At 73.4% G+C, this 55831-nt stretch carries 54 protein-coding genes (2 of these 54 running past the window's edge); 30 read left to right on the top strand and 24 right to left on the bottom strand.

Annotated features, from left to right (window positions below; genetic code table 11):
* A protein-coding gene (locus LVO85_RS13690; RefSeq protein ID WP_232748051.1) for a potassium channel family protein crosses the window boundary here: on the bottom strand, window positions 1–489 show its 5' portion. The gene continues 174 nt to the left of window position 1, outside the view; 489 of the gene's 663 nt are visible here — the first part of the coding sequence; the start codon lies at window positions 487–489; its stop codon lies off the left edge, out of view.
* 38 nt (window positions 490–527) lie between these two features.
* On the opposite strand from LVO85_RS13690, the gene LVO85_RS13685 reads away from it, so the two are divergent.
* From LVO85_RS13685 to LVO85_RS13655, 7 genes are all read left to right on the top strand, one after another.
* Window positions 528–2576 (top strand): APC family permease, encoded by a 2049-nt coding sequence (locus LVO85_RS13685; RefSeq protein WP_232748050.1) that lies wholly within the window; start codon window positions 528–530, stop codon window positions 2574–2576.
* Window positions 2566–3888: a class I SAM-dependent RNA methyltransferase gene (locus tag LVO85_RS13680; protein ID WP_232748049.1), complete on the top strand. Its 1323-nt coding sequence runs from the start codon at window positions 2566–2568 to the stop codon at window positions 3886–3888. The genes LVO85_RS13685 and LVO85_RS13680 overlap by 11 nt, the downstream gene beginning before the upstream one ends.
* A gap of 50 nt (window positions 3889–3938) precedes the next feature.
* Window positions 3939–6761 (top strand): aconitate hydratase, encoded by a 2823-nt coding sequence (locus LVO85_RS13675; RefSeq protein ID WP_232748048.1) that lies wholly within the window; start codon window positions 3939–3941, stop codon window positions 6759–6761.
* A 153-nt stretch (window positions 6762–6914) separates the two neighbouring features.
* On the top strand, window positions 6915–7088 hold the full coding sequence (locus LVO85_RS13670) for a hypothetical protein (protein WP_232748047.1): 174 nt from the start codon (window positions 6915–6917) through the stop codon (window positions 7086–7088).
* A 65-nt stretch (window positions 7089–7153) separates the two neighbouring features.
* Complete coding sequence (locus LVO85_RS13665) at window positions 7154–7519, top strand: hypothetical protein (RefSeq protein WP_232748046.1); 366 nt, start codon at window positions 7154–7156, stop codon at window positions 7517–7519.
* A 76-nt stretch (window positions 7520–7595) separates the two neighbouring features.
* Complete coding sequence (gene dxs, locus LVO85_RS13660) at window positions 7596–9467, top strand: 1-deoxy-D-xylulose-5-phosphate synthase (RefSeq protein WP_232748045.1); 1872 nt, start codon at window positions 7596–7598, stop codon at window positions 9465–9467.
* A 10-nt stretch (window positions 9468–9477) separates the two neighbouring features.
* Window positions 9478–10386: a diacylglycerol/lipid kinase family protein gene (locus tag LVO85_RS13655; RefSeq protein ID WP_232748044.1), complete on the top strand. Its 909-nt coding sequence runs from the start codon at window positions 9478–9480 to the stop codon at window positions 10384–10386.
* On the opposite strand, the gene LVO85_RS13650 is transcribed toward LVO85_RS13655, so the two are convergent.
* The 8 genes from LVO85_RS13650 to LVO85_RS13615 all read right to left on the bottom strand — a co-directional run bounded on the left by LVO85_RS13650 (window position 10379) and on the right by LVO85_RS13615 (window position 18426).
* The gene (locus tag LVO85_RS13650) at window positions 10379–11239 is read right to left on the bottom strand and encodes a serine protein kinase RIO (protein ID WP_232748043.1); all 861 of its coding nucleotides are present in this window, start codon (window positions 11237–11239) and stop codon (window positions 10379–10381) included. The genes LVO85_RS13655 and LVO85_RS13650 overlap by 8 nt on opposite strands.
* A gap of 220 nt (window positions 11240–11459) precedes the next feature.
* Complete coding sequence (locus tag LVO85_RS13645) at window positions 11460–12239, bottom strand: isocitrate lyase/PEP mutase family protein (RefSeq protein ID WP_232748042.1); 780 nt, start codon at window positions 12237–12239, stop codon at window positions 11460–11462.
* 189 nt (window positions 12240–12428) lie between these two features.
* A complete protein-coding gene (locus LVO85_RS13640) occupies window positions 12429–12932 on the bottom strand; it encodes a CoA-binding protein (RefSeq protein ID WP_232748041.1) in 504 nt (167 codons plus the stop codon).
* A complete protein-coding gene (locus LVO85_RS13635; protein WP_232748040.1) occupies window positions 12929–14239 on the bottom strand; it encodes an O-acetylhomoserine aminocarboxypropyltransferase/cysteine synthase family protein in 1311 nt (436 codons plus the stop codon). Before LVO85_RS13635 ends, LVO85_RS13640 begins: the two co-directional genes overlap by 4 nt.
* 2 nt (window positions 14240–14241) lie before the next feature.
* On the bottom strand, window positions 14242–15120 hold the full coding sequence (locus LVO85_RS13630) for an ABC transporter permease (RefSeq protein WP_232748039.1): 879 nt from the start codon (window positions 15118–15120) through the stop codon (window positions 14242–14244).
* A gap of 39 nt (window positions 15121–15159) precedes the next feature.
* Window positions 15160–16188, bottom strand: coding sequence for an aliphatic sulfonate ABC transporter substrate-binding protein (locus LVO85_RS13625; RefSeq protein ID WP_232748038.1), 1029 nt, complete (start codon window positions 16186–16188; stop codon window positions 15160–15162).
* Window positions 16189–16277: 89 nt separating this feature from the next.
* Window positions 16278–17090: an ABC transporter ATP-binding protein gene (locus tag LVO85_RS13620; RefSeq protein ID WP_232748037.1), complete on the bottom strand. Its 813-nt coding sequence runs from the start codon at window positions 17088–17090 to the stop codon at window positions 16278–16280.
* Window positions 17091–17445: 355 nt separating this feature from the next.
* Window positions 17446–18426, bottom strand: a complete 981-nt coding sequence (locus LVO85_RS13615; RefSeq protein ID WP_232748036.1) for an aldo/keto reductase — start codon at window positions 18424–18426, stop codon at window positions 17446–17448.
* A 133-nt stretch (window positions 18427–18559) separates the two neighbouring features.
* Here LVO85_RS13615 and LVO85_RS13610 point away from each other — a divergent pair, with 133 nt between their 5' ends.
* Window positions 18560–19030, top strand: coding sequence for a hypothetical protein (locus tag LVO85_RS13610; protein WP_232748035.1), 471 nt, complete (start codon window positions 18560–18562; stop codon window positions 19028–19030).
* 49 nt (window positions 19031–19079) lie between these two features.
* Window positions 19080–19883 (top strand): inositol monophosphatase family protein, encoded by an 804-nt coding sequence (locus LVO85_RS13605; RefSeq protein ID WP_232748034.1) that lies wholly within the window; start codon window positions 19080–19082, stop codon window positions 19881–19883.
* Here the strand turns inward: LVO85_RS13605 and LVO85_RS13600 are convergent.
* The 3 genes from LVO85_RS13600 to LVO85_RS13590 form a co-directional block, all read right to left on the bottom strand.
* Window positions 19873–20919: a zinc-binding dehydrogenase gene (locus LVO85_RS13600; protein WP_232748033.1), complete on the bottom strand. Its 1047-nt coding sequence runs from the start codon at window positions 20917–20919 to the stop codon at window positions 19873–19875. The two genes, LVO85_RS13605 and LVO85_RS13600, sit on opposite strands and share 11 nt — an antisense overlap.
* A gap of 114 nt (window positions 20920–21033) precedes the next feature.
* The gene (locus tag LVO85_RS13595; RefSeq protein ID WP_232748032.1) at window positions 21034–21411 is read right to left on the bottom strand and encodes a DUF2304 domain-containing protein; all 378 of its coding nucleotides are present in this window, start codon (window positions 21409–21411) and stop codon (window positions 21034–21036) included.
* Window positions 21412–21423: 12 nt separating this feature from the next.
* Window positions 21424–22107: a glycosyltransferase family 2 protein gene (locus LVO85_RS13590; RefSeq protein WP_232748031.1), complete on the bottom strand. Its 684-nt coding sequence runs from the start codon at window positions 22105–22107 to the stop codon at window positions 21424–21426.
* 38 nt (window positions 22108–22145) lie between these two features.
* On the opposite strand from LVO85_RS13590, the gene LVO85_RS13585 reads away from it, so the two are divergent.
* From LVO85_RS13585 to fdhA, 5 genes are all read left to right on the top strand, one after another.
* Window positions 22146–22748: an acyltransferase gene (locus LVO85_RS13585; RefSeq protein ID WP_232748030.1), complete on the top strand. Its 603-nt coding sequence runs from the start codon at window positions 22146–22148 to the stop codon at window positions 22746–22748.
* A gap of 7 nt (window positions 22749–22755) precedes the next feature.
* Window positions 22756–23856 carry a DegT/DnrJ/EryC1/StrS family aminotransferase gene (locus tag LVO85_RS13580; RefSeq protein WP_232748127.1) on the top strand — a complete coding sequence of 367 codons (1101 nt, stop codon included), beginning with the start codon at window positions 22756–22758 and terminating at the stop codon, window positions 23854–23856.
* A complete protein-coding gene (locus LVO85_RS13575) occupies window positions 23856–24872 on the top strand; it encodes a Gfo/Idh/MocA family protein (protein ID WP_232748029.1) in 1017 nt (338 codons plus the stop codon). The genes LVO85_RS13580 and LVO85_RS13575 overlap by 1 nt, the downstream gene beginning before the upstream one ends.
* Window positions 24869–26071: a glycosyltransferase family 4 protein gene (locus LVO85_RS13570; RefSeq protein WP_232748028.1), complete on the top strand. Its 1203-nt coding sequence runs from the start codon at window positions 24869–24871 to the stop codon at window positions 26069–26071. Before LVO85_RS13575 ends, LVO85_RS13570 begins: the two co-directional genes overlap by 4 nt.
* A 117-nt stretch (window positions 26072–26188) precedes the next feature.
* Window positions 26189–27403 (top strand): formaldehyde dehydrogenase, glutathione-independent, encoded by a 1215-nt coding sequence (gene fdhA / locus LVO85_RS13565; protein ID WP_232748027.1) that lies wholly within the window; start codon window positions 26189–26191, stop codon window positions 27401–27403.
* 12 nt (window positions 27404–27415) lie between these two features.
* Here fdhA and LVO85_RS13560 read toward each other — a convergent pair whose 3' ends face one another.
* Window positions 27416–27910, bottom strand: a complete 495-nt coding sequence (locus tag LVO85_RS13560) for a GAF domain-containing protein (RefSeq protein ID WP_232748026.1) — start codon at window positions 27908–27910, stop codon at window positions 27416–27418.
* A gap of 60 nt (window positions 27911–27970) precedes the next feature.
* On the opposite strand from LVO85_RS13560, the gene LVO85_RS13555 reads away from it, so the two are divergent.
* From LVO85_RS13555 to LVO85_RS13520, 8 genes are all read left to right on the top strand, one after another.
* Entirely contained in the window at window positions 27971–28558 is a 588-nt protein-coding gene (locus tag LVO85_RS13555) for a DnaJ family domain-containing protein (protein WP_232748025.1), read from the top strand.
* Window positions 28559–28679: 121 nt separating this feature from the next.
* Window positions 28680–30041, top strand: coding sequence for a hypothetical protein (locus tag LVO85_RS13550; RefSeq protein ID WP_232748024.1), 1362 nt, complete (start codon window positions 28680–28682; stop codon window positions 30039–30041).
* Window positions 30042–30094: 53 nt separating this feature from the next.
* Complete coding sequence (locus LVO85_RS13545; protein ID WP_232748023.1) at window positions 30095–31897, top strand: ABC transporter ATP-binding protein; 1803 nt, start codon at window positions 30095–30097, stop codon at window positions 31895–31897.
* On the top strand, window positions 31890–33314 hold the full coding sequence (locus tag LVO85_RS13540; RefSeq protein WP_232748022.1) for a glycosyltransferase: 1425 nt from the start codon (window positions 31890–31892) through the stop codon (window positions 33312–33314). Before LVO85_RS13545 ends, LVO85_RS13540 begins: the two co-directional genes overlap by 8 nt.
* Window positions 33311–34429 (top strand): glycosyltransferase, encoded by a 1119-nt coding sequence (locus tag LVO85_RS13535; protein ID WP_232748021.1) that lies wholly within the window; start codon window positions 33311–33313, stop codon window positions 34427–34429. The genes LVO85_RS13540 and LVO85_RS13535 overlap by 4 nt, the downstream gene beginning before the upstream one ends.
* 49 nt (window positions 34430–34478) lie before the next feature.
* Window positions 34479–34976 carry a universal stress protein gene (locus tag LVO85_RS13530; protein ID WP_232748020.1) on the top strand — a complete coding sequence of 166 codons (498 nt, stop codon included), beginning with the start codon at window positions 34479–34481 and terminating at the stop codon, window positions 34974–34976.
* A complete protein-coding gene (locus LVO85_RS13525) occupies window positions 34973–35380 on the top strand; it encodes a fluoride efflux transporter FluC (RefSeq protein WP_232748019.1) in 408 nt (135 codons plus the stop codon). The genes LVO85_RS13530 and LVO85_RS13525 overlap by 4 nt, the downstream gene beginning before the upstream one ends.
* Window positions 35377–35754, top strand: a complete 378-nt coding sequence (locus tag LVO85_RS13520) for a fluoride efflux transporter FluC (protein WP_232748018.1) — start codon at window positions 35377–35379, stop codon at window positions 35752–35754. The genes LVO85_RS13525 and LVO85_RS13520 overlap by 4 nt, the downstream gene beginning before the upstream one ends.
* Here the strand turns inward: LVO85_RS13520 and LVO85_RS13515 are convergent.
* Together LVO85_RS13515 and wecB are read right to left on the bottom strand one after the other, a co-directional pair.
* Complete coding sequence (locus LVO85_RS13515) at window positions 35751–37124, bottom strand: MBL fold metallo-hydrolase RNA specificity domain-containing protein (protein ID WP_232748017.1); 1374 nt, start codon at window positions 37122–37124, stop codon at window positions 35751–35753. The two genes, LVO85_RS13520 and LVO85_RS13515, sit on opposite strands and share 4 nt — an antisense overlap.
* A gap of 82 nt (window positions 37125–37206) precedes the next feature.
* Window positions 37207–38268: a non-hydrolyzing UDP-N-acetylglucosamine 2-epimerase gene (wecB, locus tag LVO85_RS13510; RefSeq protein ID WP_232748016.1), complete on the bottom strand. Its 1062-nt coding sequence runs from the start codon at window positions 38266–38268 to the stop codon at window positions 37207–37209.
* Between the two features lie 37 nt (window positions 38269–38305).
* On the opposite strand from wecB, the gene LVO85_RS13505 reads away from it, so the two are divergent.
* The 4 genes from LVO85_RS13505 to LVO85_RS13490 all read left to right on the top strand — a co-directional run bounded on the left by LVO85_RS13505 (window position 38306) and on the right by LVO85_RS13490 (window position 43930).
* Entirely contained in the window at window positions 38306–39463 is a 1158-nt protein-coding gene (locus LVO85_RS13505) for a glycosyltransferase (RefSeq protein ID WP_232748015.1), read from the top strand.
* The gene (locus tag LVO85_RS13500) at window positions 39460–40539 is read left to right on the top strand and encodes a glycosyltransferase family A protein (RefSeq protein WP_232748014.1); all 1080 of its coding nucleotides are present in this window, start codon (window positions 39460–39462) and stop codon (window positions 40537–40539) included. The genes LVO85_RS13505 and LVO85_RS13500 overlap by 4 nt, the downstream gene beginning before the upstream one ends.
* A 101-nt stretch (window positions 40540–40640) precedes the next feature.
* Window positions 40641–41963: a nucleotide sugar dehydrogenase gene (locus LVO85_RS13495; RefSeq protein ID WP_232748013.1), complete on the top strand. Its 1323-nt coding sequence runs from the start codon at window positions 40641–40643 to the stop codon at window positions 41961–41963.
* Window positions 41960–43930, top strand: a complete 1971-nt coding sequence (locus LVO85_RS13490; protein ID WP_232748012.1) for a DUF6541 family protein — start codon at window positions 41960–41962, stop codon at window positions 43928–43930. The genes LVO85_RS13495 and LVO85_RS13490 overlap by 4 nt, the downstream gene beginning before the upstream one ends.
* Before the next feature lie 3 nt (window positions 43931–43933).
* On the opposite strand, the gene LVO85_RS13485 is transcribed toward LVO85_RS13490, so the two are convergent.
* From LVO85_RS13485 to LVO85_RS13465, 5 genes are read right to left on the bottom strand one after another with little or no spacing between them, the layout of a single operon-like run.
* On the bottom strand, window positions 43934–44713 hold the full coding sequence (locus LVO85_RS13485; protein ID WP_232748011.1) for a glycerophosphodiester phosphodiesterase: 780 nt from the start codon (window positions 44711–44713) through the stop codon (window positions 43934–43936).
* 9 nt (window positions 44714–44722) lie between these two features.
* Entirely contained in the window at window positions 44723–45517 is a 795-nt protein-coding gene (locus LVO85_RS13480) for a spermidine synthase (RefSeq protein ID WP_332875439.1), read from the bottom strand.
* A gap of 12 nt (window positions 45518–45529) precedes the next feature.
* Window positions 45530–47059: a helix-turn-helix domain-containing protein gene (locus LVO85_RS13475; RefSeq protein ID WP_232748010.1), complete on the bottom strand. Its 1530-nt coding sequence runs from the start codon at window positions 47057–47059 to the stop codon at window positions 45530–45532.
* Between the two features lie 57 nt (window positions 47060–47116).
* Complete coding sequence (locus LVO85_RS13470; RefSeq protein ID WP_232748009.1) at window positions 47117–48367, bottom strand: HRDC domain-containing protein; 1251 nt, start codon at window positions 48365–48367, stop codon at window positions 47117–47119.
* Window positions 48368–48376: 9 nt separating this feature from the next.
* Window positions 48377–49000 (bottom strand): DUF3000 domain-containing protein, encoded by a 624-nt coding sequence (locus LVO85_RS13465; RefSeq protein WP_232748008.1) that lies wholly within the window; start codon window positions 48998–49000, stop codon window positions 48377–48379.
* Window positions 49001–49080: 80 nt separating this feature from the next.
* Between LVO85_RS13465 and hemE the strand changes: the two genes are divergently transcribed.
* Window positions 49081–50163 carry a uroporphyrinogen decarboxylase gene (hemE, locus tag LVO85_RS13460; RefSeq protein ID WP_232748007.1) on the top strand — a complete coding sequence of 361 codons (1083 nt, stop codon included), beginning with the start codon at window positions 49081–49083 and terminating at the stop codon, window positions 50161–50163.
* On the opposite strand, the gene LVO85_RS13455 is transcribed toward hemE, so the two are convergent.
* Entirely contained in the window at window positions 50108–51100 is a 993-nt protein-coding gene (locus tag LVO85_RS13455; RefSeq protein ID WP_232748006.1) for a DUF4349 domain-containing protein, read from the bottom strand. The genes hemE and LVO85_RS13455 overlap by 56 nt on opposite strands.
* A 113-nt stretch (window positions 51101–51213) precedes the next feature.
* Here LVO85_RS13455 and hemG point away from each other — a divergent pair, with 113 nt between their 5' ends.
* The gene (hemG, locus tag LVO85_RS13450; protein ID WP_232748005.1) at window positions 51214–52632 is read left to right on the top strand and encodes a protoporphyrinogen oxidase; all 1419 of its coding nucleotides are present in this window, start codon (window positions 51214–51216) and stop codon (window positions 52630–52632) included.
* A 28-nt stretch (window positions 52633–52660) separates the two neighbouring features.
* Window positions 52661–53368, top strand: a complete 708-nt coding sequence (hemQ, locus tag LVO85_RS13445; protein ID WP_232748004.1) for a hydrogen peroxide-dependent heme synthase — start codon at window positions 52661–52663, stop codon at window positions 53366–53368.
* 18 nt (window positions 53369–53386) lie between these two features.
* On the opposite strand, the gene msrB is transcribed toward hemQ, so the two are convergent.
* Entirely contained in the window at window positions 53387–53815 is a 429-nt protein-coding gene (msrB, locus tag LVO85_RS13440) for a peptide-methionine (R)-S-oxide reductase MsrB (RefSeq protein ID WP_232748003.1), read from the bottom strand.
* A gap of 65 nt (window positions 53816–53880) precedes the next feature.
* Between msrB and ligD the strand changes: the two genes are divergently transcribed.
* The gene (gene ligD, locus LVO85_RS13435; protein ID WP_232748002.1) at window positions 53881–54945 is read left to right on the top strand and encodes a non-homologous end-joining DNA ligase; all 1065 of its coding nucleotides are present in this window, start codon (window positions 53881–53883) and stop codon (window positions 54943–54945) included.
* Window positions 54946–54991: 46 nt separating this feature from the next.
* Here ligD and LVO85_RS13430 read toward each other — a convergent pair whose 3' ends face one another.
* Together LVO85_RS13430 and LVO85_RS13425 are read right to left on the bottom strand one after the other, a co-directional pair.
* Entirely contained in the window at window positions 54992–55672 is a 681-nt protein-coding gene (locus tag LVO85_RS13430; RefSeq protein ID WP_232748001.1) for a hypothetical protein, read from the bottom strand.
* Between the two features lie 97 nt (window positions 55673–55769).
* Window positions 55770–55831: the end of a DUF6131 family protein gene (locus tag LVO85_RS13425; protein WP_232748000.1), read on the bottom strand. 94 nt of this gene lie beyond the right edge of the window; the window shows 62 of its 156 coding nt (coding positions 95–156); its start codon lies off the right edge, out of view — the gene reads right to left on this strand; it ends in the stop codon at window positions 55770–55772.

Genomic DNA, 55831 nt, shown 5'->3' with positions numbered 1-55831 from the left:
GGTCAGCCGGTGGCCGATCCACCCGTCGTCGAGGTGGATCTGGGCGAGCACCAGCCGGCCGGTCGGGTCGAAGTAGTCCGGCGTCGCCCCCTGGGGCAGCAGGTGGTGCAGGGTCTGGTCGGCGGCCCAGCGGACCGTGGCCACCGTCGGTATGCCGAGGCGCTCGAAGATCTCGGCCCGGCCGGGGTCGTAGATGCGGGCGACCACGCGCTGGACGCCGAAGGTCTCCCGGGCGACCCTGGCCGCGATGATGTTCGAGTTGTCGCCGCTGCTCACCGCCGCGAACGCGTAGGCCTTCTCGACCCCGGCGCGCCGCATGACGTCACGGTCGAAGCCGACCCCCTTGACCCGGTGGCCCTGGAACTCGGGCGCCAGCCGGCGGAACGCGAGCTCGTCCTGGTCGATGACGGCGACCTCGTGGCCGCGCCGTTCCAGGCTCGTCGCCAGGGTGGCGCCGACGCGTCCGCAGCCCATGATCACGAAGTGCACGTGCCGACGCTAGCGTGCCGCTCCTAGACTCGGTATCCATGGGTGGTCCGCGGCAGGTCCTGGAGCGCGTGTTCATCGGGCGCGCGCTGCGCACCGAACGCCTCAGCGACACCCTGCTGCCCAAGCGGCTCGGTATGCCGGTCTTCGCCAGCGACGCCCTGTCGTCGGTGGCCTACGCCCCCGACGAGATCGTCCTCACCCTGGCGCTCGCCGGTGGTGTCGCGGTCTTCCTGCACTCCTGGGAGATCACGCTGGCGGTCTGTGCCGTCATGGCGGTGATCGTCGCCTCCTACCGGCAGAACGTGCACGCCTACCCCAGCGGCGGCGGCGACTACGAGGTGGTGACCCGCAACCTCGGCCCGACCGCCGGGCTGGGGGTCGGGGCTGCGCTGATGGTCGACTACGTCCTCACCGTGGCGGTGTCCGTCTCGGCGGGGGTGCAGAACGCGGCGGCGGCCCTGGTGTTCCTGCGCGGCTACGAGCCGGTGGCCGCGGGGGCGCTGGTGGGGCTGCTGACGCTCATCAACCTGCGCGGCGTCCGGGAGTCCGGGCGCGCGCTGGCCGTGCCCGTCTACGCGTTCCTGGGCTCCATGGCGCTGATGATCGGGGTGGCCATGGTGCAGTGGGCCACCGGCACGCTGGACCGCGCGGAGAGCGCGGCCTACACGATGCTCCCCGCGCCCGGCTACGAGGCCCTCACCGCGGTCGGCCTGGGCATCCTGCTGCTGCGGGCCTTCGCCTCCGGCACGGTGGCGCTGACGGGCGTGCAGGGGGTGGCCAACGGCGTCCCCGCGCTGCAGCGTCCCAAGAGCGCCAACGCGGCTCGCATCCTGCTCATCATGGCCACCACGTCGATCACGATCCTGCTCTCGGTCATCCTGCTGGTGCGCGAGACCGGCATCCAGATCGCCGTCGAGCCCGAGCAGCAGCTGCGGGTCGAGGGACAGACCGTCGGGCCCGAGTTCGTCCAGGACACCGTGCTGGGCCAGCTCTCACAGGTCGTCTACGGGCCCGAGACGTTGGGCGTGCTGGTCGTCGCGGTGACCACCGGCGTGATGCTCGTCGTCGCGGCCAACACCGCGTTCAACGGGTTCCCCCAGCTCACGTCGCGGCTGGCCACGGACGGCTTCCTGCCGAGCAGCCTGCTCAGCAGGGGCCTGCGCCTGACCTACTCCAACGGCATCCTGCTGCTGGCCGCCGGGGCCCTGGCGCTGGTGCTGGTCTACCAGGCGACGGTGACCGAGCTGATCCAGATGTACATCGTCGGGGTCTTCATCTCCTTCACGCTCAGCCAGGCCGGGATGGTGCGGCACTGGAACCGGCAGCTGCGCCTCGAGGTCGGCCTGGCACGCCGTCGCGCGATGCAGCGCAGCCGCACCATCAACGTGGTGGGGGCGACGGTCTCGCTGACCGTGCTGGTCGTGGTGATCCTCACCCGCTTCACCGAGGGGGCCGGCCTGTCCCTGCTCGCAATCGCTCTGCTCTGGATGGTGATGACCATGGTCTACCGCTTGCACCGTGAGATCGCGGACGAGACGGCCCTGCCCGACGACGACTCCGTGGAGCAGGAGGCGGTGCCCTCGCGCGTCTACGCGCTCGTGCACGTCGAGCGGGTCGACCGGCCCACGATGCGGGCGCTGGCCTACGCCCGGGCTACCCGCCCGCAGGTGCTGGAGGCCGTCACGGTCGACGTCGCCCCGGAGCGGACCCAGGCGCTGCGGGCCGCCTGGGAGGCGCGTGACATCCCGGTCACCCTGCGCTTCCTGGAGTCGCCCTACCGGGAGACCGGCCGGCCCGTCGTCGACTACGTGCGCCGGCTGCACCGGGACCGCCCGCGCGACATGGTGGTCGTCTACCTGCCGGAGTACGTCTCGAGCGGGCGCATGGTGCGGTGGTTCCGCGACCGCGCCCAGGACCAGCTGCGCGACGCCCTGATGCGCACTCCCGGGGTCGTGGTCGCCTCCGTGCCCTGGCAGGGCTCCTCCCTGGACGACGAGAACCCCGAGCCGGACGCCCCACCTGCCGAGCCGGCCGACGCCGAGCGGGAGCACCAGGAGCACCGGACGGAGCCCACGCGTGCCGACTGAGCCGGCCGCACCGCAGACGGACGCTGCACCGGAGGACCTCGCGCCCGGGGACCGCGTCGAGCTGGTCGTCGGCCCCGTGGCGCACGGTGGGCACTGCGTGGCCCGGCACGAGGGCCGCGTGGTGTTCGTGCGGCACACCCTGCCGGGCGAGCGGGTGGTCGCGGAGGTCACCGGCTCGGGCCACGGGGGGCGCTTCCTGCGCGCCGACGCGGTGCGGGTGCTGCAGCCCTCCGCCGACCGGGTGCTGCCCCCCTGCCCGTGGTCGGGCCCGGGACGGTGCGGAGGCTGCGACTTCCAGCACGTCGACCTCGCGGCGCAGCGCCGGCTGAAGGCCGCGGTCGTCGCGGAGCAGTTCCAGCGGCTCGCGGGCGTGGACCTCGCCGAGGCCCTCGGGGGCGAGGTCGTCTGCGAGCCGGTGCCCGGCGACCACGACGGTCTGGGCTGGCGCACCCGGGTGGAGTTCGCCGTCGACGGCAGCGGCCGCGCCGGCCTGCGGCGGCACCGGTCCCACGAGGTCGTGCCGGTCGACGACTGCCTCATCGCCGTCCGGGAGGTGACCGCGACCGGCGTGCTGGCCACGGCCCACCCGGGTGCGGAGGCGGTCGACGTCGTGGCTCCCTCCCGCGGCCCGGCGGTGCAGGTGCCGGTGCCCACCAGCGGTCGCGTGCCCGACGTGGTCGAGGCCGTCACGCTCCCCGGGGGTGAGGTGGAGCTCGGCGTCGGTGCCCGCGGCTTCTGGCAGGTGCACCCGGGTGCGGCGCAGACCTTCGCCGACACCGTGCTCGGCTGGCTCGACGCCCGGCCGGGGGAGCGGGCCCTCGACCTGTATGCCGGGGTGGGGCTCTTCGCCGCCGGGCTGGCCCAGGCCGTGGGTGGCCGGGGTCGGGTGCTGGCGGTCGAGGGCGACCGTGGCGGGGCGGAGCACGCCAGGGACAACCTGCGCCCCTGGAGACACGCCCGGGTGCGGCGCGACCGGGTCGACCGTGCCGTGCGTGGCCTGGTCAACGCCCGGGAGCGCTACGACGTCGTGGTCCTCGACCCGCCCCGCTCCGGGGCCGGCAAGGCGGTCGTGCGCGACGTCGCCCGGCTGCGGGCCAGGGCGGTGGCCTACGTGGCGTGCGACCCGGCGGCGCTGGCGCGCGACACGGCATACCTTGCGGCGGTGGGGTGGCAGCTGACCCGGCTGCGGGTGCTGGACGCCTTCCCGATGACGCACCACATGGAGTGTGTGGCCCTCTTCGAGCCCGTGCGCAAGACTGGGGAGAGACCCCGGGGTGCCGGTGGGCGCCGTGGAAGGGTAGAATTATCTTGACGTCAAGATAAGTGGTCTGAGGACCTGGTCATCGAGGAAGGGACGGCGCGATGAGCGACACGACCGACAGTTTCGGAGCCAAGGGCACACTCGAGGTCGGTGACAACAGTTACCAGATCTACCGGATCACCGGGATCGACGGTGCCACGTCGCTGCCCTACAGCCTCAAGGTGCTGCTGGAGAACCTGCTGCGCACCGAGGACGGCGTCAACATCACCGCCGACCACATCCGCGCGCTGGGCTCGTGGGACGAGGACGCCGACCCGGACACCGAGATCCAGTTCACCCCTGCCCGCGTGATCATGCAGGACTTCACGGGTGTGCCGTGCATCGTGGACCTGGCGACGATGCGGGAGGCGATGGTCGACCTGGGCGGTGACCCGGGCAAGATCAACCCGCTGGTGCCCACCGAGCTGGTGATCGACCACTCGGTCATCATCGACGTCTTCGGCCGGCCCGACGCCTTCGAGCGCAACGTGGAGATCGAGTACCAGCGCAACGGGGAGCGCTACCAGTTCCTGCGCTGGGGCCAGAAGGCGTTCGAGGACTTCAAGGTCGTCCCGCCCGGCACCGGCATCGTGCACCAGGTCAACATCGAGCACCTGGCCCGCACGGTCATGACCCGCGACATCAACGGTGAGCTCACGGCATACCCCGACACCTGCGTGGGCACCGACAGCCACACCACGATGGTGAACGGCCTGGGCGTGCTGGGCTGGGGCGTCGGCGGCATCGAGGCGGAGGCGGCCATGCTCGGCCAGCCGGTGTCGATGCTCATCCCGCGCGTGGTCGGCTTCAAGCTCACCGGGTCGATCCCGGCGGGGGCCACCGCGACCGACGTGGTGCTGACCATCACCGAGCAGCTGCGCGAGCACGGCGTGGTCGGCAAGTTCGTGGAGTTCTACGGCGACGGTGTCGCGCAGGTGCCCCTGGCCAACCGCGCGACGATCGGCAACATGAGCCCCGAGTTCGGCTCGACCTGTGCCATCTTCCCGATCGACGAGGTGACGCTGGAGTACCTGCGCCTCACCGGCCGCTCGGACGAGCAGGTCGCCCTGGTGGAGGCCTATGCCCAGGAGCAGGGGATGTGGCACGACCCCGACGTCGAGCCGCGCTTCAGCGAGCGCCTGGAGCTGGACCTGTCCACCGTCGTGCCCTCCATCGCCGGCCCCAAGCGCCCGCAGGACCGCATCGCGGTCACCGAGTCCAAGGAGCAGTTCCGCGCCGACCTGCGGCACTACGTCGACCACGACCCGGACTCCACGCCCTCGGCGCTGGACGACGAGATCGAGTCCAGCTTCCCGGCCTCCGACGCACCCTCGCACGACGCGCGGGACGACAGCTCGGAGGCGGCCCGGCCCTCGCACTCGGCCGTCCCCCCGGACGGCGACACCGAGCGGGTCAGCACCCCGGTGACGGTGACCGTCGACGGCGACACCTTCGAGATCGACCACGGCATCGTCTCGATCGCCTCGATCACCTCGTGCACCAACACCTCCAACCCCTCGGTGATGATGGCGGCGGCGATGCTGGCCAAGAACGCCGTCGAGCGCGGGCTCACCGTGGCGCCGTGGGTCAAGACGTCGATGGCCCCCGGCTCCAAGGTGGTCACCGGCTACTTCGAGGCGGCGGGCATGTGGCCCTACCTGGAGAAGCTCGGCTTCCACCTCGTGGGCTACGGCTGCACCACGTGCATCGGCAACTCCGGCCCGCTGGCCGAGGAGATCTCGCAGGCCATCCAGGACAACGACCTCGCGGTCACCTCGGTGCTGTCGGGCAACCGCAACTTCGAGGGGCGCATCAACCCCGACGTCAAGATGAACTACCTGGCCAGCCCGCCGCTGGTCATCGCCTACGCGCTGGCCGGCACGATGGACTTCGACTTCGAGACCGAGCCGCTGGGTGTCGACACCGAGGGCAACGAGGTCTTCCTGCGCGACCTCTGGCCGGCTGCCGACGAGGTCGAGCGCACCATCGCCACCTCGATCAGCCGGGAGATGTTCACCGAGGACTACTCCGACGTGTTCGCCGGCGACGACCGCTGGCGGTCGCTGCCGACCCCCGAGGGTGACACCTTCGAGTGGGCCGACGAGTCGACCTACGTCCGCAAGCCTCCGTACTTCGACGGCATGCAGGCCGGGCCGGACGAGGTCGGCGACATCGAGGGCGCCCGGGTGCTGGCCAGGCTGGGTGACTCGGTGACGACCGACCACATCAGCCCGGCGGGCTCGATCAAGGCCGACAGCCCGGCGGGCAGGTACCTCGCCGACCACGGCATCGAGCGCAAGGACTTCAACTCCTACGGCTCGCGGCGCGGCAACCACGAGGTCATGATCCGGGGCACCTTCGCCAACATCCGGCTGCGCAACCAGCTGCTGGACGGTGTCGAGGGCGGCTACACCCGCAACTTCCTGGCCGACGGCGAGCAGACCTTCATCTACGACGCGGCCCAGGCGTATGCCGAGGCGGGCGTGCCGCTGGTGGTGCTGGCCGGCAAGGAGTACGGCTCGGGGTCCTCGCGTGACTGGGCGGCCAAGGGCACGCGTCTGCTCGGGGTCAAGGCGGTCATCGCCGAGTCCTACGAGCGCATCCACCGCTCCAACCTGATCGGGATGGGCGTCCTGCCGCTGCAGTTCCCGGAGGGTGAGACGGCCGAGTCCCTGGGGCTGGACGGCACCGAGACCTTCGCCATCTCCGGCGTCACCGAGCTCAACGAGGGCCGGGTGCCCAAGACGGTGAAGGTGAGTGCAGCCAAGGAGGACGGTCAGAGCGTGGACTTCGACGCGGTGGTCCGCATCGACACCCCCGGCGAGGCCGACTACTTCCGCAACGACGGGATCCTGCAGTACGTCCTGAGGTCCCTCGTCGGCTGACGCCTTGCGAGGGAGATTGCACCCTCCCTTCCCGCGTTGCCAGGGAGACTCCCCGGGTGAACGTGGCTCTGCCAGGGATCCTGTACCCCATACGGGGTGCACGATCCCTGGCAGAGTTCGTCCGGTGCCGGGAAACTCGCTAGCAAGGCCTGTGTGCTGACGGGCCTGGGGGTGAGCTCGTTGTCGATGGCCACGAGCGCGATCCCGGCCGTGGGAGCACGCCTGGCGCAGCTCACCCTCGCGCAGTGCCGGCAGGCCGGTGAGGCCGCGCTCCTCGCTGCGGATGCGACGCAGACCCGCGCGGCCGCGGTGGCTGCGCGGGCCTGAGGGCGCCGTCCCCGCGGGCGCACGGCGGGTGACCGAGACAGCCAGAGCGTCGTACACTTGTTCGTATGTCGAGTGGACCGCCTGGGTGGCCCGACCGGGTCCCCCCGGCCGGGGTCTCCGGCTGGGAGCAGGCTGCGGTCTCCTGGCTGCTCGACCAGTGCCCCGCCGACTACCGGGCGTATGCCGCATGGCGGCGTCACCCGGTCGCTCTGGCCTGGGTGACCGTCCGCCACCTCCAGGCGGAGCTGGCGGCGATGCGCGGCGCCTGGCGGGACGTGCGCCCCGAGCTGGGGCCCGTGCTGCCCCCCGGCAGCCTGGGCGACGTGCTCGGTTCGCTGACCCAGGAGGGCCTGCGGCTGAGGTCGGCCCTGCGCAGCGCGGAGCTGCTCCTGGAGGCCCTGCGGGTGCGGGCTCCCCTCAGCCCCCGTTGACGGGGCTGTCAGGTTGGGGACAGGTCGGGCGGCGTAGACTCGACCGAACCGCACCAGGCAGAAAGGCTCTCGCTCCGTGGGACTCCTGCGCTCCATCTCCGGCCCGGCCGACCTCAAGGCGCTGTCCCGGCCGCAGCTGGACGACCTCGCGGCCGAGGTCCGTGCCTACCTCGTCGACTCGGTGTCCCGCACCGGGGGCCACCTGGGCCCCAACCTCGGCGTCGTGGAGCTCACCATGGCCATCCACCGGGTCTTCTCCTCCCCGCGGGACACCGTCGTCTTCGACACCGGGCACCAGTCCTACGTGCACAAGCTGCTCACCGGCCGCCACGACTTCTCCCGGCTGCGCAAGCAGGGGGGACTGTCCGGATACCCCTCCCGCTCCGAGTCCGAGCACGACGTCGTGGAGAACTCGCACGCCTCGACCTCGCTGTCCTGGGCCATCGGCATCGCGACGGGGCGCAAGCTGCGCGGTGAGGGCCACCGGCACACGGTGGCGGTGATCGGGGACGGTGCCCTGACCGGCGGCATGGCCTGGGAGGCCCTCAACAACATCGCGCACAACCCCGACCTCCCCCTGGTCATCGTCATCAACGACAACACCCGCTCCTACGCGCCGACCACGGGCGGCATGGCCGACTACCTGGCCTCCCTGCGCGCGACGCGGGGCTACGAGAACGTGCTGTCCTGGGGCAAGCGGCAGCTCAACCGGACGCCGGTGGTCGGCCGGCAGATGTACGCCACGGTGCACGGGGTCAAGAAGGGCATCAAGGACATCGTCAGCCCGCAGGGGATGTTCGAGGACCTGGGCCTGAAGTACCTCGGCCCCGTCGACGGCCACGACCTGGACGCCCTCGAGAGCGCACTGCGCCGCGCCCGGGACTTCCGCGGCGTCGTGCTCGTGCACGTGATCACCGAGAAGGGTCACGGCTACGAGCCGGCCACCGAGCACGAGGCCGACCGCTTCCACGCCGTCGGCGCCATCAACCCCGAGACCGGGCTGCCGCTGGAGCTGTCCGGCCGGTCCTGGACCGACGAGTTCAGCGACGAGCTCGTGCAGCTGGGCCGCGAGCGCAGCGACATCGTCGCCCTCACCGCCTCGATGCTCATCCCGGTGGGCCTGGCGCCGTTCGCCGAGCGCTTCCCCGACCGGGTCTTCGACGTCGGCATCGCCGAGCAGCACGCGGTCACCATGGCGGCCGGGCTGTCCTTCGCCGGGCTGCACCCGGTCGTGGCGATCTACGCGACCTTCCTCAACCGCGCCTTCGACCAGCTGCTCATGGACTGCGCCCTGCACCGGCAGGGGGTGACGTTCGTGCTGGACCGCGCCGGCATCACCGGCACCGACGGCGCGAGCCACAACGGCATGTGGGACATGACCGTCGTCGGCATCGTGCCGGGGCTGCACCTGGCGGCCCCGCGCGACGGCGCGCAGATCCGCCGGGCGCTGCGCGAGGCCGTCACCATCGACGACGCGCCGAGCGTGGTGCGCTTCCCCAAGGGCACGGTCAGCGAGCCGATCGAGGCCGTGGCGACCGACGGGGACCTCGACGTGCTGCGCGAGTGCGAGGGGGACCCCGACCTGCTCCTCGTCTCGGTGGGCGCGATGGCGCCGCTGGCGCTGCAGGTCGCTGACAAGCTCGCCGCCGAGGGGCGCACCGTCCGGGTGGTCGACCCGCGGTGGGTCCTGCCGGTGAGCGACGACCTCGTCCGTGTGGCCGGTCGTGCCGGGGCGGTCGCCGTCATCGAGGACAACATCGTCGGCGGCGGCATCGGCAGCGCCCTCTCCCGGGCGGTCGCCGACGCCGGGGGCCCGCTGCGTCCCCTCTGGTGCTACGGCATACCCCAGCAGTTCCTGGACCATGCCTCGCGCAGCCAGATCCTCGAGCAGGTCGGCCTCACCCCCGACCAGGTCGCGACCTCGCTCATCGAGCGCCTGCGCGGCTGACGGCCGGTCCGTGACGCGGGTCGCGGTCGTCACCAACCCGGTCCGTGACCCTCGGCGGCGGGCGCTGCGCCGGGTCCGTGCCGTATGCCGTGAGCACGGCTGGGACGAGCCGCTCGCCTGGTCGACGACACCGGCCGAGCCGGGCAGGGCCCAGACGCGGCAGGCCCTGGCCGCAGGCGCCGACGTGGTCGTGGCCGTCGGTGGGGACGGCACGGTGCGGGAGGCGGCCGAGGCGCTGGCGGACACCGGGGTGCCCCTGGCGGTGGTGCCGCTGGGCACCGCCAACCTGCTGGCCCGCAACCTGCGGATCCCGCTGCGCTCGGTGGACGCAGCGGTCTCCGCCGCGCTGACCGGTGCCGACCGCCCGCTGGACCTCGTCGCGGTGCGGCTCACCCGTGCCGGTGCCGGCGAGGTGAGCACCACGTCCCTGGTCGTCGCGGGTCTGGGCCAGGACGGCGCGACGGTGGCGGCCGTGTGTCCGGGCCTGAAGCGGACGGTGGGCTGGCCGGCCTATCTCGTGCCGGGCCTGTGGCGCCTGGGTGAGCCGCTCGTGCCGGTGCAGGTGAGCCTCGACGGCGGGCCGCTGCGGGCGCACGACGTCTGGTCGGTGCTGGTCGGCAGCTGTGCCCGCATCCCGCTCGGCATCCAGGTGCTCCCGGGGGCACGCCCCGACGACGGCCGCCTGGACGTCGCACTCCTGGCGCCACGGCACGTCGGGCAGTGGGCACCGGTCGTCCTCAAGGCGGTGCTCGGCCTGCGCCGGGACGTGCCGGGGCACACCTCGCGCACGGCCGTCCGGGTGAGGGTCACCAGCGCGGTGCCGCTCACGGCTCAGGTCGACGGCGACCCGTTCGCCGGCGTGACGGCGCTCGATGCGGTCGTGCGGCCGGCCGCCCTGGTCGTGCGCACCCTCAGGTGAGCTCGGCGACGGCCTCGGCGAACAGCGCCTCCCCATCGACGTCGAGCCCCCGGCTGCGGAACCAGGCGCACACGTTGACGCAGTCGCGGTGCAGGAAGGCCAGGCCCTGGGGGTTGGCGACCAGGTCGACGACCTGGGGCAGGTCGATGACGACGATGTCGTCGCCCTCGGCCAGCACGTTGTAGGCCGAGAGGTCGCCGTGCGCGACACCGTGCCCGGCGAGGGTCACCACCACCCGGGCCAGCTGGGTGTAGTAGCCCTCGAGGCGCTCAGGTCCCGGCCGCATCTCGGCCAGGCGGGGGGCCGCGGCCCCCGAGGCCTCGCCGACGAACTCCATGAGGATCTCGCTGCCCCGCAGCTGCACCGGGTAGGGCACCGGTAGCCCCAGCGACCAGTAGCGCTTGAGGGCGTCCCACTCGGCGTGGGCCCACTGCCCGGTCGCGACCCGGCGGCCGTAGGCCGACTTGCGCTCCAGCGCCCGGGCGTCGCGGCTGCGCCGGGTGCGGCGCCCCTCGGTGTAGACGGCCGCCCGGTGGAAGCTGCGGTGCTGCTCGCTGCGGTAGCGCTTGGCGGCCATGAGGGCGGTGTGACCGCTGCCGTCGGTGGCCGCTCGCTCCACGAGGACGACGTCGGCCTCCTTGCCGGTCTTGAGGACACCGAGGTCGGTGTCGACGGCGCCGGCGTCGGTCACGACCCAGTCGGGGACGGGGGCGGGGCCGCGGTTGCCGCGCACGACCTCCCAGTAGGTCGTCGGTCGCCGGTCGGGGGTGCCGGCCTCGGGGAGGTCGAGCGGTGTGTAGTCGAAGACGAAGCGCGGGTCGAGGTCAGCCGCGCCGGTGGGGTGCTGGGTCAACGGAGGTGCTCCTGGAGGAGAAGGGAAGGAGTGGCGTCATACCGCTGTCGGTCGCGTCCATCGCACGTCCTCCTTCCGCTCCGGGCAGCCTGCCGGCCGCTCCTGCACCGGCCGTGTGCCGCTGCTCGCCCCAGGGTGGCGCGTGCCGCGGCGGGTATGCAACGGGTTTTCCGCCTCCTGGGCCTGCCCCGCCGTGCCCGCTGTGGTGGCAGCGGCAGGCTCAGTTGAGGGATCGCAGGTCGGTGGGCGGAGTCCCGCCCGCCAGCACGTCCGCGGCGAACCGCTGGAGGGCCGTGAGCGCCGCCCGCTGCGGGACGGGGCCGTAGGAGATACGGGCCACACCGAGCGCCTGCAGCCGAGCGGGGGGTGGCACGGTCGGAAAGCCGATGACCGACAGCCGCTGAGGTCCGAGTGCCTCGACCAGCGTCCCGATCTGCTCCTCGGTGAGCGGTCCGGGCACGAACACCACGGGAGCGCCGGCGTCGAGGTAGGCACGTCCGCGTTCCACGGCGTCGGCCAGCACCGCGGCTGCCGGCCGGTCCCCGGCGCGCAGGACCACATCGGTGCGGGCGTTGAGCACGAAGTCGGGAAGACCGGCGTCGCCGGCGGCGCGCATGACGGCCTCCACCTGGGCCGCCGCCGCGGCGACCGGCTTCATCTGGTCCTCGACGTTGGCACCGACGACCCCGACGTCGATGGCCCGGCGCACGGTCTCCGCGGCGTTCCCGTACCCGCCCTCGAGGTCGGCGGTGACAGGCAGGTCGGTGGCGGCGACGACGCGCCGGACCATATCCAGCATGAGGTCGAGCGGGATCTGCTCGCCGTCCGGATAGCCCAGGGTGGCGGCGACGGAGTGGCTGGCGGTGGCCAGGGCCGTCGTGCCCGGGGTGTCCGCCACGACCCTGGCGCTCACCGCGTCCCAGACGTTGACCAGGGTGAGCAGCTCGGGCGCGCGGTGCAGGTCGAGAAGGATGCGCGCCAGGACCGGGGTCGTTGTCATGTGACGCACAACACAGCAGGCCTGGGCCGGATTCCCGCCGCCGGGCCGGGAGCCCGGACTCCCCGCCACGCTGCGTGCACGGCCCCGGTGGCACGCACCGCCGCGTGCGTGGAGGTGTCACCCCCGACGCCCGGGGCCGGTGCAGGTCTAGGCACTGGGCCATGCCCGCGCGAGGCAGGGACCTCGCCGTCAGCGGGGACGGACCCCGGAGTCGCGGCGCGAGGTGATCACCCCGGTGTCGAAGCCGGCCAGGTGCAGGCCCCCGTCGAAGCGTGCGTGCTCGATCTTGACGCAGCGGTCCATGACCACGGACAGTCCCTGCTCCTCACCTCGCCTGGCGACGTCCTCGTGCCACGAGCCGAGCTGGAGCCACAGCGTCGCGGCACCGACGTCGAGGGTCTCCTCCAGCACCTCGGGCAGGTCGTCGTGCCGGCGGAAGACGTCCACGAGGTCGGGCTTCTCGGGCAGCGCGTCCAGGCTCGGGTAGACCGGCTGCCCGAGGATCTCGGAGGCACGCGGGTTGACGAGGTAGACCCGGTAGTCCGAGCTCGACAGCAGGTAGGTGGTGACGAAGTAGCTCGCCCGGGAGGCGTTGGCCGAGGCGCCGACGACGGCGACCGACCGGGTGCGTCGCAGGATCGCCAGCCGCTCCTGCGCACCCGGGCCGGTCCAGCTGCGGGGCGGTGCGCTCATCGGGTGGCTCCTGTCGCTGCGGTCAGGGCCTGGTCCAGGTCCCAGATGATGTCGGCCACGTCCTCGAGGCCGACCGAGATGCGCACCAGGTCCTCCGCCACGCCGGCCGCGGCGAGCTGGTCGTCGGAGAGCTGCTGGTGGGTGGTCGAGGCCGGGTGGATCACCAGGGTGCGGGCGTCGCCGACGTTCGCCAGGTGGCTCGCGAGCTGCACGGACTCGATGAAGCGCCGTCCCGCGTCCCGGCCGTCCTGCCCGGCGGCGGCACCCACGCCGAAGGCGAAGACGGCCCCGGGGCCCAGCGGCAGGTAGCGCCGGGCCCGGTCGTGGTGCGGGTGGGAGGGCAGGCCGGCGTAGGTGACGTAGCCGATGCGCGGGTCGGCCTCCAGCCAGGCTGCGACCTCACGGGCGTTGGCCACGTGGGCGTCCATCCGCTGCGGCAGCGTCTCGACACCCTGCAGCAGCTGGAACGCCGCCGTGGGGGACAGGGCCGGGCCGATGTCCCGCAGCTGCTCGGTGCGCAGCTTGGTGAGGAAGCCGTACTCGCCGAAGTTCTCCCACCAGGAGACGCCCCCGTAGGACGGGACCGGCTCGGTCATGGTCGGGAAGCGTCCGCTGCCCCAGTCGAACCGGCCGGACTCGACGACGACGCCCCCGAGGGTGGTGCCGTGCCCGCCGATGAACTTGGTGAGCGAGTGGATCACGATGTCGGCGCCGTGCTCGATCGGACGGACGAGGTAGGGCGTGGCGAGGGTCGCGTCGATGACCAGCGGTATGCCGTGGGCGTGCGCGACCTCGGCCAGCGCGGCGATGTCGGTGACCTCCCCGGAGGGGTTGGCGACGACCTCCGCGTAGACCGCCTTGGTGCGGTCGGTGACGGCTGCGGCGTAGTCGGCCGGCTCGGTGCCGGGCACGAACGTCGTCTCGACCCCGAACCGGCGCAGGGTGACGTCGAGCTGGGTGACGGTGCCCCCGTAGAGCGAGGCGGCGGCCACGATGTGGTCGCCGGCACCGGCCAGCGCGGCGAAGGTGACGAACTCCGCCGACATGCCGGAGGCCGTCGCGACGGCGCCCAGGCCGCCCTCGAGCGAGGCGAGGCGCTCCTCGAGCGCGGCCACGGTCGGGTTGCCGATGCGGGAGTAGATGTTGCCGTACTTCTGCAGGGCGAAGAGGTTGGCCGCGTCGGTGGTGTCGGAGAAGACGAAGCTCGTCGTCTGGTAGACGGGCACCGCCCGCGCGCCGGTGGTCGGGTCGGGCACACCGCCGGCGTGCAGGGCACGGGTGCGGAAGCCGAAGGCTCGTTCGGTCACGGTTACGCCCACCTCCTCAGCAGGTGCTTCTCGGCCAGCCCGATCAACGCGTCGGTCAGCTTGCCCAGCACCGCCAGCAGGACGATGGCCAGGACGACCCGGTCGATGCGACCGTTGTTCTGGGAGTCTGTCAGCAGGAAGCCCAGACCCATCGAGGCCCCGGCCAGCTCGGCCGCGACCAGGAACAGCCACGACTGCGCCAGCGCGAGGCGCAGCCCGGAGACGACCGAGGGCAGCACCGCGGGCAGCTGCACCGTGCGGAACAGCTCGGCGCACCGCAGGCCGAAGGCACGGCCGGCCTCGACCAGGTGGGGGTCGACGTGGCGCAGGGCCGCCGACACGGTGGTGTAGACGGGGAAGAAGGCGCCGATGGCGATGAGGGTGACCTTGGAGTCCTCGCCGATCTTGAGCCACACCAGCAGCAGCGGGATCCACGCCAGGGAGGGCACGGCCCGGATGGCCCCCACGGTGGGGGAGAGCAGCACCGAGGACAGGCGGGACAGCCCCACGACGGCGCCGAGGGCCAGACCGAGCAGGGCCCCGGCCGCGAAGCCCAGCAGCACCCGCTGGGTGCTGATGGCGACGTGCGTCCACAGCTCGCCCCGCTCCACGAGCTCGAGCCCGGCCGCCCAGACCCAGCCTGGTGGTGGCAGCTCGTAGACCTCGAAGACCCCACCGACCGTGCTGGCCCACTGCCAGGCCGCCAGCAGCGCCGCGGGGACGAGGAGCCCGAGCAGGGCCACCACCCAGGTGCGGCTCAGCGCCGGTGGCCGCCGGCGGGGCGCGCCGGCCCCGCCGGCACCCGGTGGTGCGGACGGCCCGTCGACGGACGGGGTGTCGGTCTCGGCGGACAGGTGCCGGGTCCTGGTCGGTGCGGTCATGGTGGCTCCTCGGACGTGGCGGTCGACGGGGCAGTGGGGTCAGCGGGCGAGCCGCTCGGGGTCGGCGGCCTCGACGAGGGTGGTGTCGAACAGGCCCTCCAGCGCCTCGTCGACCTGGTCCTGGCTGCTCACGTCGCCGGACTCGACGAAGATCGGGCCGACCACCTCGAGCACGTCGGCCTGCTGCTGCCCCGGTGCGGGGTCGAGGTCCAGCACCGTGCGCTCCAGCAGCACCGCCTCGGCGATGGAGGGCTCGATGCCCGAGACGTCGGCGAGGATCTGCACCGTCTCCTCGGGGTTCTCCGCCGCCCACACGCGGGCCTTCTCGTAGGCGTCGACGACCAGCTGGGCCAGGTCAGGGCTCTCGGTGAGGAACTGCTCGGTGGCGTTGAGGAAGCCGTAGGTGTTGAAGTCGATGTTGCGGTAGAAGAGGACCGAGCCGTTGTCCTGCTCGCTGGAGGCCATGAGCGGGTCGAGCCCCGCCCACGCGTCCACGCTGCCGTTCTCCAGCGCCGTCTTGCCGTCGGCGTGCTGCAGGTTCTGCACCTCGATGTCCTCGAGGGTCAGCCCGGCGGTGGCGAGGGACTGCAGCAGGAAGAAGTAGGGGTCGGTGCCCTTGGTGGCGGCGACCGACCGGCCCTCCAGGTCGGCGACCTCGTCGATCCCCGAGCCCTCCGGCGCCACGAGGGCCGACCACTCGGGCTGGGAGTAGAGCAGCACGGTCTTGATGGGGGCGCCGTTGGCCCGGGCGAGCAGGGCCGCCGAGCCGGCGGTGGACCCCACGTCGACCGCTCCGGCGCGCAGCGCCTCGTTGGCCTTGTTGGAGCCGGCCGACTGGACCCAGGTGACCGACACGTCGTCGCCCAGCTCGGCCTCGAGCCAGCCCTGCTCCCTGACGATGAGGGACAGCGGGTTGTAGGTGGCGAAGTCGACGTTGAGCTCGGAGTCGCTCCAGCCGCCCTCGGCGGCAGCTGCCTCGGGGGTGGCGTCCTCGCCCTGGACGCAGCCGGCGAGCAGGGCGAGGCTCAGCGTGGGGGCCAGGACGGTGGTCAGGGTGCGCAGAGACATGGGTGTTCCTTCGTGGGTGACGTGGTGGGGAAGCGTGGTGGACGTGGACGGTGTGGTGCGGCTCCGTGGGCGTGCGGCTGAGCCGCGGCTCAGCGGGAGGAGGGGTGGTGGCTCGGGACGCCGAGACCCTCGAGCAGGTCGGCGCGCAGCGCGGCGAGCTCGGCGTCGCCACGGTCGCGGGGCCGCTGCCCGGGGACGGTGATGAGGGACTGCACGTGGGCTCCGGGGCGGTCCTGCCGGGCTCCGAGCAGCGCCACCCGGTCGGCCAGGTAGAGCGACTCCTCGACGTCGTGGGTCACCAGGACCACCGTCGTCGGCTCGGCGGCGTGGACCTCCAGCAGGAGGTCCTGCATCCGCAGCCGGGTGAGGGCGTCCAGCGCGCCGAACGGCTCGTCGAGCAGGAGGACGGCGGGGTTGCGGGCCAGGGCCCGGGCGAGCGAGACCCGCTGGGCCATCCCGCCGGAGACCTGGCGCGGGCGGTGGTCCGCGGACTCGGAGAGACCGACCAGGCGCAGCAGCTCGGTGACGCGCTCGTCCCCGTCCTGCCCGGTGGTGCCGCGCGGCAGCCCGAGCCGGACGTTGTCGCGGACCGTGCGCCAGGGCAGCAGCCGCGGCTCCTGGAAGGCGACGGCGCAGCGCGGGTCGATGCCGCGCACCGGGGCGTCGGCGATCACGATCTCTCCTGAGTCGGCGCTGTCCAGACCGCAGATCTGGCGCAGCAAGGTCGACTTGCCGCAGCCGGAGGCTCCGATCAGGGCGAGGATCTCGCCGGCGGCGATCTCGAGGTCGACCCCGGTGAGCACGGGGTGCTCACCGGCGGGGGTGGGGAAGGACCGGCTGACGGACCTCAGGTGCACCGGCGCCGGGGCGGCGAGCCGGGTGGCGGTGATGGGCAGTGCCATGTGACGTCCTCGCGGGGTGTCGGCCGCAGCTGGGTGTGCAGTCGGCGGTGGCCGGGGGCAGATCCGGTGCGGATCTCGGCGCTGGCTGCCCGCGGCCCCGGTCGGGGCACGGTCACGAGGGCTGGTCGTGACCCGTCAGGCGCCAGCGCCCGGCATACACATGCAGGAGGACCCGGGCCCGGGCAGGGCACGGAGGGGGAGTGCGGTGCTCATCGCTGCTGCCACCCCTTTCCGTGTCGTCTGCCGGGCGGTGCGATGCGCGCAACAGTAGCGAAGGATCCTCGGCGCAAGCAAACGAATCAGGCCTGGAACGGCAGGATCTGCACAAAGTCCGTGGCTCCTCCCGTGGGACCCGTCAGGTCCACGGCAGTTCTGAGCGTGTCGACCAGTACGCCGCAGGATCCTCGGCGTGCGCGAGGGCGGCAGCCACGGTCGCACCGTCGAGCTCCAGCTCGAGGGCGCGCAGGTTGTCCCGGAGCTGCTCCACCGTGCCGGCCCCGGAGAGCACCACGGAGGTGAACGGCTGTGCCAGCGCGACGGCCAGGGCCAGCGCGTCCAGGCCGGTGCCGAGGGCACCGGCCAGCGCGCGCAGCGGGGCCGGCGCGTCCCCGCGGTCGGTGAGCCTGCCGTTGGCGACGCCCTCCTTGACCATCACGCCCCAGCCGGCGTCGGCGGCCCGCTGCAGGGCCGGCCCGGCCGAGGGCTCCAGCGGGTTCCACGTCGCCTGCACGGTGCGGAACGGGGCGCTGCCGTCGGCAGCGAGGTCCAGCGCGCGGTGGACCACCTCGCCCTGCGCGGGCCCGGACGTGGACAGACCCACGACCACACCCTCGTCCGCGAGCGCGGTCAGCGCCGCCAGCACCTCGGTGTCCTCCAGCACACCGGACTCCAGCGTCGCGGAGTGGACCTGGTATGCCGCGAGCCGGCCGCCGAGGAGCGCCCGGGTCTCGGCCAGCTGCCGGCGCAGGGTCGCCGCGGTGTGGTCCTTCACCTCGTGGACCTCCACGTCCGTGCGCCAGCCGGCGACGTAGGTGTACCCCCACTTCGAGGTCACCACCACGTCGGCGTGACCCCTGGCGTCCAGCCAGCCGGCGACGAACTCCTCGGCCCGGCCGTAGGAGCGGGCCGCGTCCACGTGCCGTACCCCGGCGGCGTAGGCCACGTCGAGCACGCTCCAGGTGTGCTCCCGCATGCCGTCGGGGCTGAGGTCCGGCAGGTCACGGGCGTGGCCCAGGTTGAGGTAGCCAGGGCGGCCCAGTGCCGCCGTGCCGATGCCGACGGCGGTCACCGACAGGCCGGTGTCGCCCAGCGGTCTGCGGGTCAGGGGCTGGGCCATGAGCACCTCCGTGGTCGTCGGGCAGCAGCCTATCCGGGGGCTCGTGCGCTCCGCCGGCTGCTCGCGGCCGGCCGAGACCTCCCAGGTGGGAGGGCTACCGTGGTCGGTCCACGTCGTCCCAGGGAGGACTGCCATGCCTGATGTGCTGGGTCTGCCGCTGCACCCGCTGGTCGTCCACGGGGCGGTCGTCCTGCTGGTCGTCAACGCGCTGGCGGTCGTTGCGGCCGTGCTGCTGCCTCGCTTCCGCTCCTGGCTGGCCTGGGGTCTGCCGGTGCTGGGGGTCGCCTCGGCGCTGACCGGCTGGACGGCCCGGCTGTCGGGAGGTGACCTCTACACCACCTACGAGGAGTCGGGGCTGCTCAGCGACGCGGTCGAGACCCACGGGTCGTGGGGGCTCTACGCCGCGGTCGCCTCCCTCGTCCTCGGAGCAGCCAGCATCCTGCTGTATGCCGTGTATGCGCCGGTCACGACGCAGCGGTGGCCGTGGCTGCGGGGCAGGGCCCTGCGGGTCGTCGTCGTCGTCCTGGCCCTGGCCGCGGCGGCGGCCACCCTGGTGCTCACGGTGCTGGCCGGGCACAGCGGCGCGGAGTCGGTCTGGGGCTGACGGCCGCCCCGGCTCGGCCGGGGCACCACGGAGGGTGTTGGCTGGTGCCGTGGACACCCTCGCCGTGCTCAGCCTCATCCAGGACGTCGCCGACCGCGTCATCACCCCGCGCTTCCGCGACCTGACCGCCGGTCAGGTCGCGGAGAAGAACCCCGGCGACCTCGTCACCGTGGCCGACCACGAGGCGGAGGTGCTGCTCACCCAGGCCCTGCGTGCGGCCTACCCCGACGCGGTGATGCTGGGCGAGGAGGCGCACGCCTCCGACCCCGGGCTGCTCGCGGCGTTCCGCCGCGCGGACCACGCCTTCACGATCGACCCGGTCGACGGCACCAAGAACTTCGTCCACGGCTCTCCCGACCACGCCGTCATGGTGGCGGAGGTGCGCGCCGGCAGCACGGTCCGCGCCTGGGTGTGGCAGCCGCAGCACGAGGCCGCCTACGTCGCCGAGCGAGGCGCCGGCGTGCGGCGCAACGGCCTCCCGCTCACCCGCGAGCCGGCGGGCCGGGTCGTGGCGGACCTGCGGGTGCGGACGTCGCGGCGGGCGTGGCTGGGCCGCGCCCCCGGGGGCCTCGGCCCGCTGGAGCTCACCTGGGTCTGCTGCGGTGTGGACTACCCCAAGGTGGTGGAGGGGGCCGCCGACGCCGTGCTCTACGGCGGGACCCACCCGTGGGACCACGCCCCGGGGGGTCTGCTGCTCACCGAGGCGGGGGGCTTCCTGGGCACCTTCGACGGCGCGGCCTATGCGCCGCAGGTCCCCGCCCGCGGTCTGGTGGCCGCCGCCGACGAGGACACCTACCGGAGCGTCCTCGAGGCACTCGCCGACCTCGACGACGCCCCGTCGCTCAGGCGCTGAGGACGACCTTGAGGGCCTGGTGGTCGGCCGCGTGGCCGAACACCTCGTAGGCCTCCATGATGTCGCCGAGCGCGAAGCGGTGGGTCGCGAACTTCTCCGGTGCGATCCGGCCGGAGGAGATCCCCTCCAGCAGCTCGGTGATCGTGGTCCCGTTGACCAGGCCGGTGCGCAGCGTGATGTTCTGGATCCACAGGTCCTGGATGGGCAGGGTGACCTCGGCGCCGTGCACCCCGACGTTGGCGATGGTGCCACCGGGCCGGATCGCCCGGAAGCAGGTCTCCAGGGTCGCCGGGATGCCGACCGCCTCGATCGCGACGTCGACCCCGAGACCGTCGTCGGACATGGCGAGCAGCTCGGCCGCCACGTCACCCTCCGGGGAGAGGATGTCGGTGGCGCCGAAGGCCTGGGCCGTCTCCAGCCGGAAGGGGTCGCCGTCGACCGCCACGATGCGCTCCGCGCCCTGCAGCCGCGCCGTCATGATGGCCGCCAGCCCCACCGGGCCGGCGCCGATGACCGCGACCATGTCGCCCTCGGAGACGTCGCCGTTGAGCACCCCGATCTCGTAACCGGTCGGCAGGATGTCGGTGAGGAAGAGCACCTGCTCGTCGGTCATGCCCTCGGGCACCTTGACCAGGCTGGTCCCGGCGAAGGGGACGCGTGCCTGCTCGGCCTGGAGACCGTTGATGAGGTGGCCGAAGATCCAGCCGATGCCGCCGACGCTCTGGCAGTGCGCCGGCATACCGTGCGTGCAGTAGTCACACGTCCCGCAGTTGGTGATGGCCGGGATCACGACCCGGTCACCGACCTCGAGCCCCTGGACCTCGGCGCCGAGCGCGGTGACGGTGCCCACGGCCTCGTGGCCGAGGATGCGTCCGGGGGTGACCGCCGGCACGTCGCCCTTGAGGATGTGCAGGTCGGTCCCGCAGATCGTGGTGGTGTCGATGCGGACGATCGCGTCGGTGGGGTCCTGCAGCTCCGGGTCGGGAGCCTCCTCCCAGCTCTTGCGGCCGGGACCGTGGTAGACGAGTGCCTTCATGGTTGTCCTCCTGATGCTGCGGCGGCCGGTCGGCCACGTGCACCTCCGACGCTAGGAGCAGCGGCGCCCGGCGGACAGGGCCGAAGGTCCCGGCCCCTCCCAGGTCAGGCAGGCTCAGGGCTCCAGGTCGCCGCCCGGTGGGTGGTCCCTTTGGGCGTGCACGGCCGAGCGCAGGGCGAGCTCGCGGGCCAGCGTGGTGACCTGCTGCTCCATGTGGCGCAGCCGTCGGTAGCTCGCGGCCACGTAGCCGAGGAAGGTCACGGTGAGCGTGTAGAGGAGCAGGTCGGCGCCGCGGCCCACTCCCACGAACTGGGCGACGCGGGTCAGGAAGCCCGGGAAGAGCACGGCCACCACCGCCAGGCCGACGAACCCGATGAGCAGCAGCCGGCGCACCGCCTGGTGCCGGGCCCCGGTGGTGGAGCGGGTGAGCATCGCCGTGACGACGACGATGGCGGCGATCAGGATGACCTTGATCAGGGGCTGGTCCAGCACGCGCTCACCGCCTCACTTCAGGATCGAGTCGATCAGGATGTTGACCGAGTTGATCAGTGACTGGCCCTTGGCCCGAGAGTAGTCGGTGTAGAGCACGTGCACCGGGTGCTCGGCCCACGGCAGGCGGGTCCGGCCGAGCTGCAGCACGATCTCGGTGGCGTGCGCCATCCGGTTCTGGCTGAGGTCCAGGCCCTCGGCGGCGTCGCGACGGACCACCCTGAGGCCGTTGTGCGCGTCGGACAGGCGCATCCCGGTCTGCTGGTTGGTGATCCAGACGGCCGTCTTGAGGACCACCTTCTTCAGCAGCCCGGGCCGGGTGCGCTCGTCCAGGAACCGGGAGCCGAAGACGACGGCCAGGTCATCCTGCCGGGCGCGCTCCACCATGGCCAGCGCGTCCTCGACCCGGTGCTGCCCGTCGGCGTCGAACGTGACGAGGTAGGTCGCGTCGGTCGCCTCGAGGACGTAGCGCACCCCCGTCTGCAGCGCGGCGCCCTGGCCCAGGTTGAACGGATGCCGCACGACGACGGCGCCGGCCTCCTCGGCCGCCTCGGCGCTGCCGTCGGTCGAGGCGTCGTCGACGCACACGATGTGCGGGAAGTGGGGCAGCGCCCCGGCCAGGACCTCCCTGATGACCGTGGCCTCGTTGAAGAGGGGGATCACCAACCAGGCGTCGTCGGCCCGGGGCGATACAGTCATGGGTGCATTCTGGCGCACCCGACCACCGAAGGAGAGCAGTGGCGACACGCATCGCGGACAGCGCCGACGTGGCGGAGGACGCCCAGGTCGGCGACGGCAGCTCGGTGTGGCACCTGGCCCAGGTGCGCGAGGGGGCGGTGCTGGGGGAGGGCTGCGTCATCGGACGCGGCGCCTACGTGGGCACCGGTGTGCACCTGGGAGACCACTGCAAGGTGCAGAACTACGCCCTCGTGTACGAGCCCGCCCGGCTCGCCGACGGTGTCTTCGTCGGCCCGGCAGCCGTCCTCACCAACGACACCTTCCCCCGGGCCATCAACCCGGACGGCTCCCTGAAGTCGGCCGACGACTGGGAGGCGGTGGGCGTGACGATCGGCCACGGGGCCTCCGTCGGCGCGCGGGCCGTCTGCGTCGCCCCGGTGCGCATCGGGGCCTGGGCGACGGTGGCCGCCGGAGCGGTCGTGACCCGCGACGTGCCCGACCACGCCCTGGTCGTCGGGGTCCCGGCCCGCCAGGTCGGCTGGGTCGGACAGGCCGGCACCCCGCTGCAGGCGACCGGTGACGGCGGCTGGACCTGCCCGGTGACGGGCGCGACATACGAACCCCACGGCGACACGATCAGACAGGTGGCACCCAGTGAGTGAACGAGCCATGATTCCTGCGGCCAAGCCGGTGATCGGTGAGGAGGAGCGGGCGGCGGTGGACCGGGTGATGCGGTCGGGGATGATCGCGCAGGGTCCGGAGGTGGCGGCGTTCGAGGAGGAGTTCTCGGCGGCGTTGGTGGGGGGCCGGGTGTGTGTGGCGGTGAACTCGGGGACGTCGGGGTCGCACCTGGGGCTGATCGCGGCGGGGATCGGTCCGGGGGACGAGGTGATCGTGCCGTCGTTCACGTTCGCAGCGACGGCGAACTCGGTGGCGTTGACGGGCGCGACGCCGGTGTTCGCGGATATCGAGGCGGACACGTTCAGCCTGGACCCGGTGTCGGTGGCGGAGGCGGTGACGGAGCGTACGGCGGGGGTGATGCCGGTGCATCTGTACGGTCATCCGGCGGAGATGGAGGGTCTGGTGCAGGTGGCCGAGCGGGTGGGGGCGCAGGTCTTCGAGGACGCGGCGCAGGCGCATGGTGCGGCCTACCACGGGGCGCCGGTGGGGTCGTTCGGGACGTTTGCGATGTTCAGCCTGTACCCGACGAAGAACATGACCTCGGGTGAGGGCGGGATGGTGGCGTGTGCGGACGAGGAGCTGGCGCGGGGGGTGCGGCTGCTGCGGAACCAGGGGATGGAGAAGCAGTACGCCAACGAGGTGATCGGGCTGAACAACCGGATGACCGACATCCATGCGGCGATCGGGCGGGTGCAGCTGAGGAAGCTGGCGGGGTGGACCCGGCAGCGGCAGGAGAACGCGGCGTGGCTGGACGCGCACCTGGAGGGGGTGGTGACCCCGCCGGTGCGGCCGGGGTGCACGCATGTGTACCACCAGTACACGGTGCGGGTGGCCGGTGCGAGCGGGGCGGAGCGGGACGAGGTGATGCGGGCGTTGCGTGAGGAGCACCAGGTGGGGTGCGGGGTGTACTACCCGGTGCCGAACCACGAGCTGGTGTCGTTGGCCAGGTTCGCCCCGGACCGGGAGCTGCCGCAGACGCGGCGGGCGGCGGACGAGGTGATCTCGCTGCCGGTGCACCCCTCGTTGTCGCAGGCGGACCTGGAGCGGGTCGCGGCGGCTGTGAACGCGGTCGTGAAGGCAGGCGCCTGATGGGCGGGGTGCTGCCGGTGGACGTGCCGGTGCGGATGGGGCTGGTCGGGCTGGGCTCGATGGGGCGTCACCATGCGCGGGTGATCCGGGAGACGCAGGGGCTGGACCTGGTGGCGGTGGCCGACCCGTACGGCGACCGGCACGGGGTCGCGCGCGGGCTGGACGTGCTGCCGGACGTGGCGGCGCTGGTGGAGGCGGGGATCGACGCGGCGATGGTGGCGGTGCCGACCTACCTGCACGAGGAGGTGGCGCTGGCGTTGGCGGGTGCGGGGGTGCACACGATGGTGGAGAAGCCGATCGCGGCGACCGCGGAGTCCGGGCGGCGGGTCGCGGCGGCGTTCGCCGAGGCGGGTCTGGTCGGGTGTGTGGGGTATGTGGAGCGGTGCAACCCGGCGTTGCTGGAGATGCGGCGGCGGATCGAGGCCGGTGAGCTGGGGGAGGTGTACCAGATCACCACGTCGCGGCAGGGGCCGTTCCCGGCGCGGATCGCGGACGTGGGGGTGGTGAAGGACCTGGCCACGCATGACATCGACCTGGCGGCGTGGATCGCGCAGTCGCCGTATGCGGTGGTGTCGGGTCAGGTGACGCACCGTTCGGGGCGCGAGCACGAGGACATGGTGGTGGCCTCCGGGCGGCTGGCGAACGGGATCATCGTGTCGCACGTCGTGAACTGGCTCTCGCCGCGCAAGGTGCGCGAGACGGTGGCGACCGGGGAGAAGGGGTCGTTCATCGCGGACACGCTGACCGGTGACCTGACGTTCGTGGCCAACGGGGACGTGGCCTCGGACTGGGACCGGGTCTCGGCGTTCCGGGGCGTCTCCGAGGGCGACTCGGTGCGGTACGCGATCGCCAAGCGCGAGCCGCTGCGGGTGGAGCAGGAGAACTTCCGGGACGCGCTGTGGGGCCGGCCCGAGGCAGCCGGTCTGGTGGTGTCCATGGACGAGGGCGTGCACACCCTCACCGTCGTCGAGGCCATCCTGGAGTCTGCAGGGACCGACCGCACCATCACCCTGTGAGCCCACCGGCCCGGCGCGTGGTGCTGGCCACCCGCATCTTCGCGCCGGAGTCGGCGGCTGCGACGTTCCGGCTGGTCGCGCTCGTGCGGGCACTGGTCGACAGCGGCGCGGAGGTCGAGGTCCTCACGACGACCCCGCCGCCGGGGAGCACCGCCGACGACACCCGCGACGCCCCCGGCACACGGGTGCGTCGCTGGCCCGTGCTGCGCGACGCCACGGGCTACGTGCGTGGCTACCTGCCCTACGCCAGCTTCGACGTGCCCCTGAAGCTGCGCCTCTGGGGCATGCGCCGCGCCGACGTGGTCGTCGTCGAGCCGCCGCCGACCACCGGTGCGATGGTGCGGGCCGTCCTGGCGACCCAGCGGGTCCTCCTCCGGCGCCGCACCCCGTACGTCTACTACGCCGCCGACGTCTGGTCCGACGCCAGCGCCTCCACCGGCGCGCCGGGACCGGTCGTGGCGGTGCTGCGGGCGTTGGAGCGGTTCGCCGTCCGCGGGGCACGCGAGGTGGTCGCCGTCTCCGAGGGGGTCGCCGAGCGGGTGCGGGACCTGGGCGGCACGCGCGTCCACGTGGTGCCGAACGGGATCGACACCGACACCTTCACCCCGGAGGGGCCCGTCGCCGAGGAGGCACCGCGCGCCACGGCATACCTGGTGTATGCGGGCACCGCCTCGGAGTGGCAGGGTGCCGAGGTCTTCGCCGAGGCGATGCGCCGGGTCGTCGAGCACGAGCCCGAGGCGCGGCTGGTGTTCCTCGGGCAGGGGAGCGCCTGGTCCGCGCTGCGCCGGGTGGCGGACGACCTCCCCGCCGGGGCCGTGGAGCTGCGCCCGCTCGTGCCGCCCACCGAGGCAGCGGCCTGGCTCCGCGGAGCGGCGGGAGCGCTGGTCAGCGTCCGGCCGGGCCTCGGCTACGACTTCGCCTACCCCACCAAGGTCATCGCTGCGCTGGCGTGCGGCACGCCCGTGGTCTACGCCGGGCCGGGGCCGGCGGCCGCCGACCTCACCACCCAGGGGCTGGGTCACGCCGTGCCCTACGACGTCGGTGCCGTGGCCGACGCCATGGTGGCGGTGCTGCGCGCCCCCCGCGTGCCGCAGGACGTGCGGCGCAGGGTCGCCTGGGTGCAGGAGCACCGCTCCGTGCGGGCCACCGGCAGGGCTGCCGCGCAGGTCGTCCTGGGCGCAGCGACGGGGCCCGGCTGAGCGCCCGTTCCGCGGTCGCGGACACGGCCCTGCGGACGTACGGTCGAAGGACCCCGTAGGGCTGCGACGCGGCAGTCCGGACCCGGACGACGCGTCCGCCCAGGAAGCGAGTCCCGCATGTCATCCAACAGAGCTGTTGCGTACATGGGCCCAGGTCAGACGGAGGTCCAGGACATCGACTACCCGACCTTCGAGCTCCAGGACGGCCCGGGGGTCAACCCGGACAACGTCGGGCGGTCGCTGCCCCACGCGGCGATCCTCAAGGTGGTCACCACCAACATCTGCGGCTCGGACCAGCACATGGTGCGGGGCCGGACGACGGCGCCCGAGGGGCTCATCCTCGGCCACGAGATCACCGGTGAGGTCGTCGAGACCGGGCCGGGCGTGGAGTTCGTCAAGAAGGGCGACCTGTGCTCGGTGCCCTTCAACATCGCCTGCGGCCGGTGCCGCAACTGCAAGGAGCGCCGGACCGGCATCTGCCTCAACGTCAACCCCGACCGGCCGGGCAGCGCCTACGGCTACGTGGACATGGGGGGCTGGGTCGGCGGGCAGGCGGAGTACGTGCTCGTGCCGTACGCCGACTGGAACCTCCTGCGCTTCCCCGACAAGGACCAGGCCATGGAGAAGATCCTGGACCTGACGATGCTGTCCGACATCTTCCCGACCGGCTTCCACGGCGCCGTCACCAGCGGCGTCGAGGTGGGCTCGACGGTGTATGTCGCGGGCGCCGGGCCGGTCGGTCTGGCCGCGGCCGCCTCCGCCCAGCTGCTGGGTGCGGCCGTCGTCATCGTCGGTGACCTCAACGAGGAGCGGCTGGCCCAGGCCCGCAGCTTCGGCTGCGAGACCGTCGACGTGTCCCAGGGTGACCCGAAGGACCAGATCGAGCAGATCCTCGGTGTGCCCGAGGTCGACTGCGGTGTGGACGCGGTCGGTTTCGAGGCACGTGGCCACGGTGCGGGGTCGGCGCAGGAGGCGCCGGCGACGGTGCTCAACTCGCTGATGGACATCACGCGCGCCGGCGGTGGCCTGGGCATCCCCGGCCTGTACGTCACCGGCGACCCCGGTGCGGCCGACGACGCGGCCAAGGAGGGCTCGCTGTCGCTGCGGCTCGGCCTGGGCTGGGCGAAGTCGCACTCCTTCATGACCGGACAGTGCCCGGTGATGAAGTACCACCGCGGGCTGATGATGGCGATCCTGCACGACCGGGTCGACATCGCCAAGGCCGTCAACGCCACCACGGTCAGCCTGGACGAGGCGCCCCAGGCCTACGCCGACTTCGACTCCGGGGTCGCCAAGAAGTACGTCATCGACCCGCACGGCATGGTCGGCTGAGGTCCGCCACGCTCAGCCCGTCGGGTCCCGGTGCGCGCGCTCCCAGAGTGCCGCCGACCGGGGCCCGACCTCTGCGTCGTGGGTCTGCTGGAAGCTGCGGCCCCCACGCCGGAACGTCAGGTGCACCGCCGCCGGCACCTCGTCGGGTGACGTCGGCGCCTCGAGCCAGTCGCAGGCCCGGACGTGCACCAGGTCGTGCTCGAAGGCCTCCGGCGCGTCGTCGTAGCGCCACGGGCCGGCCATGCGGCCGAGGTACAGGTCACCGTCCACGTCGCGCGTCCACGCGAAGGCGCCGTCGGGCACCGCGGCGAACCGCTCCAGCCGGCGGGCGGCACGCGGACCGTGCTCCTCCTCGGTGAGTGCCAGCGCCTGCGCCAGGCTGACGGGTGGGCGGGACAGCCGACCACCCGTACCGCAGACGCCGAGCTCGAGGGCACGCTCGACGGCGGCCCCGGGTGGGACGTCCTGCCGGTGCGAGCGCATGGGAGCGCGGTAGACCGGGTGCATCCGAGCAGTCTGGCAAAGGGCGGGCCGTGCCGGCGGTGCCGGGGTTTGCCACACTGGGGCATGAGCTCCGAGCCGAGGTCCGCCGCGGGCGGGGACGACCCTGCCGAGACGCCGGACCACGAGCCCGTCCCCGGGCGGATGCGGGGGCAGGACGTGCAGACCTGGGTCGACCAGGCCATCCAGCAGGCACAGCGCAGGGGCGACTTCGACAACCTCCGCGGCGCGGGCAAGCCGTTGCGCTCCCTCGAGCGGCCGCACGACCCCGACTGGTGGCTCAAGGGGCTGCTGGAGCGTGAGCAGATCGACCCGGTGGCGGCGCTGCCGGGGCCGATGGCCCTGCGCCGGGAGCGGGAGACCTTCCCCGAGGCGCTGGCCGACATCCGTGACGAGCGCCAGGTCCGTGAGGTGCTGGAGGACTTCAACGCCCGGGTGGTCGAGGACCGCCTGCGTCCCAGCTTCGGTCCGACGCTGCCGGTGGTCGTGCCGCGCGTCGACGTCGAGGAGATGGTGCTGCGATGGCGTGAGCTCCGGGCTCGTGCGGCACCGCCCACCCCAGCCCCGTCGACCACGCCACCACCGGCCCGGCCCCCGCCGCGGACCCGGTGGTGGCGTCGACGCCGGCGTCACGACCCCGGCCCCGGAGCCTGACCCACCACCCTCACGGGGGGACGCAGCGCTCCCGGCTCACCCGTCGCGGGTGATGCCCCGGCCGGCCGGCTGCGGGGATGCTCGGCGGTGACGGTCGGCATCACCCGAGCGGAGGCCCCCCATGTCCGGCACCCTTGCCGTGGACCCACCCGACGCCGAGGTCGGCCGCCTGCAGGCGGAGGTCGACGCGTTGCGGTCGCGGCTGGCCGGGGAGCGTTCGCTGCGCTCGCGCCGGGTCCGCACCGCGGCGACGTGGGTGCTCACCGTCGCAGCCGTCCTGGCCACGGTGGTGTCCCTGCTGGGGGTCTGGACGTTCCGCACGCTCACCGACAGCGACCTCTTCGTGCAGCGGGTCGGCACCGTCGTCGAGGAGCCCGAGGTGGCCCAGGCCATCGGCGCCCGGGCGGCGGAGGAGGTCGTGACGGCCCTGGAGCTGGAGGACCGGCTGCGCACCCGGCTGCCCGACGAGCTCGGCGTGGCTGCGGGCCCGGTCGCGACCGCGGCGGAGGGCTACCTGGCGCAAGGCGCCACGACCGTGGTCGAGGACGACCGTTTCCAGGTGGCGTGGGAGAGCGCCCTGCGCGAAGGTCACCGCATCTCGACCGCCGTCCTCGCCGGCGAGAGCACCGCCACCCTCACCACCGAGGGGGGCCTGGTCGTGGTGGACCTGACACCCGTGGCCAACACCCTCGTCGCCCGCGGCTCCGGCTTCCTGTCCGACCTGCTCGGGCGGGACATCGACCCCGTCACGCTGACCTCCGGCAACCTGGGCTCCGCAGCCGCGGCCCTGGAGACCCAGCTGGACGTCGAGCTGCCCGACGACTTCGGCCACGTCGTCCTGTTCGAGTCCGAGAACCTCGCGAGCGCACAGGCGGCCTACCGCTCGGCCGGCCTGGCGGTCTGGCTGGCGCCGGTGCTGGCCCTGCTGCTCGTCGTCCTGGCCGTGGCCACGGCGCTGCACCGCCTGCGCACCCTGCTGGCCGTCGTGGTCGGGTCCGCCCTGCTGCTGATGGTCGTCGGGCTGGCCATGACGCCCCTGCGGGACACGCTGGTGGGCAACGTCGCCGACACCGGCTTGGCGCCTGCGGTGGGCAGCGCCTACGACACCGTCACCGCAACCCTGCGGACGGGGATCGTCGTCGCCGCCGTGGCCGGCCTGGTGGCCGCACTGGTCCTCCTCCTCACCGGCCCGTCGCGCCTGGCACAGGCGGCCCGTGACCTGGCCCGTCGGGCACCCGGCCTGGTCGCCGCGCAGCGCACCTCCTCGCTCGTCGTCGGTGCTGTCGTGGTGCTCCTGGTGATGGCGGTCGTCCCCGGTCGCGGCTGGGGCCAGCTGCTCGGCGGGCTCCTGCTCTACGGTGCGTTCGCGACAGCGGTCCTGCTCGCCACCCCCGCACCCGGGCCAGGCGCGCAGGAGCCAGCACCGGTCACCGAGACCACGCAGGACGACCTCGCCGGGTCCCCTGGCCGTGACGGCGTCTGAGCGTTGCCGCTCGGCTGCCGCGTGGCGAGCGGCCTCGCGGTTAGGCTCGCACCATGCTGGCCCTTCTGCGCACCGTGCGAGAGCTGCTCACGGTGCTCCCCGGGGGCAGCCGCCGGTTCATCATCGTGTTCGCCGTGCTGCAGAGCGCACTGGCGATCCTGGACGTCGCCGCGCTCGGCCTGCTCGCGGTGGTGCTCTCGCCGATGCTCACCGAGCAGGAGGTGACCCTGCCGGTGGTCGGGACCATCGGTGAGCCGGAGCAGTTCCGCAACGTCCTCATCGCGGTGGGGCTGCTGATCATCAGCAAGAGCGTCTTCGCCATCGGTCTGCAGTGGTGGGCCACGCGCCGCTTCGCGATGTTCGAGCAGGTCCTGGGCGCCAGCCTGCTGGAGACCACCTTCCGGGCGCCGTGGACCGAGCGGCTCCAGCGCAACTCCACCGACCTGGTGCGGGCGACCGACGTCGGGGTCGGGGCGACCGTCGCCGGCGTGCTCATCCCGTTCGCCCAGCTCTCCGGTGAGGTCTTCACCTTCCTCGCCGTGCTCGTCGTGCTGGTCGTGGCCGAGCCGCTGCTGGCGACGGCCACGATCGTCTACTTCGGGCTGGTCGCGGCGGTGCTCTACCTCTGGGTGCTGCGCAAGGCGGTGCGGGCAGGCCAGGACAACCGCACCTACTCCACCCAGGCCGTGCGGCTGGTCAGCGAGATGGTCCACTCCCTCAAGGAGATCACCCTGCGCAACAAGGCGGGGGAGGTCGCCGAGGTGGTGCTCGGCGTGCGCAAGCGGGCCTCCCAGGCACGTGCCGACCAGTCCTTCCTGGGGGCCATCCCGCGCTACGTCCTGGAGGCGGCGCTCATCGGGGGGCTGGGCATCGGGGCCACCATCGGCTACCTGCAGGACGGTGCCACCGGCGCCCTCGCGGCCGTGGCCCTGTTCGGCGTGGCGGGCTTCCGCATCGTCCCCTCGTTGACGCGCTTCCAGACGATCATGGCGCAGACCGGCGCGAACATGCCGTTCGCCGAGCAGGTCATGGCGGAGATCGAGCGCGGCAAGGCGTATGTCGCGGCAGAGGAGGCGGCCGGCGACACCGAGCTGCCCGAGGGAGCCCGCTCCCTGCGGCTGGAGGAGGTGACCTTCACCTACCCCGGGGGAGAGGTCCCGGCGGTGCGTGACGTCAGCCTCGAGCTGCCCTTCGGGCAGACCCTGGCGCTCGTGGGCGCGTCCGGGTCGGGCAAGTCGACCCTCGTCGACATCGTCCTCGGTCTGCTGGTGCCCCAGGAGGGACGGGTGCTCGTGGACGAGACCCCGCTGGTCGAGGTGTTGCAGGGGTGGCGCCGCCGGGTCGGCTACGTGCCTCAGGACGTGTCCCTGTTCGACGCCTCCGTGGCTCGCAACGTGGCGCTCACCTGGAAGGACGACGAGGTCGACGAGGACCGGGTGCGCCGCGCACTGGCACGCGCGCAGCTCCTCGACGTCGTCGAGGCCCGGCCGGGCGGCATCCATGGCAAGGTGGGGGAGCGTGGGCTCAGCCTCTCCGGAGGCCAGCGCCAGCGGCTGGGGGTGGCCCGGGCCCTCTACACCGACCCCCTCGTGCTGGTGATGGACGAGGCGACCTCGGCCCTGGACACCAGCACCGAGGCCGCTGTCACGACCGCGATCCGCGAGCTGGCCGGTGAGGTCAGCGTCATCGTGGTCGCCCACCGTCTCGCCACGATCCGGCACAGCGAGCAGGTGTGCTTCATGCGCGACGGTCACCTCGTGGCCCGGGGGACCTTCGAGGAGGTCATCGCGGCGGAGCCGGACTTCGCGACCCAGGCGGCGCTGGCCGGGCTGACCGAGGGGCGTGCCCGTGCCTGAGCCCCTGCCGCCGGTCCGCGGGCGCGCGCCCCGGGTCGCCCTGCTGGTCTACAACGACGCCCACGCCGACGCCCGGGTGATCAAGACCGCGACGACGCTGCGCGACGCCGGGGCCGAGGTCCGCATCTTCGCCGTGGCCCGGGCGCGGTCCGGCTACCCGGAGGGGGAGGACACGGTCGGGCCGGGCATCCCGGTGCAGCGGGCCCCCGAGTTCGAGCTGGTGCGCTACGCGCCCTGGCTGGTCGACCTCGCACGCCGCGTGCTGGGTCGCACGGCCCCTACCGGGACGGCCGCCGACCCTCCCGTCGCCGCGGCCCCTCGTGCCGACGCCACCGTGGTCACCGTCCCCGAGGTGCCTGCTGAGGCCGCGCCGGAGGTGCCCGCTGCGGTGGCCGCCTCGGTGCCGCCGACGCTCCAGCAGCGGGCGCTGGCCCTGGGCAACGACCTCTGGCTGCGCGGCTTCCGCACCGTCAGCCTCGGGCTCTACTGGCTGAAGGCGGCTCACGCGGCGGTGGCGTGGGTGCCCGACGTGGTGCACGCCAACGACGGCAACACCCTCGCACCCGCGTGGTGGGTCGCCCGGCGGACCGGCGCGTCCGTCGTCTACGACGCCCACGAGCTGTGGAGGCACCGCAACGTGCGGCAGGACCGCCCGCTGGCCTCCCACGTCGAGGCGGCCGTCGAGTCCCTCGGTGTCGGCCGCGCCGCCGGCATCATCACGGTGAGCCCGTCCATCGCGCACTGGCTGCAGGCGACATACGACCTGCCCGTCCTGCCCACCCTGGTGCGCAACATCCCCCGACGTGCCGACGACCCGGCGGAGCCGTCCGACGGCAGGCTCCGGGAGCTGGCCGGCCTGTCGGCCGACACCCAGGTCATCGCCTACGGCGGGCGCATCACGACCTCCCGGGGCATCGAGGAGACCCTCGAGGCGCTCGCCATGCTGCCCCCGCAGGTGCACTTCGTGCTGCTGGGATACGGCGAGCCCGACTACCTCGCGACGCTGCACGCCCGGATCGCCGCCCTGGGGCTGGGTCAGCGGGTGCACTTCGTCGGCAAGGTGCCCCCCGCCGAGGTCTCCACCGCGCTGGCCGACGCCGACCTGTCGGTCGTCTACGTGCGGCCGATCTGCCTGTCCTACGAGTTCAGCCTGCCCAACAAGCTGTTCGAGTCGATCCACGCCGGTCTGCCCGTGGCCGCCGCCGACCTGCCGGACACCGCCGCGGTGGTGCACGAGCACGGGGTGGGCGAGATCTTCGACGCCGACAGCCCCACCGACATGGCCCGCACCATCAGCACGGTCCTGGCCGACCCGCAGCGCTACCGCGACGCCTCGCGGGCCGCCGCCGAGGTGCTGACCTGGCAGCACGAGGAGGCCGAGCTCCTCGGCCTCTACCGCAAGGTCCTGCGCCGGTGAGCCGTCCCCGGCTGCTCGTCATCGCCTTCAGCCCGCTGCGCAGTGACGCCCGGGTGCTGCGTCAGGTGAGGCTCTTCCGCGAGCGCTACGCCGTCACGACCGTGGGCTACGGCCCGGCGCCCGACGGCGTCGTCGCCCATGTGCGCATCCCGGACGACATCGTCGCCTGGCACAAGGACCGCAGGCTGCTCCTCCTGCGCCGCTACCAGGCTGCCTACGACACCGCTCCGGTCATCCGGCACCTGCGCCCCCTGCTGACCCCGGGCTCGTGGGACGTCGTCCTGGCCGACGACGTCGAGACGGTGCCGCTGGCGATGGGCCTGGGGGCCCGCGGCGTCCATGTCGACCTGCACGAGTACGCCACCCGGCAGAACGAGGAGTCGTGGCGCTGGCGGTGGTTCGTCGCGCCGTTCAACCGCTGGATCCTGCGACGGTGGGTCACCCGGGCCGACTCCGTGAGCACCGTCGGCCAGGCCCTCGCCGCGGAGTACCGGCGCGAGCTGGGGATCGAGGCCGAGGTGGTCGTCAACGCCGCGCCGTACGCCGACCGCTCACCCACCCCGGTGGGGTCGCCGCTGAGGCTGGTGCACTCCGGGCTGGCCCGGCGCAACCGCAGCCTGGAGGTCATGCTCGACGGGGTCAGGCAGGCACGGCGGGAGGTCACGCTCGACCTCTACCTGATGCCCAACGACCCGTCCTACCTCGCCGAGCTGCGGCGGCAGGCCCGGGACCTGCCGCAGGTGCGCTTCCACGACCCGGTGCCACCCGAGCAGCTCGGCGACGAGCTGGCGCGCCGTGACGTCGGCGTCTTCCTCCTGCCACCGCTCACCTTCAACTACCGCTACACCCTGCCCAACAAGCTCTTCGACTTCGTCCAGGCCCGGCTGGCCGTGCTGGTGGGACCGAGCCCGGAGATGGCCGACCTGGTGCGGCGGCACGGGCTGGGCGTCGTGACCGGCGACTTCACCGCGGAGTCCCTCGCCACGGCTCTGGACGAGCTCACGGACGACGACGTCGCCCGGTTCAAGGCAGCCAGCCACGCCGTGGCGCGTCACTACTCGGCGGAGGTCCAGGTGCAGGGCTGGGCGCGAGCCGTGGACGCACTGGCGACCTGAGCGCGAGGAGGGCGCGCGCGGGACGGCCTCGGACTGGCACGATGGCTCCATGACCAGCGCGAGCCACCTGCCGCCCGGTCGCCCCGTCCTTGTCGGGGTGGTGCCGGGCCAGTCGCCGCTGGTCCTGACCGAGGCCGCCGACCTGGCCGGGTCGCTGGACGTGGGCCTGGTGTGCGTGTGGGTCGACGGCAGCCGCATCTTCCTGGGTGAGGCCCCCGACGGCACCGTCTACACGACGCCGCTGGACCCCGACCAGGAGGACGACAGCCGGCAGGTCGCCGAGCAGGAGATGCGGGCCCACCTCGAGGAGGTGCTGGCCGGCACCGGCGTGCCGTGGGTGTTCGTCTACACCCTCGGCGAGGTCACCCACGGCCTGACCGGCGCCGCCCGCGAGTACGACGCACGGCTCATCGCCGTGGGACCGCGCAGCGCCGGGCTGACCGGCTGGATGGGCGAGCTCATCGGGGGGTCGGTGGCGGGCCGTCTGGCGCACACCCAGGAGCGCCCCGTGCTCGTCGTCCCTCCCCGGTCCAGGCACGCCGGGTGAGCCGTCCGCACCACCTCCACGGGGGGCTCGTCCTCCTGGTGGCGGCCGGCGGCATGGTGGGCACCGCAGGTCGCTACCTGCTCAGCACGGCGCTGCCGCAGCAGGACGGCTGGCCGGTGGGCACCCTCGTCGAGAACGTGCTGGGGGCGTTCCTGCTGGGGCTGCTGCTGGAGGCGCTGGTGCGGGGCGGCAGGGAGACCCGGCGCGGCACCGTGCTGAGGCTGGGGCTCGGCACGGGGGTCCTGGGCGGGTTCACGACGTTCAGCGCGCTGGCGATCGAGGTCGAGCGCCTGCTGGCCGACGGCCAGTGGGCGCTGGCCGCGGGGTATGCCGTGACGAGCCTGGCCGCCGGGCTGCTGGCCTGCCTCGTGGGTGTGCTGGTCGGTGCCCGGAGGTCGTCGTGACAGTGCTGCTGGTCGTGCTCCTCGGGGGGCTGGGAGCCGCGACCCGGTTCGTCGTTGACGGCGTGGTCACGCAGCGCTCGGGCACGGGGCTGCCGGTAGGGACGATGCTGGTGAACGTGTCGGGGTCCGCGCTGCTCGGTCTGCTGACCGGCGCCCGGCTCTTCCACGGCCTGGACGAGACGGCCTACGTCGTGCTGGCGGTCGGCTTCTGCGGGGGGTACACGACCTTCTCCACGGCCATGGTGGAGACCGTGCGGCTGGCGCAGGGTGGCGACGTGCGCCGAGCCGTCGTCACCGTGACCGGGTCCCTCGTGCTGGCCGTGGCGGCCGCCGCGGCCGGGGTCGCGGCCATGGCGGCTCTGGACGCCCTCTAGCCGACGACCACCTTCTCGCCCAGCCAGGGCACGGCGACGGCGCAGTCCAGCTGCTCGCGGACCCGTGCCGCGAGCGCGCGGGCCGCCTCCGGCTCGCCGTGCAGGACGTAGACCGTCTCCGGAGGACTGGGCAGCTCCGCCAGCCAGGCCAGCAGCTCGGGGCCGTCCGCGTGGACGGAGAACTCCTCCTCGCTGACCACCTCGGCACGCACCCGCACGTAGCGGCCGTGGATCTTGACCTCGGTCGCGCCGTCCCGCAGCGCCCGGCCCCGGGTGCCCACCCCCTGGTAGCCGGCGAGCACGACCGTGTGGCGCCGGTCCGGCAGCATGTGGGCCAGGTGGTGGATGACCCGGCCGCCGGTGGCCATGCCGGAGGCCGACACGATGACGCACGGCTCGGTGGGGTCGTTCAGCCGCTCGGACTCCTCTGCGCTCGCCGCGGCGTGCAGCCGGGGGATGCTGTCGATCTCCGCGACGACCCCCGGCCGGAGCTCGGCACGCAGGTCCGGGCGCAGGTAGACGTCGAGGACCTTCAGCGCCATGGGGCTGTCCACGAAGACCGGCACCTCGGGCACCTGGTGGGAGGCCATGAGGCGGGCGAGGGCCAGCAGCACCACCTCGGTCCGGTCGACCGCGAACGCCGGGACGAGCACCGAGCCACCGCGACGCACCGTCCGGCGGACGACGGCGGCCAGGCCGGCGTGCTCCTCGTCGGGGGCGGGGTGGGTGCGGTCGCCGTACGTCGACTCCACCACGACGGTCCGCGCTGCCGGCGGCCGGCCCCGCGGGCGCAGGAGCGGGTGGTCCGGACGGCCCAGGTCACCCGAGAAGAGCACGGAGGCCTGGCCCGCGGCGACGTGCACGCTGGCCGAGCCGAGGATGTGCCCCGCGGGGACGAGGGTGGCCAGGGTGCCGTCCCCGAGGTCCCGCGGAGCGTGGAAGGGCAGGGCACGGAAGGCGGCGACGGCACGGTCGGCGTCGGCGACGGTGTAGAGCGGCAGCGGAGGGGAGTGCTTGGACCAGCCGCCCGCTGCGGCATACCGCGCCTCCTCCTCGATGAGGTGGGCGCTGTCGCGCAGCACGATGGCGGCCAGGGCAGCGGTGCCCTCGGTCGCCCAGACCGGTCCGGGGAAGCCCTTGCGCACCAGTGCCGGCAGGTAGCCGCAGTGGTCCAGGTGGGCGTGGCTGAGGACGACGTCGCTGATGCTCGCCGGAGCCACCGGCAGCGCGTCCCAGTTGCGGCGGCGCCACTCGCGCTCGCCCTGGTAGAGGCCGCAGTCGACCATCGTGCGGCGCCCCTCCCGCTCGAGGACGAACTTGCTGCCCGTGACCGTGCCGGCCGCTCCGAGGAAGGTCAGGGTGGTGGGCATGGCGGCTCCTTCGGCGGTGGGCACCTCCAGCATGGCCCCACAGCGACCCTCGGCACAGGGACGGAGGTCCCTGGTCCGCCGGTCAGCCCGGTGCGCCCAGCGCCTCCAGGACGGCCGCCGCCGCGTGGCCGGTGCCGTAGGGCGCCGCGTCGGTGGGGGAGGGTGCGGGCCGGGACGCCGCCGCGGACACCTCAGGCCCGGGCTCGACGAGCACGTTCCAGCCCAGCTGCACGGTCTCGACCCACTCGGTCTCGGCGCGCACGGTGGTGCACGGCACGCGGAGCACGAACGCCTCCTTCTGCAGGCCCCCGGAGTCGGTCACCACCCCGCGCGACGCGGCGACGGCCGCGACCAGGTCGGGGTAGGCCAGCGGCTCGCGCACGGTGAGCGCGCCGCCCTCCAGCGGTATGCCGTGCGCCGCAGCCTTCGCCCGCAGCCGCGGGTGCGCCAGCAGGACCACCGGGTGGTCGACCTGTGACAGCGCGGCGACGACCGCCGCCAGGCGGGCCGGGTCGTCGGTGTTCTCCGCCCGGTGCACCGTCGCCACCGAGAAGCCGCCGGCCGGCATCCCGAGCCGCTCCAGCACCCCAGGGGTGTCCGCCAGCTCCGCACGCACCGTCATCAGCACGTCGACCATGACGTCGCCGACGTGCACGGCGCGCCCGGCCAGCCCCTCGTCGGCCAGGTGCCCCATGGCGACCAGGGTGGGGGCCAGCAGCAGGTCGGCTGCGTGGTCGGTCAGCACCCGGTTGTGCTCCTCGGGCATCCGGCGGTTGAACGAGCGCAGGCCGGCCTCCAGGTGCGCGACCGGCAGGTGCAGCTTCACCGCGGACAGCGCCCCGGCCAGCGTGGAGTTGGTGTCGCCGTAGACGAGCACCCAGTCCGGTGCCTGCGCGCCCAGCACGGCGTCCATCCGGGCCAGGATCGCCCCGGTCTGCTCCCCGTGCGTGCCGCTGCCCACCCCGAGGTGCACGTCGGGGTCCGGGATGCCGAGGTCGTCGAAGAAGACGTCGGACAGCATCGGGTCGTAGTGCTGGCCGGTGTGCACGATCACGTGCTCCACCCCGCGACGGGCACACTCCGCTGCCACGGGGGCCAGCTTGACGAACTGAGGACGGGCACCGACCACGCTCAGGACCTTCACAGTGCCCGAGGGTAGGGCACGGGCTAGGTTGCCTCCTATGCGTGTCCTCGCCGTCACCACCTGGGCGCCGACGCGGAGCCACCCCTCGACGGGCGCCTTCGTGGTCAAGGACGTCCGCGCTCTCGCCGCGCTGGGCCATGACGTCGCCCTGGTGCACCTGTGCCCCCCGGGACAGCTCGACCGTGCGGCACCGGAGGAGCCCTCCTTCGACGGTGTGCCGGTCACCCGCATCCCGATGTCGACCACCGACCCGCGGCAGATCCGCGCAGCGGGCACGCTGCTGCGGGCGATGGCCGAGCGGGCGGACCTGGTGCACTCGATGGCCTTCTCGACCCTGCTGCCGATGGCCTGGTGGCGCCCGGACGTGCCCTGGGTGCACACCGAGCACTGGTCGGGCCTGACCGCACCGCAGACCCTGCCGGCGCTCTGGCGCCGCGCCCTGCCCGTGCTCCGACGGCTGCTGGTGCGCCCTGACGTCGTGACGGCCGTCTGCGACTACCTGGCCGACCCGGTCCGGCAGGTGCGGGGTGAGCGGCCCACCACGGTCGTGCCCTGCATCGTCCCCCGGCCCACCCCGCACCCGCGGCGCGAGGTGCCGGCGGCCGGTGCGGAGGGCGCGGAGGGCGCGGAGGGTGACAGCCTGCGCCTGGTGAGCGTGGGCGGGCTGATCCCCCGCAAGGACCCGGTGCTCGCGGTCGACGTCGTCGCCGAGCTGTGCGGGCGGGGCCGTCCGGCCCACCTCCGGATGGTGGGGCAGGGCCCCCTGGAGGCCGACGTCATCGCCCGCGCGACCGCCCTGGGCGTCGCTGACCGGGTGGACCTCGTGGGCACGCTCGACCGTGCCGGGGTGCTGGCCGAGCTGGCGGCCGCCGACGTCTTCCTCGGCCCCACCCGGGGGGACAACTTCTTCGTCTCGTGCGCGGAGGCGGTGCTGTCGGGCCGGCCGGTCGTCGTCGGCGCGACCGGTGGGCAGGGGGAGTACCTGGACCCCCGTGTCGGGGTCACCGTCGCCGTCCAGGAGGCACCGGCCTACGCCGACGCCGTCGAGCAGGTGCTGCGCTCGGCCGCAGGGATGAGCGCGCTCGAGATCAGCGACACCATCGGGGACCGCTTCGGCGAGGAGGCGGTGGCACACGCCTACGCCACCGCCTACGGGACGGCACGGCAGGTCCACGGCCGGGGGCAGCGAGGGTGAGCGGGGCCGCGGAGGTCGACGTGGTCATCGCCGTCCACACCCCCGACCGCCCCATCGCCCGGGCGGTCGCGAGCGTGCTGGACGGCAACGCACGGCACACCCGCCTGACGGTGGTCTGCCACAACGTCGCCAGCAGCGACATCGCCGCGGTGCTCGCCCCGGGGCACCGCGACCGGGTCAGCTGGCTGGAGCACCACGACGGGACGCGCAGCGCCTCCGGTCCCTTCAACGCGGGGATGCGCGCAGCCCGCGGTGAGTTCGTGTCGATCATGGGCTCGGACGACACGCTGCGCCCCGGCGCGGTGGACGCCTGGCTCGCCCTCGCGCGAGCCCACCGCGCCGAGACCGTCGTCACCCGGCTGGCGCTCGGCACCCCGGACCGCCGGGTGCCGACACCACCGACACGTCCCACCCTGCGCGGGCTCGCCGACGTCGTGCGCGACCGGCTCAGCTACCGCAGCGCACCCCTCGGGCTGGTGTCCACCGCGGCGCGGGAGCGGCTGGGTGCCGAGCTGGTGGAGGGGATGCCGGTGGGTGGTGACGTCGCCTACGTGACCCGGCTCTGGTGCGAGACGAGGGTCGTCGTGGACCGCCGGGGCCCGGGCTACCTCATCGGCGAGGACGCGACCGACCGGGTGACCTACGCCCCGCGCTCGGTCGAGGTCGAGCTCGGCTTCCTGCACCACCTCCTCGACCAGCCGTGGTACCGGGCCTACCCCGAGGCGGTGCGCACCGCGGTCGCCACCAAGCTGCTGCGCATCCACGTCTTCGGCGCCGTCCTCCACCGACCGGACCCGCAGTGGTGGACACCGCCCGAGCGCACGGACCTGGCAGCGGTCGTGCGGCGGCTGCACACGGCCGCCCCCGCCGTGGCCGCACCGCTGTCCCGCGCGGACGTCGCCCTGCTTCGGGCGGTCCTGGACCCCTCGTCCCCGGCCACCGAGCTCGTGGCGCTGGCTCGCGCCCGGAGACGACACGGCACCCCGTCGACGGTCATCCCCGAGCGCCTCGGCCAGGTGGCCCACCCCGAGGCGCCTCCTCGCTTCATGACCGCGTCGTGGTGGGCGTCACGCTGACCGGCCCGGCACCGTATCCTCGTCGTCACCGGACGCACCGCCGGTCGAGCCACCACCGGTCGAGCCATCGCCGTCGCGCATACAAGGGGTAGGGATCACACATGAAGGTCGCGGTCGTCGCGCTGGGCAAGATCGGGCTGCCGCTGGCGGTGCAGTTCGCCGATGCCGGTCACGAGGTGGTGGGGGTGGACGTCAACGCGGCGCTGGTGGAGAAGGTCAACGCCGGGGTGGAGCCGTTCCCGGGGGAGGCGCACCTGGGTGAGAAGCTGGCGCAGCTGGTGCCGGCGGGGCGGCTGCGGGCGACGACCGACTACGGCGAGGCGGTGCCGGGCGCCGACGCGGTGGTGCTGGTGGTGCCGCTGTTCGTCGACGAGGCGACCGGTCAGCCCGACTTCGGGTGGATGGACGCGGCGACCCGGTCGCTGGCCCAGCACCTGACCCCGGGCACCCTGGTCTCCTACGAGACCACGCTGCCGGTCGGCACCACCCGCGGGCGGTGGAAGCCGATGATCGAGCAGGTCTCCGGCCTGACCGAGTCACCGGCCGACGGGTCGGCGGGCTTCCACCTGGTCTTCTCCCCGGAGCGGGTGCTCACCGGGCGGGTCTTCGCCGACCTGCGGGCCTACCCCAAGCTGGTCGGCGGGCTGAGCGAGGCCGGCACGGCGGCCGCGGTGGCCTTCTACGATGCGGTGCTGACCTTCGACGAGCGCGAGGACCTGCCACGGCCCAACGGGGTGTGGGACATGGGCTCGGCCGAGGCGGCCGAGATGGCCAAGCTGGCCGAGACGACCTACCGCGACGTGAACATCGGGCTGGCCAACCAGTTCGCCCGGTTCGCCGACTCGGTCGGCATCGACGTGCAGCGGGTCATCGAGGCGTGCAACTCCCAGCCTTACAGCCACATCCACAACCCGGGCATCGCCGTCGGCGGGCACTGCATCCCGGTCTACCCGCGGCTGTACCTGTCCACCGACCCCGCGGCGAGCGTGGTGGCGACGGCCCGGGCGGCCAACGCCGCGATGCCGGAGTATGCCGTGGCGCGGGCCGAGGCCGTGCTCGGGTCGCTGCAGGGGCTGCGGGTGGCCGTGCTGGGCGCCTCCTACCGCGGCAAGGTCAAGGAGACCGCGTTCTCCGGGGTGTTCGCCACCGTGCAGGCCCTGGCCTCCCGTGGTGCCGAGGTGCTCGTGCACGACCCGATGTACGACGACACCGAGCTCACCGCATACGGCTGGGAGCCCTACCACCTGGGTGAGCCGGTCGACGTGGCCATCGTGCAGGCCGACCACCCCGAGTACGCCGCCGTCGGCGCGCAGGACCTGCCCGGCCTCCGGCTGCTCCTGGACGGCCGCCGGGTCACCGACCCCGCCCGCTTCACCGGGGTGCCCCGACTGACGATCGGCGGGGGCGAGACCCCCACCGCATGAGCTGGCTCTCCGTGGTGCCGGGCCTGGTCGGCCTGGCCGCGCTGTGGACGCTGCCCGGGTATGCCGTGGTGCGCCTGCTCGGCGTGCGTGGGCTCGTCGCCTGGGGGGTGGGGCCGGCCGTGACCTCCGGGTATGCCGGCGTGGCCGCGGTGGCCTACGGCCTGCTCGGCGTCACCTGGTCACTGGGCACGTTCCTGCTCGCCGTGCTCGCGGCAGCGCTGGTGGCCCTGGGGCTCGGGCTCGGGCTCGGCACCCTGAGCCACCCGGCCGGCGTGCGCCCCGCGGGGCAGCGCGCCCTGGTGCGCCCCGAGCGTCTGTGGCTCGCGGCGGCGTGGGTGCTCGGCGGCGGCGTCCTCGGCGCCGCGATGATGACCGGGATGCGGCACGCCGACCAGCCGCCGCAGGCCTGGGACGCCGTCTTCCACCTCAACGCGCTGTGGTTCATCCGGGACACCGGCAACGGCTCCAGCCTGGGCGGCCTGGCGCCGATGTACGGCGACACCGTGGCGCCGTACTACCCCGCGGTCTGGCACTCGGTCGTGGCGGTGGCCCCGGGGTTCGAGCAGGTGACGGAGGCCGCGAACGCCTCCTCGGTCGTGCTCGGCTCGGTCGTCTGGATCGGCGGCCTGGTGGCCCTGGCCCGCGTCGTGTGGCCCAGGACGGCGCTGCCGGTGGTGCTCACCCCGGTGCTGGCGGCGTCCTACGTGACCTTCCCGGCGATCGCCGTCTCCATGCTGGGCGTCTGGCCGTTCGCGCTCAGTGTGGCCTGCCTGCCGGGCACCCTCGCCCTGATGATCTCGACCTTCCGGCGTGACCTCGGCTGGCGCCTGCACACCGCCTACGGCATCGCCCTGGCGTGGGCGGTGGCCGGTGTCGTGCTGTCGCACGGCTCCGGCCTGTTCTCGCTGGTGCTGCTCGCTGCGCCGCTGCTCGTGGTGCTGCTGGGCCGGCAGGCACGGCGCTACTGGCGCCGCGGCCACCGCGCCCTGGTCGGCACCGCCGTGGTGGTGGGGACGGTGGTCGCCGTCACCGGCTCCGTGGTCGTGCTGTCCTCCTCACCGGTGGAGGCGATCGTGAGCTACGAGCGCGGGGGCCAGCCGACCTACTGGCCGGGCATCGGTGCCCTGCTCATCGACCACCCGCTCATCTACGTCTACGACATCCGGTCGGTCAACCTGGCGGTCACCGCGCTGGTCGTCACCGGCGTCGTGCTGTCCCTGCGCCGCCGGCACGCACGCTGGCTCGTCGTCGCGCTCGCCCTCTCCGTCGTGCTGACCCTGCTGGCCGCCGGGCCGCCGGAGAACCCGCTGCGGGTGCTGGCGGGCTTCTGGTACACGCAGGCCTCCCGCATCAACCAGCTGCTGGTGGTCCCCGCGGTGATGCTCGCCGCGGGCGGCGGGGCCTGGGTGGCGCACCGGCTGGCACGCTGGCGCGACGTGAGCGTCACCGTCGCCGCGCTCGCCCTCGTGGTCGGTGTGGTGGCGCTGACCTCCGGGCTGCGCTGGTCGATGCACGTCCAGGTCATGTCCTCGACCTACTCCACCTGGCCGATCGCCTGGGGCACCATGCTGGAGGAGGACGAGATCGCCATGGTCGACCGGGCGGCGGAGACGCTGCCGGAGGGGGCGGTCGTGCTGGGCGAGCCCACGGCGGGGTCCCCCTACCTGCTGCACCGTAGCGACGTCGCAGTGGTCTACCCCCAGCTCACGCCTGTCGCCGGGTCACCGGAGCGGCTGCTGCTCGCCGAGCGCTTCGACGAGTGGCAGCGCACCCCCGCGGTGTGCGAGGCGGTGCGGGCCCTGGGCGTGACCCACGTGTACGCCGACGACCTGACCTTCGACGAGGGTGCCAAGTGGGAGGAGGCCACCCCCGGCCTGCGCACCATCCGCACCGACGGGCCGGACTTCGCCCTGGTCGACGAGGGCGGCCAGGCCTCGCTCTGGCGGTTCACCGGGTGCGACCGGTAGCGCTCAGCCTGGCCACTGGCCACGGGCGACGAGGACCTCCCGCAGGAGGTCGGCGCGGTCGCTGACCAGCCCGTCGACCCCGAGGTCGAGCAGCCGGTGCATCTCGGCCGCGTCGTTGACGGTCCAGACGTGCACGAAGGCGCCCGCCCGGTGGGCGGCCCGGACGGTCTGACCGGTCACCAGGGGGATCCCGGAGTGCTGCACGGGGACCTGTAGACCGTCCACCGCCCGGAGGGCGCGGGCTACCGCGCCGTGCCGGACCGGACCCGGCAGCGCGGCGGCCATCCGGAAGAGCGCCCCGGTCGTCCTGCCCGCCGAGGTGACCACGGGGCGGCTGAGACGCGCGAGCGTCTCGCGGCGCCGGCGGTCGGAGAACGAGGCGATGCAGACCCGGTCGTGGGCGCGCGCCCGCTCGATCACGCGCACGGTCGGGGTGATGGCCCCTGGGGTCTTGATGTCGATGTTGACCCGCAGCTGCGGCCAGGTGCCCAGCAGGTCCTCCAGGGTCGGCACGGGCTCGACCCCGCCGATCCGGGCCTCGCGGACCTCGCGCCAGGGCAGGGCGGTGATCGCCCCGCTGCGGTCGGTCACCCGGTCCAGGCTCTCGTCGTGGAAGGCCACCACGACCTCGTCGGAGGTGGCGTGGACGTCGGTCTCGACGTAGCGCAGGCCGAGGTCGACCGCAGCGGCGAACGCGGCCATGGAGTTCTCCAGCCCTTCGCGGGAGAAGCCGCGGTGAGCCAGCGCGATCGGGCCGTCGTGGTCGAGGTAGGCGGTGCGCACCTGCCGAACCTACCTCCGTCGCCACTGCCCGGGCAGGGGCGGTGCGGGGGAGTCCTCGCCGACGTCACCGAAGGGTGCCGAGCCGGCGGACCAGCGGGCGGTCTGCGCGCTGGTGCGCAGGCCCGCGGGGAAGGGGGAGCCCGCCAGCCTCCGGGCAAGGTCGGCCTCGGGCAACGGCCGGTCGGAGGCCACCAGGACGACGTTGCCGAAGCGCCGGCCCTTCAGCACCTCGGCCATCCCGAGGACCGCACTGTGCGGGAGCACCTGGCGCGCCGTGGCCACCACCCGGCCGACGTGGCGCAGGCCGGGCTCGTCGGACAGGTTGACCAGGAGGAGCCCGCCGGGGCCCAGCACCCGGGCGTACTGGCGCATGGCTTCACGTCCGACGAGGTCGCCGGGCACGCGACCACCGGCGTAGGCGTCCACCACGACGACGTCCGCCGAGCCGTCCGCCAGCACGGGCAGGCCGCTCGCGCCGTCGACCGGGCGGACCCGGATGCGGTGGCGCCGGGGGAGCGGCAGCTCGCGGCGCACCTCGGCGGTCAGCCGCTCGTCGGGCTCCAGCACGACCTGCGGGGAGCCCGGCCGGGTGTGCTCGACGTAGCGCGCCAGGGTCAGGCCGGCGCCCCCCACGTGGGTGACGGTGAGCCGGCCCCCGGGCAGGGCGTCGAGCACCAGCGCCAGGTGCTGGACGTACTCGAAGACCAGCAGCCCCGGGTCCTGTGGGTGGACGTAGGACTGCGGGTGCCCGTCCAGCAGCACGGTGACCCCGCCGCGCTCGTCGTGCCGGAAGTCCACCCCCACGGGCGACACCGCTCAGATGTCGCGGAAGGTCTGGATGTCGGCGCCGAGGTTGTTCAGACGGGTCGCGAGGTCCTCGTAGCCGCGGTGGATGACGTAGACGTTGCGCAGCACCGAGACCCCGGGTGCGGCCAGCATCGCCAGCAGGATCACCACGCCGGGGCGCAGTGCCGGCGGACACATGATCTCCCCGGCACGCCACTTCGTCGGCCCCTCGATCATCACCCGGTGGGGGTCCATCAGGTGGACCTTGGCCCCCAGGGTGGTGAGCTCCGTGAGGTAGATCGCGCGGTTCTCGTAGACCCAGTCGTGGATCATCGTCGACCCCTCCGCGCAGGCGGCGATGATCGCGAAGAAGGGCAGGTTGTCGATGTTCAGCCCGGGGAAGGGCAGCGGGTGGATCTTGTCCAGCGGCGCCTTGAGGGCCCCGGGGATGGTGCGCAGGTCCACCAGCCGGGTGTGGCCGTTGGCGGACACGTACTCCTCGGAGATCTCGTACTGCAGGCCCATCGTGTCGAGGACCGCGAGCTCGATCTCCATGAACTCGATGGGCACCCGCTTGACGAGGATCTCGCTGCCGGTCACGACCCCCGCAGCCAGCAGGCTCATCGCCTCGATCGGGTCCTCGGAGGGGGAGTACTCGATGTCCATGTCGATGTGCTGGACACCGGTGACCTCGAGGGTGGTCGTGCCCAGCCCTTCGATGCGCACGCCCAGCGCCTTCAGGAAGACGCAGAGGTCCTGGACCATGTAGTTGGACGAGGCGTTGCGGATGACCGTCGTGCCGGGGTGGCGTGCCGCCGCCAGGAGGACGTTCTCGGTGACGGTGTCGCCGCGCTCGGTGAGCACGATGGGCTTGGTCGGGCGGCGGTGCTGGTCGACGGTGACGTGGTAGGTGCCGGTGGTGGCGGTGACGTCGATGCCGAACTGCCGCAGCGCGATCATGTGCGGCTCGACGGTGCGGGTGCCGAGGTCGCAGCCCCCGGCGTAGGGCAGCTCGAAGGCGTCGAACTCGTGCATGAGGGGGCCGAGGAACATGATGATCGTGCGGGTGCGACGCGCCGCTGCCTGGTCCATCGCGTCGAGGTCGATCTTTGCGGGGGGCACGATCTCCAGGTCGGAGGAGTCCGGCAGCCAGCGGATCTTGTAGCCGATGCTGGTGAGCACCTCGGTGATGCGGTTGACCTCCTCGATCCGGGCGAGGTTGCGCAGCGTGGTGCGGCCCTTGTTGAGCAGGGAGGCACACAGCAGGGCGACCGCTGCGTTCTTGGAGGTGCGCACGTCGATCTCGCCGGAGAGCTTGACCCCGCCGGTGATGCGCAGGTTCTGCGGGACGGCACTGCCGACGGAGACGATCTCGGAGTCGAGACTCTCGCCGATGCGGGCCAGCATCTCCAGGGAGAGGTTCTGCTTGCCCTGCTCGATGCGGGCGACGGCGCTCTGGCTGGTGCCCAGCAGGGTGGCCAGCTCGGCCTGTGTCAGGTCCTTGTGTCGGCGGGCGTCCCGGATGAGGGCACCGATGCGTGACAGGTAGGGCTCGGTCATGGCGTCAACTGTAGATCACATATGAGATATGGCCAGCCGCCCCCCGGGGGTCGCTGGTCAGTCGGCCGGGTGGTCCTTCAGGGCCTGCGCGATGACCGGCGCGACGAGCTCGCACTGCCACGGACGGGCTCCGTATGCCGTGAGCGCTGCGGCCACCGCGGTCGGGTCGTCGCGGTCCGGCGGGCGCCACAGCACGCGCCGCAGGGTGTCCGGGGTCAGCAGGTTCTCGACCGGCACCTCGTAGTGCTCGGAGAGCGCGGCGAGCTCCTCCTTGACCTGCGTGAGGCGGGCCGCGGCGACGGGGTCGCGGTCGGCCCAGGCGCGGGGAGGAGGGGGTGCGTCGGAGGCGGTCGTGAGGTCGGGCAGCTCCCGGTCGGGGATCTCGGCTGCGGCGCGGATGGCACCGACCCACGCCCCGGCGTGTCGCTTCAGGCCCTGCGCGGCACGGCGCTGCCGGGTCTGGCTCTTCTCGGTCGCGCCCCGGTGCAGCGTGGCCTCGCTCTCGGGAGCGCGCATGGCCAGGTCGATGAGGGTGGCGTCCGGCAGGATGCGCCCCGGGGTCACGTCCCGGTGGCGGGCCAGCTCGTCGCGGGTGCGCCACAGCTCGCGGACCGTCGCCGCCCCGCGCCGGGTGCGCACCCGGTGCATGCCGGAGGTGCGTCGCCACGGGTCGGGCCGTTGCTCGGGGCCGGTGAACCGGGTGAGGGCGTCGAACTCCTGCGCGGCCCACCCGAGCTTGCCCTGCTCGACGAGGTCCCGCTCCATGCGGTGCCGCAGCTCGACGAGCAGCTCGACGTCGAGGGCGGCGTAGCGCAGCCAGGGCTCGGGCAGCGGCCGGGTGGACCAGTCCACCGCGGAGTGCTCCTTGGCCAGGGTCACGCCCAGGTAGTACTCGAGCACCGAGGACAGCCCGACCCGCGGCAGCCCGGCGATCCGGGCGCCGAGCTCGGTGTCGAACAGGCGGCGCGGGCGCAGGCCCAGCTCGGCCAGGCACGGGATGTCCTGGGTGGCCGCGTGGAGCACCCACTCGGTGTCGGCCAGTGCCGCGTCCAGCACGGACAGGTCCGGCAACGGCACAGGGTCGACGAGCCAGGTGCCCGCGCCCTCGCGGCGCAGCTGCACGAGGTAGGCGCTCTGCCCGTAGCGGTAGCCCGAGGCCCGTTCGGCGTCCACCGCGACCGGGCCGGTGCCCGAGGTGAGCGCGTCGACGGCCCGCTCCAGCAGGTCGGGGTCGTCGACCACGGGGGGCACGCCGTCACGCGGGTGTTCGAGGGCGTCGAGCTCCTCGTCGTCGTGCTCGTCCGGCATCCCCCGGCCCTACCTGCGGATGCCCGGGAGGGGGACCACACCGTCGGGCAGGGGTGGCAGTCCGGCGATCGTGCACATGAGGTCGCCCCAGGCCTGCAGGTGCCCCACGACGTCGGTGACGTCGTCGAGGAGGGGGGTCCACGAGGCGCGGATCTCGAGCTCGACCGTGGGCTCGCGGTCGGCGAGGGCGCCGAAGCTCTGGGAGGAGACGCCGGTGACGGTGCCGGCCTCGGCGGCCCACCGCAGGTCACGGGACCCCAGGGCGTCCATCAGCCAGGACCAGCCCACCTCGCCGGCCATCGGGTCACCCCCGACCTCCGGCTCCATCGTGGCCTTGGCGTAGGTGACGGCGCGCCAGGTCCCTTCCCACGGCTCCGGGCCGGAGGGGTCGAAGAGCAGGACGAAGCGTCCGGTGGCGACGGGCTCGTCGTCGGGGTCACGGGAGGTGACGACCTCACCCGAGAGAGCGACGGCGTGCGGTGACAGGCGGGTCGGGGCGGGCACCTCCTCCAGCACCAGCTCCGGGCGCAGGGTGACACCACGCAGCGCCGCCAGTGCCCTGGTGAACAGGGCGGCGTCTCGCGAGGACTCTGCGTCAGGCACGGAGCGCCCGGCGGGGATGCGGCTCACCACACCCGTAAGAGTATGCCGAGGGGTGGGCCGGACCGTGGACCGCAACGCCGGGGTGCGCCGTGGCGTGCGAGGATCGTCCGGTGAGCGAGCCCACCCCTGACAGCACACCCCCCGCGGCGGTCTCCCCCCGGGAGAGCCTGCTGGTCCGTGCAGCCCGGCAGCTGCCGGTGGACCGGACCCCCGTGTGGTTCATGCGCCAGGCCGGGCGGTCGCTGCCGGAGTACCGCGCCCTGCGCGAGGGCGTCGAGATGCTCACGGCGTGCCGCACCCCCGAGCTCGTCACGGAGATCACCCTGCAGCCCGTGCGGCGCCACGGGGTGGACGCGGCGATCTTCTTCAGCGACATCGTGGTGCCGGTCCAGGCCGTGGGGGTCGACATCGAGATCCGGCCGGGCGTGGGGCCGGTCGTGGCGGAGCCGTTCCGCACCCGTGCCGACCTCGACCGCCTGCCCGAGCTCACCCCCGGGCATGTCACCGACGTCACCGAGTCCGTGCGCCTGCTGACCGCCGAGCTCGGCCCCACGCCGCTCATCGGCTTCGCCGGTGCCCCGTTCACGCTGGCGTCCTACCTCGTCGAGGGAGGACCCTCGAAGAACCACGAGCGCACCAAGGCGCTCATGCACGGCGACCCGGTGCTCTGGCACGACCTCTGCGCACGGCTGGCCCAGATCTCGGCGGCCTTCCTGCAGGTGCAGGCCGCGGCGGGGGCGAGCGCGGTGCAGCTCTTCGACTCGTGGGCGGGCTTCCTCTCCCGCGCCGACTACCTGCGCCACGTCGAGCCGCACAGCCGGGCGGTGCTGGCCGCGGCGGCGGAGACCGGCGTGCCCCGCATCCACTTCGGGGTCGGCACCGGCGAGCTGCTGGTCGACATGGCCGAGGCCGGAGCCGACGTGATCGGTGTCGACTACCGCGTGTCGCTCGCGGACGCGATCACCCGCACCCGCGGCCGCTACGCCGTGCAGGGCAACCTGGACCCGGCGCTGCTGTTCGCCCCGTGGGAGGCGCTGGCCCCGCAGGTGCGTCGCATCGTCGAGGAGGGGCACGGGGCGCCGGGGCACATCTTCAACCTCGGCCACGGCGTGCTGCCGCAGACCGACCCCGACGTGCTCACGCGGGTGGTGCAGCTGGTGCAGTCGATCCCCCGGCCCGGCGCCGGCGGCTGAGGGCCACGACCGGCACGGCGACGACGGCCGCCGCGATGAGAAAGGGCAGCACCGCGCCGATGCCGGTCAGCAGCACCGCGGTCGCGGCCCCGAAGGCCTCCCAGCCCTGTCGCAGCCCGGCCAGGAAGCCGCCGTCCTCCTCCTCGGCGGCCAGCAGCAGCCCCTCGTCGGTGCTCAGGTGCACGGTGACCGAGGAGCGGGACACGTCGGCCTCGATGCTCTGCTGCACGGCCAGCATGGCGTCGAGCTCGGCCTCACGGGAGGCGAGCTCGGCCTCGAGGTCGACGATGTCGGCGATGGTCGTGGCCTCCTCGAGCAGGCCGCGCACCCGGTCCACGCTCGCCTCGAGTGTCTCGATGCGGGCCGTCGTGTCGACATACCGCTCTGTGACGTCCTGGCTGGTGAGCGTGCTGCTGGTGACGGTGCCGTAGGTCCCCAGCTGCTCCAGCGTGGCGTCCAGACGGGCGGAGGGCACCGAGAGCACGAAGGTGGCGTAGCCGGGGTCGCCGACGGGCTCCCTGGTGGGCACGACCTCCTCGGAGACGACGTAGCCCTCGGCCGCGACGGCGGCCGCGCGCACCTGCGCCGCGGACGCGTCGATGTCGTCGACGACCAGCGACAGGGTCGCGTCGCGGGCGATCATCCGGTCCTGGTCGGCGCTGACCTGGGCGCGCACCTGTGCGGCGTCGGCCGCCGACCCCGCCCCGCCGTCGGAGCCCTCCTCGGCGGCCGCGTCCCCCTCCATGTCCCCCGCCATGTCCTCGGGGCCGGGGCCTTCGGCGCCGCTGTCGTCCTGCCTCACCACAGCGGCCTCGCCCCCGGAGTCGGCGGTGTCGTCGCCGGCGCCCGCGCAGCCGGCGACGAGCACAGCGAGCAGGGCGAGCACCATGAGCAGCACGGTGACGGGTCCTCGCGGGCGGACGGGCGTGGTGTCCATGGTGACCTCCTGGAGCGGCGGGGTGACTCCTGTTGGAGGGTGGCGCCGTCCTCACGGCTCCCTCGTCCGGGTCACGATCGGGTCACGCCTGCACGGGTGCGAGAGTGGTGGCCATGGCAACGTGTGTGGTCGTCGGCGGCGGCATCAGCGGTCTCGCGGCGGCGTGGGAGCTGGTCCGTGAGCGTCCGGGCACCGAGGTGACCGTCTTGGAGGCGAGCCCTCGGGTCGGGGGCAAGCTCCTCGGTGGCCGGGTGGGCGGTGTCACGGTCGACCTGGGCGCCGAGTCGGTGCTGGCGCGGCGGCCCGAGGCGGTCGACCTGGTCCGCGAGGTCGGCCTCGGCGACGACCTCGTGCACCCGGCGACGGCGACGGCGTCGATCTGGAGCCGGGGTCGGCTGCATCCCATGCCGGCACGCACGCTCATGGGCATCCCGTCCGACGTCGAGGGCCTGCGCGGCCTGCTCACCGAGGACGAGCTCGAGCGCGTGCGTGCCGAGGTGGCCTCGCCGAGCGACGAGGCCGACGTGGCGATCGGCGAGCTGGTCGCCCGGAGGCTGGGCGACGCCGTGGTCGACCGGCTCCTCGAGCCGCTGCTCGGCGGCGTCTACGCGGGCCATGCCCGGGAGATCTCGACGGCGGCCGCCCTGCCTGTCCTGCTGCCGGCGCACACTCGGGGGGAGCCGCTCGTCGCCACCGCGGCCGCGGCGCTGCCACCGCCGGCGACGGGAGCGCCCTCCCCTCCGGTGTTCGCCGGCCTCCGGGGAGGTCTGCACCGGCTGGCCGACCGTCTCGGCGAGGAGCTGCAGGCCCGGGGGGTGCGCATCGAGACGGGGGTGACCGTCCGCGAGCTGCACCGTCGGCCCGCGGGCGGCTTCGACGTGGTGACCGGACCGGTGCCCTGGCCCACGGCATACCGCACCGACGCCGTGGTGGTGGCGCTCCCGCCGGCCCCGGCGGCGCGGCTGCTCGGCGAGGTGGCGCCCCGGGCGGCGCGGCTGCTGGGTGAGGTGGAGACCGCCTCGATGGCGCTGGTCACCCTCGCCTACCGCGCGGCGGACCTGCCCGTGCTGGTGGGCTCCGGCGTCCTGGTGCCCCCGGTCGAAGGCCGCCCGGTCAAGGCGGCGACGTTCAGCACCGTGAAGTGGGACTGGGTGCGCGAGGCAGGGGCCGCTGCCGGGCCGCAGGGGGAGGACCTGGTGCTGCTGCGTGCCTCCGCCGGTCGGCACCGGGAGGAGGCGGTCCTCCAGCGCTCCGACCCCGACCTGGTCGACCTGGCGGTCGCCGAGCTCTCGCACCTGCTGGGCGCCACGTTGCCCGCACCGGTCGACGCCCACGTGCAGCGGTGGGGGGGAGGTCTGCCGCAGTACGCCGTGGGCCACCGTGAGCGGGTGGCCGCGGTGCGCGCCGACGTCGCGTCGGTGCCGGGGCTCGCGGTCTGCGGCGCGACCTACGACGGCGTCGGCGTCCCGGCCTGCATCGCCTCGGGGCGGGCAGCGGCCCGGCTGGCCGTGGCCGCACCCGACCCCGTGTGACGGGGGTCACTGGGTCAGACTGGGGCCCATGACCGACGTCGTGCACCCCACCCCTGAGCAGATCGACGAGATCAACAGCGGCATCCGCTACGCGATGTACTCCGTGTTCCGCGTGAGCGGCCCGGTGGACGGCGACCGCGACGCCATGGCGGCCGAGGTCGGTGCCCTCCTGGAGGGGCTGGGCGAGGACGGCGTGGTCGTGCGCGGTCTCTACGACGTGTCGGGTCTGCGCGCCGACGCGGACCTGATGGTCTGGTGGCACGCACCGATGGTCGAGCAGGTGCAGGCGGCCTACCAGCGGCTGCGCCGCACCGCGCTGGGGCGGCACCTGGAGCCGGTCTGGTCCCAGGTGGCGATGCACCGCCCCGCGGAGTTCAACCGCGGGCACGTGCCGGCCTTCCTCGCGGGCGAGGCCCCGCGCCGCTACCTGTGCGTCTACCCCTTCGTGCGGTCCTACGAGTGGTACGTCATGGACGAGGGCGAGCGGCGGGCCATGCTCAAGGAGCACGGCCTCGCCGCACGGGACTACACCGACGTGCGCGCCAACACCCTGTCCTCGTTCGCGCTCGGCGACTACGAGTGGATCCTGGCCTTCGAGGCCGACGAGCTGCACCGGATCGTGGACCTCATGCGTGAGCTGCGCAACACCCGCGCGCGTCTGCACGTGCGCGAGGAGGTCCCGTTCTACACCGGGCCGCTCGTCAGCGTCGAGCAGTTCCTCGCCTCGGTGCCCTGAGCGTGCACCGTCGCCGGGTCACTCGGCCGGGCGCAGCGACATGCTGACGGAGTTGATGCAGTAGCGCAGGTCGGTGGGCGTCTCGTAGCCCTCGCCCTCGAACACGTGGCCCAGGTGGGACCCGCAGCTGGCGCAGCGCACCTCGGTGCGGGTGCGGCCCAGGGAGCGGTCCTCGACGTACTCGACCCGGTCCTCGGCGAGCGGGGAGTAGAAGGACGGCCACCCGCAGTGGCTGTCGAACTTGGTGTCGCTGCGGAACAGCTCCGCCCCGCACGCGCGACAGTCGTACACACCCTCGGTCTTCGTGTTGGTGTACTCACCGACGAACGGGCGCTCCGTGCCCGCCTCCCGGAGGATGTGGAACTCCTGCGGGGTGAGGGTGGCGCGCCACTCCTGCTCGGACTTCTCGACCGTGTAGCTGCTGTCCTGCTGCGTGTTCTCGCTCATGCAGCGAGCAACGCCGACGGCGTCTCAGGTCTTCCCGCGACCCGCCGGTCGGTAGCCTCGGGCCCATGGGCAGTGCCACCAGCCTCGACGTGACCGCCGCCGACGGGTCCCACAGGTCGGTGCGCGTGAGCAGCCCGGAGCGGGTGCTGTGGCCCGCGAGCGAGCACGGCCCGGCCGTGACCAAGCTCGACCTGGCCCGGTATGTCGTGGCGGTCGGCGAGCCGCTGATGCGTGGTCTGGCGGACCGTCCGGTGACGCTGCAGCGCCTCCCCACCGGCATCGAGGGGGAGGAGTTCTACTCCAAGAACCCACCGCGGGGTGTGCCGGAGTGGGTCCGCACGGTGGAGGTCACCTACCCCTCCGGGCGTCGTCACCCACAGCTGGTCGTCGACGAGGTGGCGGCAGCGGTGTGGGCGGTGCAGATGAACACCATCACCTTCCACCCCTGGCCGGTGCGGACCCCGGACACCGACCGTCCGGACGAGGTCAGGGTCGACCTGGACCCCCAGCCCGGCCGCCCGTTCCGGGACGTGGTGACCGTCGCGCTGGCCCTGCGCACGGTGCTCGAGGAGGTCGGGCTCCGTCCCTTCGTCAAGACCACCGGCAGCCGGGGTGTGCACGTCTTCGCCGAGGTGCGCCCGGAGCGGGAGTTCCTCGACGTGCGCCACGCCGTCATCGGCCTCGCCCGCGAGGTGGAGCGGCGGATGCCAGAGCTCGTCACGACGGCGTGGTGGAAGGAGGAGCGCGGCGACAAGGTCTTCGTGGACTTCAACCAGGCCTGTCGCGACCGCACCCTGGCCTCCGCCTGGAGCCCACGCCCGCTGCCGGGTGCGCCGGTCTCGGTGCCGGTCGAGTGGGACGAGCTCACCCACGTCACGCCCGGCGGCCTCACCGTCCACACGGTGCCTGCGCGGCTCGCCGAGGGCGGCGACCCGTGGGAGGGCCTGCACGGCCCGGACCCCGCGGCCGCGCCGTCCCTGGACGCCGCGCTGGAGCTGTGGCAGGCCGACCTGGAGCGCGGCCTGGGGGAGATGCCCTTCCCGCCCGACTACCCCAAGATGCCGGGCGAGCCACGACGGGTGCAGCCCAGCCGCAAGCGGCACGACATCCCCGACGACATCCCCGGCTGAGCGGCGGCACGACGAGCCTGGACGCGCACGGGCAGGCCGGCGCACCTCACGCCGTCGGCGGCCCCCCGACGACGGCCTCGTGCAGGGCCCGCGCTGACGCCGCGGTGTCGTCCCCGAGCTCGAGCGTGAGGACCGACACACCTCGCGCGGCCAGGGACTCGGCGGCCACGGTGGCAACCTCCAGGGTGCGCGCGACGACCTCAGGCAGCTGCGTGTCGTCGGTGAAGAGGTAGACGTTCGGGCGGGTGCCACGCTCGAGCACCCGGGACACGAGGGTGGACGGGTCGGCTCTCATCACCACGGCCCGGTCCGGCACCGGAGCGGTCTCGAAGAACCAGGTGGCGTCGCGCTCGAGCCGGGAGGAGTGGGTCAGCACGCTGAAGGCGCGGTTGAGCACGAGCTCGTCGTGCACGACAGGCAGGTGGGGGTGGAGGCGGTGCAGCATCAGGGCCTTGTAGCAGGACTCGCGCAGGATGGTGAGCGCGGCGATCTTCTGGGAGGGGCGCAGGTGCGCCCGCGACAGCACGTCGACGCACCCGTCGACGAGGGCGGCGAACATCTCGTGGTTGACCCCCTCCCCGCGTGCCCGGGCGCTCGTCGCCCGCGGGACGAGCGCGTCGGCCTCCGCCGGTGCGAGCCACTCGGGAGGGTCCGAGCGCAGTGCCTCGGCGGCCCGCAGGGTCGTCGTCTTGCCGACGCCGGAGGGACCAAGAACCTGGAGCTGCACGACCCCAGGGTAGCGAGTCACCATGGTGTGCACGCGACGTGGCAGCGCCCCCCGACCGGTGCGGTCGAGGGGCGCAGTCTGGTGGGGGTGACGCGGCTCAGTAGTAGTGCGCACGTCCGCCGACAGCGCGGCCCATCAGGCCGAGGACCCACAGGATGG

Origin of the sequence: Ornithinimicrobium sediminis (genome assembly GCF_021272345.1) — a bacterium.
In the GTDB taxonomy this organism is placed as follows: Bacteria; Actinomycetota; Actinomycetes; order Actinomycetales; family Dermatophilaceae; genus Ornithinicoccus; species Ornithinicoccus sediminis_B.
Note: the sequence above shows the minus strand (reverse complement) of the source record. Positions and strands in the feature narration are given on the sequence as shown.

Coding starts and splice junctions, on each gene's coding strand:
- LVO85_RS13685 (WP_232748050.1), top strand. CDS start 528: ATGGGTGGTCCGCGGCAGGTCCTGGAGCGCGTGTTCATCGGGCGCGCG.
- LVO85_RS13675 (WP_232748048.1), top strand. CDS start 3,939: ATGAGCGACACGACCGACAGTTTCGGAGCCAAGGGCACACTCGAGGTC.
- LVO85_RS13665 (WP_232748046.1), top strand. CDS start 7,154: ATGTCGAGTGGACCGCCTGGGTGGCCCGACCGGGTCCCCCCGGCCGGG.
- LVO85_RS13645 (WP_232748042.1), bottom strand. CDS start 12,239: ATGACAACGACCCCGGTCCTGGCGCGCATCCTTCTCGACCTGCACCGC.
- LVO85_RS13640 (WP_232748041.1), bottom strand. CDS start 12,932: ATGAGCGCACCGCCCCGCAGCTGGACCGGCCCGGGTGCGCAGGAGCGG.
- LVO85_RS13630 (WP_232748039.1), bottom strand. CDS start 15,120: ATGACCGCACCGACCAGGACCCGGCACCTGTCCGCCGAGACCGACACC.
- LVO85_RS13625 (WP_232748038.1), bottom strand. CDS start 16,188: ATGTCTCTGCGCACCCTGACCACCGTCCTGGCCCCCACGCTGAGCCTC.
- LVO85_RS13620 (WP_232748037.1), bottom strand. CDS start 17,090: ATGGCACTGCCCATCACCGCCACCCGGCTCGCCGCCCCGGCGCCGGTG.
- LVO85_RS13615 (WP_232748036.1), bottom strand. CDS start 18,426: ATGGCCCAGCCCCTGACCCGCAGACCGCTGGGCGACACCGGCCTGTCG.
- LVO85_RS13610 (WP_232748035.1), top strand. CDS start 18,560: ATGCCTGATGTGCTGGGTCTGCCGCTGCACCCGCTGGTCGTCCACGGG.
- LVO85_RS13600 (WP_232748033.1), bottom strand. CDS start 20,919: ATGAAGGCACTCGTCTACCACGGTCCCGGCCGCAAGAGCTGGGAGGAG.
- LVO85_RS13590 (WP_232748031.1), bottom strand. CDS start 22,107: ATGACTGTATCGCCCCGGGCCGACGACGCCTGGTTGGTGATCCCCCTC.
- LVO85_RS13580 (WP_232748127.1), top strand. CDS start 22,756: ATGATTCCTGCGGCCAAGCCGGTGATCGGTGAGGAGGAGCGGGCGGCG.
- LVO85_RS13575 (WP_232748029.1), top strand. CDS start 23,856: ATGGGCGGGGTGCTGCCGGTGGACGTGCCGGTGCGGATGGGGCTGGTC.
- fdhA (WP_232748027.1), top strand. CDS start 26,189: ATGTCATCCAACAGAGCTGTTGCGTACATGGGCCCAGGTCAGACGGAG.
- LVO85_RS13560 (WP_232748026.1), bottom strand. CDS start 27,910: ATGCACCCGGTCTACCGCGCTCCCATGCGCTCGCACCGGCAGGACGTC.
- LVO85_RS13555 (WP_232748025.1), top strand. CDS start 27,971: ATGAGCTCCGAGCCGAGGTCCGCCGCGGGCGGGGACGACCCTGCCGAG.
- LVO85_RS13550 (WP_232748024.1), top strand. CDS start 28,680: ATGTCCGGCACCCTTGCCGTGGACCCACCCGACGCCGAGGTCGGCCGC.
- LVO85_RS13545 (WP_232748023.1), top strand. CDS start 30,095: ATGCTGGCCCTTCTGCGCACCGTGCGAGAGCTGCTCACGGTGCTCCCC.
- LVO85_RS13530 (WP_232748020.1), top strand. CDS start 34,479: ATGACCAGCGCGAGCCACCTGCCGCCCGGTCGCCCCGTCCTTGTCGGG.
- LVO85_RS13515 (WP_232748017.1), bottom strand. CDS start 37,124: ATGCCCACCACCCTGACCTTCCTCGGAGCGGCCGGCACGGTCACGGGC.
- LVO85_RS13505 (WP_232748015.1), top strand. CDS start 38,306: ATGCGTGTCCTCGCCGTCACCACCTGGGCGCCGACGCGGAGCCACCCC.
- LVO85_RS13495 (WP_232748013.1), top strand. CDS start 40,641: ATGAAGGTCGCGGTCGTCGCGCTGGGCAAGATCGGGCTGCCGCTGGCG.
- LVO85_RS13490 (WP_232748012.1), top strand. CDS start 41,960: ATGAGCTGGCTCTCCGTGGTGCCGGGCCTGGTCGGCCTGGCCGCGCTG.
- LVO85_RS13475 (WP_232748010.1), bottom strand. CDS start 47,059: ATGACCGAGCCCTACCTGTCACGCATCGGTGCCCTCATCCGGGACGCC.
- LVO85_RS13470 (WP_232748009.1), bottom strand. CDS start 48,367: ATGCCGGACGAGCACGACGACGAGGAGCTCGACGCCCTCGAACACCCG.
- LVO85_RS13455 (WP_232748006.1), bottom strand. CDS start 51,100: ATGGACACCACGCCCGTCCGCCCGCGAGGACCCGTCACCGTGCTGCTC.
- hemG (WP_232748005.1), top strand. CDS start 51,214: ATGGCAACGTGTGTGGTCGTCGGCGGCGGCATCAGCGGTCTCGCGGCG.
- hemQ (WP_232748004.1), top strand. CDS start 52,661: ATGACCGACGTCGTGCACCCCACCCCTGAGCAGATCGACGAGATCAAC.
- msrB (WP_232748003.1), bottom strand. CDS start 53,815: ATGAGCGAGAACACGCAGCAGGACAGCAGCTACACGGTCGAGAAGTCC.
- ligD (WP_232748002.1), top strand. CDS start 53,881: ATGGGCAGTGCCACCAGCCTCGACGTGACCGCCGCCGACGGGTCCCAC.